This is a genomic window from Flavobacterium sp. KY-23415, from assembly GCF_055384985.1.
The window spans coordinates 1787817-1845487 of the sequence record NZ_AP044001.1; the positions used below are offsets into that span (position 1 = coordinate 1787817).

General features: G+C 30.3%; 45 protein-coding genes and 4 pseudogenes (2 of these 49 cut by a window edge). 23 read left to right on the forward strand and 26 right to left on the reverse strand.

Annotated elements, in window-relative coordinates; all coding sequences use genetic code 11:
• Positions 1 to 108 carry the 3' end of a phosphoribosylglycinamide formyltransferase gene (purN, locus tag ACZ49Z_RS07890; RefSeq protein ID WP_464307629.1) on the forward strand. The gene continues 456 nt to the left of window position 1, outside the view, so only the last 108 of its 564 coding nucleotides appear in the window; the start codon falls outside the window, past its left edge; the stop codon is at positions 106 to 108.
• 28 nt (positions 109 to 136) lie between these two features.
• A complete protein-coding gene (gene rnhA, locus ACZ49Z_RS07895; RefSeq protein WP_464307630.1) occupies positions 137 to 616 on the forward strand; it encodes a ribonuclease HI in 480 nt (159 codons plus the stop codon).
• A 34-nt stretch (positions 617 to 650) separates the two neighbouring features.
• Here rnhA and ACZ49Z_RS07900 read toward each other — a convergent pair whose 3' ends face one another.
• Both ACZ49Z_RS07900 and ACZ49Z_RS07905 read right to left on the reverse strand, forming a co-directional pair.
• Entirely contained in the window at positions 651 to 1400 is a 750-nt protein-coding gene (locus ACZ49Z_RS07900) for a LytR/AlgR family response regulator transcription factor (RefSeq protein WP_464307631.1), read from the reverse strand.
• On the reverse strand, positions 1397 to 3238 hold the full coding sequence (locus tag ACZ49Z_RS07905) for a tetratricopeptide repeat-containing sensor histidine kinase (protein WP_464307632.1): 1842 nt from the start codon (positions 3236 to 3238) through the stop codon (positions 1397 to 1399). Before ACZ49Z_RS07905 ends, ACZ49Z_RS07900 begins: the two co-directional genes overlap by 4 nt.
• A gap of 179 nt (positions 3239 to 3417) precedes the next feature.
• Between ACZ49Z_RS07905 and ACZ49Z_RS07910 the strand changes: the two genes are divergently transcribed.
• The 3 genes from ACZ49Z_RS07910 (at position 3418) to ACZ49Z_RS07920 (ending at position 7023) form a co-directional block, all read left to right on the forward strand.
• Complete coding sequence (locus ACZ49Z_RS07910) at positions 3418 to 4593, forward strand: vWA domain-containing protein (protein ID WP_464307633.1); 1176 nt, start codon at positions 3418 to 3420, stop codon at positions 4591 to 4593.
• Positions 4594 to 4695: 102 nt separating this feature from the next.
• Positions 4696 to 6300 (forward strand): DUF4139 domain-containing protein, encoded by a 1605-nt coding sequence (locus ACZ49Z_RS07915; RefSeq protein ID WP_464307634.1) that lies wholly within the window; start codon positions 4696 to 4698, stop codon positions 6298 to 6300.
• Positions 6301 to 6633: 333 nt separating this feature from the next.
• A complete protein-coding gene (locus ACZ49Z_RS07920; protein WP_464308056.1) occupies positions 6634 to 7023 on the forward strand; it encodes a transposase in 390 nt (129 codons plus the stop codon).
• A 176-nt stretch (positions 7024 to 7199) separates the two neighbouring features.
• On the opposite strand, the gene ACZ49Z_RS07925 is transcribed toward ACZ49Z_RS07920, so the two are convergent.
• From ACZ49Z_RS07925 to ACZ49Z_RS07940, 4 genes and pseudogenes are all read right to left on the reverse strand, one after another.
• Positions 7200 to 7670 carry a hypothetical protein gene (locus ACZ49Z_RS07925; RefSeq protein ID WP_464307635.1) on the reverse strand — a complete coding sequence of 157 codons (471 nt, stop codon included), beginning with the start codon at positions 7668 to 7670 and terminating at the stop codon, positions 7200 to 7202.
• 206 nt (positions 7671 to 7876) lie between these two features.
• Positions 7877 to 8872: pseudogene (locus tag ACZ49Z_RS07930) on the reverse strand (RHS repeat domain-containing protein); the annotation flags it as partial.
• Between the two features lie 356 nt (positions 8873 to 9228).
• Positions 9229 to 10194 (reverse strand): OmpA family protein, encoded by a 966-nt coding sequence (locus tag ACZ49Z_RS07935; protein WP_464307636.1) that lies wholly within the window; start codon positions 10192 to 10194, stop codon positions 9229 to 9231.
• A gap of 54 nt (positions 10195 to 10248) precedes the next feature.
• The gene (locus ACZ49Z_RS07940; protein ID WP_464307637.1) at positions 10249 to 11010 is read right to left on the reverse strand and encodes an exodeoxyribonuclease III; all 762 of its coding nucleotides are present in this window, start codon (positions 11008 to 11010) and stop codon (positions 10249 to 10251) included.
• 169 nt (positions 11011 to 11179) lie between these two features.
• On the opposite strand from ACZ49Z_RS07940, the gene ACZ49Z_RS07945 reads away from it, so the two are divergent.
• Positions 11180 to 12976, forward strand: a complete 1797-nt coding sequence (locus ACZ49Z_RS07945) for a GNAT family N-acyltransferase (RefSeq protein ID WP_464307638.1) — start codon at positions 11180 to 11182, stop codon at positions 12974 to 12976.
• Between the two features lie 49 nt (positions 12977 to 13025).
• On the opposite strand, the gene ACZ49Z_RS07950 is transcribed toward ACZ49Z_RS07945, so the two are convergent.
• The 3 genes and pseudogenes from ACZ49Z_RS07950 to ACZ49Z_RS07960 all read right to left on the reverse strand — a co-directional run.
• The gene (locus ACZ49Z_RS07950) at positions 13026 to 13337 is read right to left on the reverse strand and encodes a DUF2752 domain-containing protein (protein WP_464307639.1); all 312 of its coding nucleotides are present in this window, start codon (positions 13335 to 13337) and stop codon (positions 13026 to 13028) included.
• A gap of 127 nt (positions 13338 to 13464) precedes the next feature.
• The gene (locus ACZ49Z_RS07955; RefSeq protein WP_464307640.1) at positions 13465 to 13845 is read right to left on the reverse strand and encodes a DUF4234 domain-containing protein; all 381 of its coding nucleotides are present in this window, start codon (positions 13843 to 13845) and stop codon (positions 13465 to 13467) included.
• A 437-nt stretch (positions 13846 to 14282) separates the two neighbouring features.
• Positions 14283 to 15230: pseudogene (locus ACZ49Z_RS07960) on the reverse strand (2-hydroxyacid dehydrogenase); the annotation flags it as partial.
• A gap of 183 nt (positions 15231 to 15413) precedes the next feature.
• Here ACZ49Z_RS07960 and ACZ49Z_RS07965 point away from each other — a divergent pair.
• A pseudogene (locus tag ACZ49Z_RS07965) lies at positions 15414 to 15617 on the forward strand (IS110 family transposase); the annotation flags it as partial.
• A 165-nt stretch (positions 15618 to 15782) separates the two neighbouring features.
• Here the strand turns inward: ACZ49Z_RS07965 and ACZ49Z_RS07970 are convergent.
• The 7 genes and pseudogenes from ACZ49Z_RS07970 to serS form a co-directional block, all read right to left on the reverse strand.
• Positions 15783 to 16280, reverse strand: a complete 498-nt coding sequence (locus ACZ49Z_RS07970; RefSeq protein ID WP_464307641.1) for a hypothetical protein — start codon at positions 16278 to 16280, stop codon at positions 15783 to 15785.
• A 2-nt stretch (positions 16281 to 16282) separates the two neighbouring features.
• Positions 16283 to 17299, reverse strand: a pseudogene (locus ACZ49Z_RS07975) (RHS repeat domain-containing protein); the annotation flags it as partial.
• 308 nt (positions 17300 to 17607) lie between these two features.
• On the reverse strand, positions 17608 to 18960 hold the full coding sequence (gene mgtE, locus ACZ49Z_RS07980; protein ID WP_464307642.1) for a magnesium transporter: 1353 nt from the start codon (positions 18958 to 18960) through the stop codon (positions 17608 to 17610).
• Entirely contained in the window at positions 18950 to 19726 is a 777-nt protein-coding gene (rsmA, locus tag ACZ49Z_RS07985) for a 16S rRNA (adenine(1518)-N(6)/adenine(1519)-N(6))-dimethyltransferase RsmA (RefSeq protein ID WP_464307643.1), read from the reverse strand. The genes mgtE and rsmA overlap by 11 nt, the downstream gene beginning before the upstream one ends.
• A gap of 196 nt (positions 19727 to 19922) precedes the next feature.
• Positions 19923 to 20249, reverse strand: coding sequence for a DUF4286 family protein (locus ACZ49Z_RS07990; RefSeq protein WP_464307644.1), 327 nt, complete (start codon positions 20247 to 20249; stop codon positions 19923 to 19925).
• Positions 20250 to 20302: 53 nt separating this feature from the next.
• Positions 20303 to 22081 carry a tetratricopeptide repeat protein gene (locus ACZ49Z_RS07995; protein WP_464307645.1) on the reverse strand — a complete coding sequence of 593 codons (1779 nt, stop codon included), beginning with the start codon at positions 22079 to 22081 and terminating at the stop codon, positions 20303 to 20305.
• 78 nt (positions 22082 to 22159) lie between these two features.
• Positions 22160 to 23431, reverse strand: coding sequence for a serine--tRNA ligase (gene serS / locus ACZ49Z_RS08000; RefSeq protein ID WP_464307646.1), 1272 nt, complete (start codon positions 23429 to 23431; stop codon positions 22160 to 22162).
• Positions 23432 to 23603: 172 nt separating this feature from the next.
• On the opposite strand from serS, the gene ACZ49Z_RS08005 reads away from it, so the two are divergent.
• The 14 genes from ACZ49Z_RS08005 to ACZ49Z_RS08070 all read left to right on the forward strand — a co-directional run bounded on the left by ACZ49Z_RS08005 (position 23604) and on the right by ACZ49Z_RS08070 (position 44155).
• Complete coding sequence (locus ACZ49Z_RS08005) at positions 23604 to 24170, forward strand: OmpH/Skp family outer membrane protein (RefSeq protein WP_464307647.1); 567 nt, start codon at positions 23604 to 23606, stop codon at positions 24168 to 24170.
• A gap of 113 nt (positions 24171 to 24283) precedes the next feature.
• A complete protein-coding gene (locus ACZ49Z_RS08010; protein WP_464307648.1) occupies positions 24284 to 24745 on the forward strand; it encodes a hypothetical protein in 462 nt (153 codons plus the stop codon).
• 21 nt (positions 24746 to 24766) lie between these two features.
• Complete coding sequence (locus tag ACZ49Z_RS08015) at positions 24767 to 29347, forward strand: hypothetical protein (RefSeq protein ID WP_464307649.1); 4581 nt, start codon at positions 24767 to 24769, stop codon at positions 29345 to 29347.
• 99 nt (positions 29348 to 29446) lie between these two features.
• Complete coding sequence (locus tag ACZ49Z_RS08020) at positions 29447 to 29926, forward strand: RHS repeat domain-containing protein (protein WP_464307650.1); 480 nt, start codon at positions 29447 to 29449, stop codon at positions 29924 to 29926.
• A 54-nt stretch (positions 29927 to 29980) separates the two neighbouring features.
• On the forward strand, positions 29981 to 34393 hold the full coding sequence (locus ACZ49Z_RS08025) for an RHS repeat domain-containing protein (RefSeq protein WP_464307651.1): 4413 nt from the start codon (positions 29981 to 29983) through the stop codon (positions 34391 to 34393).
• 12 nt (positions 34394 to 34405) lie between these two features.
• Complete coding sequence (locus ACZ49Z_RS08030; RefSeq protein ID WP_464307652.1) at positions 34406 to 34810, forward strand: hypothetical protein; 405 nt, start codon at positions 34406 to 34408, stop codon at positions 34808 to 34810.
• A gap of 77 nt (positions 34811 to 34887) precedes the next feature.
• Positions 34888 to 38736, forward strand: coding sequence for a T9SS type B sorting domain-containing protein (locus ACZ49Z_RS08035; RefSeq protein ID WP_464307653.1), 3849 nt, complete (start codon positions 34888 to 34890; stop codon positions 38734 to 38736).
• An 80-nt stretch (positions 38737 to 38816) separates the two neighbouring features.
• Entirely contained in the window at positions 38817 to 39545 is a 729-nt protein-coding gene (locus tag ACZ49Z_RS08040) for a hypothetical protein (protein WP_464307654.1), read from the forward strand.
• Positions 39546 to 39572: 27 nt separating this feature from the next.
• On the forward strand, positions 39573 to 40499 hold the full coding sequence (locus ACZ49Z_RS08045; RefSeq protein WP_464307655.1) for a hypothetical protein: 927 nt from the start codon (positions 39573 to 39575) through the stop codon (positions 40497 to 40499).
• 15 nt (positions 40500 to 40514) lie between these two features.
• On the forward strand, positions 40515 to 40997 hold the full coding sequence (locus ACZ49Z_RS08050; protein WP_464307656.1) for a hypothetical protein: 483 nt from the start codon (positions 40515 to 40517) through the stop codon (positions 40995 to 40997).
• A complete protein-coding gene (locus tag ACZ49Z_RS08055) occupies positions 40987 to 42249 on the forward strand; it encodes a hypothetical protein (protein ID WP_464307657.1) in 1263 nt (420 codons plus the stop codon). The genes ACZ49Z_RS08050 and ACZ49Z_RS08055 overlap by 11 nt, the downstream gene beginning before the upstream one ends.
• Positions 42237 to 42569: a hypothetical protein gene (locus tag ACZ49Z_RS08060; protein ID WP_464307658.1), complete on the forward strand. Its 333-nt coding sequence runs from the start codon at positions 42237 to 42239 to the stop codon at positions 42567 to 42569. The genes ACZ49Z_RS08055 and ACZ49Z_RS08060 overlap by 13 nt, the downstream gene beginning before the upstream one ends.
• On the forward strand, positions 42562 to 43050 hold the full coding sequence (locus tag ACZ49Z_RS08065) for a PulJ/GspJ family protein (protein WP_464307659.1): 489 nt from the start codon (positions 42562 to 42564) through the stop codon (positions 43048 to 43050). Before ACZ49Z_RS08060 ends, ACZ49Z_RS08065 begins: the two co-directional genes overlap by 8 nt.
• Entirely contained in the window at positions 43028 to 44155 is a 1128-nt protein-coding gene (locus ACZ49Z_RS08070; protein WP_464307660.1) for a type II secretion system F family protein, read from the forward strand. The genes ACZ49Z_RS08065 and ACZ49Z_RS08070 overlap by 23 nt, the downstream gene beginning before the upstream one ends.
• On the opposite strand, the gene ACZ49Z_RS08075 is transcribed toward ACZ49Z_RS08070, so the two are convergent.
• From ACZ49Z_RS08075 to panC, 10 genes are all read right to left on the reverse strand, one after another.
• A complete protein-coding gene (locus tag ACZ49Z_RS08075) occupies positions 44152 to 44688 on the reverse strand; it encodes a hypothetical protein (RefSeq protein WP_464307661.1) in 537 nt (178 codons plus the stop codon). The two genes, ACZ49Z_RS08070 and ACZ49Z_RS08075, sit on opposite strands and share 4 nt — an antisense overlap.
• Positions 44675 to 45877 (reverse strand): hypothetical protein, encoded by a 1203-nt coding sequence (locus ACZ49Z_RS08080; RefSeq protein ID WP_464307662.1) that lies wholly within the window; start codon positions 45875 to 45877, stop codon positions 44675 to 44677. The genes ACZ49Z_RS08075 and ACZ49Z_RS08080 overlap by 14 nt, the downstream gene beginning before the upstream one ends.
• The gene (locus ACZ49Z_RS08085) at positions 45877 to 48030 is read right to left on the reverse strand and encodes a type II secretion system protein GspD (protein ID WP_464307663.1); all 2154 of its coding nucleotides are present in this window, start codon (positions 48028 to 48030) and stop codon (positions 45877 to 45879) included. The genes ACZ49Z_RS08080 and ACZ49Z_RS08085 overlap by 1 nt, the downstream gene beginning before the upstream one ends.
• 35 nt (positions 48031 to 48065) lie before the next feature.
• Positions 48066 to 49472 carry a GspE/PulE family protein gene (locus tag ACZ49Z_RS08090; protein WP_464307664.1) on the reverse strand — a complete coding sequence of 469 codons (1407 nt, stop codon included), beginning with the start codon at positions 49470 to 49472 and terminating at the stop codon, positions 48066 to 48068.
• A gap of 490 nt (positions 49473 to 49962) precedes the next feature.
• The gene (locus ACZ49Z_RS08095) at positions 49963 to 50364 is read right to left on the reverse strand and encodes a prepilin-type N-terminal cleavage/methylation domain-containing protein (protein ID WP_464307665.1); all 402 of its coding nucleotides are present in this window, start codon (positions 50362 to 50364) and stop codon (positions 49963 to 49965) included.
• A 114-nt stretch (positions 50365 to 50478) separates the two neighbouring features.
• Positions 50479 to 51840 carry a DNA repair protein RadA gene (gene radA / locus ACZ49Z_RS08100; RefSeq protein ID WP_464307666.1) on the reverse strand — a complete coding sequence of 454 codons (1362 nt, stop codon included), beginning with the start codon at positions 51838 to 51840 and terminating at the stop codon, positions 50479 to 50481.
• Positions 51841 to 51850: 10 nt separating this feature from the next.
• The gene (locus tag ACZ49Z_RS08105; protein WP_464307667.1) at positions 51851 to 53062 is read right to left on the reverse strand and encodes an alpha/beta hydrolase; all 1212 of its coding nucleotides are present in this window, start codon (positions 53060 to 53062) and stop codon (positions 51851 to 51853) included.
• A gap of 40 nt (positions 53063 to 53102) precedes the next feature.
• Positions 53103 to 54062, reverse strand: coding sequence for a lysylphosphatidylglycerol synthase transmembrane domain-containing protein (locus ACZ49Z_RS08110; RefSeq protein ID WP_464307668.1), 960 nt, complete (start codon positions 54060 to 54062; stop codon positions 53103 to 53105).
• A gap of 2 nt (positions 54063 to 54064) precedes the next feature.
• Positions 54065 to 54415, reverse strand: coding sequence for an aspartate 1-decarboxylase (gene panD / locus ACZ49Z_RS08115; RefSeq protein WP_464307669.1), 351 nt, complete (start codon positions 54413 to 54415; stop codon positions 54065 to 54067).
• A gap of 85 nt (positions 54416 to 54500) precedes the next feature.
• Positions 54501 to 55349 carry a pantoate--beta-alanine ligase gene (gene panC / locus ACZ49Z_RS08120; RefSeq protein ID WP_464307670.1) on the reverse strand — a complete coding sequence of 283 codons (849 nt, stop codon included), beginning with the start codon at positions 55347 to 55349 and terminating at the stop codon, positions 54501 to 54503.
• A 107-nt stretch (positions 55350 to 55456) separates the two neighbouring features.
• Between panC and ACZ49Z_RS08125 the strand changes: the two genes are divergently transcribed.
• Positions 55457 to 56263 carry a glycogen/starch synthase gene (locus ACZ49Z_RS08125; RefSeq protein ID WP_464307671.1) on the forward strand — a complete coding sequence of 269 codons (807 nt, stop codon included), beginning with the start codon at positions 55457 to 55459 and terminating at the stop codon, positions 56261 to 56263.
• A 16-nt stretch (positions 56264 to 56279) separates the two neighbouring features.
• On the forward strand, positions 56280 to 57671 hold the 5' portion of the coding sequence (locus tag ACZ49Z_RS08130) for a DUF4270 domain-containing protein (RefSeq protein ID WP_464307672.1). 255 nt of this gene lie beyond the right edge of the window; the window shows 1392 of its 1647 coding nt (coding positions 1–1392); it begins with the start codon at positions 56280 to 56282; the stop codon falls past the right edge of the window.

The following is a 57671-nucleotide window of genomic DNA, read 5'->3' on the forward strand; positions in this document are numbered from 1 at the left end:
GCTGTAGGAATAGAAAATTGCATCACAGCAGAAGATATTGCTTTAGAAATCCAAAAACTAGAACATCAATATTTCCCAGAAGTTATTGAGGATTTATTATCTAAATAAATAATTTTAGCGAAAACTATAAATAACTATGTCACACGAAGTACATATATATACTGACGGAGCAGCAAAAGGAAATCCTGGTCCAGCAGGATATGGAGTAGTTATGGAAATGGTTGGAACTCCCTATAAAAAAGAATTCTATGAAGGCTTTCGGCTATCTACCAATAACAGAATGGAATTACTTGCTGTTATAGTTGGGCTCGAAAAATTAAGAAACCCTAAAACTAAAGTCCTTGTGGTCTCCGATTCTAAATATGTTGTTGACGCAGTAGAAAAACGTTGGGTTTTTCAATGGGAAAAAATTGGATTTAAAAACAAAAAAAATCCTGATTTATGGCTTAGATTCCTAAAATCATACCGTAAGCATCAGGTTGATTTTAAATGGGTAAAAGGACACAACAACCACCCTCAAAACGAAAGATGTGATGCATTGGCAGTTATGGCATCTCAGCAAGAGAAACTTTCAATCGATGCCTATTATGAAAATGAAGGACAATTATTAAAATGAGTTTCTTAACGTCAAACGTACTATAAAAAACTCATCATTTAAACTTATTCAGAAAATCTTCTTTATAGCTACTTGAAACTTCAATTTCTGTAGCGTCTTGTAGGGTAACAAAGCCCCCTTTATTATAGGCTTTTACAAAGTTTACATTAATTATATGTGACTTGTGAACACGCATAAAAGGAAAAGGTAGAATTTCTGAAAAATGTTTTAAAAATCGACACACCATTTTCTTTGTTCCATCAACCAAGAAGATGTCGGTGAAGTTTCCATTCCCTTTCAGTCGTACAATATCTTTCATTAGGACCACTTCAAACCCTTCTAATGTAGGTAGAATAACTTGTTGTTTTTCGGGTTTGGGCTCTCTAAAGTTTTCTACAATTATTTTATTTCTATTCAACAAATCATGATTCGCCAATTGCTGTTGTACTTTATTTACTGCAATAATCAACTCTTCTATACTTATTGGTTTCAATAAATAATAGGCTGCACTTTGATTTAGGGCTTTCAAAGAATATTCTGAGAAAGCAGTCACAAAAATAGTTTCGAATTCTAGGTCTTTACAAGCTTCTAATACATCGAAAGCGTTTCCAAAAGGCATTTCGACATCTAGAAAAACCAATTGAGGGGTCACACCATGCAATAAGGGCACAGCTTCTTTAATATTGGCTGCTTCTCCTATTACGTCAACTTGTGGACAATATTTTCTAAGATAGTTTTTCAGTACTTCTCTTGCTGCTGTTTCATCTTCTACAATGACACTTCTAATTTTTTGCAATCCTGTCATATTTTATCTAATAAAGGAATCGTAATTTCAACAATAGTTCCTGTTTGTGGTTTTTCTTTCTCTACTATAGAAAAGGTTATATTCAATTTGTACAAATCGTTCAATAGCTTTATTCTTTCTAATGTATTGGTTGTACCTCTTGATTGATGCACTTTTTGATTGACGGTTTTCAAAGCTTTACTTTGCGTTAAACCAATACCGTTATCATCTATTGTAATTTGAATTTTTTTATGCTGCAATTCGAACTTTAAAATCAAACTCCCTTTCTCTTCTTTATAGCGCAATCCGTGCCAGATGGCATTTTCTAAATGTGGTTGCAGAATCATATTCGGAATAAAAACAACTTCACTATCTATTGCTTCATCTAAAACAATTTCATAATCAAACTTATCTTGAAAACGCAAATGTTCTAAGTCCAAATACTTCTTTAACTGCTCCATTTCATTACTCAAACTAATGAAATCTTTATTCGAATTTTCCATCATGTTCCGCATTAAATTAGAATAGGAAGCTAAATATTTGTTTGCTTCTAATTCTTTGTTTTCGGAAATAAATTGGTTCACACTATTCAAACTATTAAAAATGAAATGCGGATTCATTTCTCTTCGTAAAGATTGCAATGCGATTTTCTTGTTTTTTGTTTTGATAGAATATAAGGCTTTTACAATTAATGCAAGAAAGATAAAAAGCAAGACCAATGAACCCATCAAGAAAAAATTAAATCTGTTTTTCTTCGTTATTAATTCGTCTTTTAATGCCTTTTCTTTTTCCAATTGTAGAATTTTCTTTTCTGAAATTTGAAATACTTTCTCATCTATTAAGGAACTGTCTGCTGCAATTATCTTGTCGAAGTTTGTTAAAAAATCATCATACAGCAACATACTTTCTTTATCATTTCCACTGGATTTGTAATGTTCTAAAAGTAATTTCAAACTTGTTTTCACTTCTTTAGAAACGCCTTTTTCGCTAGCCAACGCATAGGCTTTTTTTAAAGAAGCAATCGCAGTTTCAGGTTGGTTTGTTTTAAAATAAATCTCAGCAACTTGTTGTAGTTGCTTTATTTCCGTTTCAAAATCGTTACTGTTTTTTGCTTCTTCTAGGAGATTTAAATTGATAATTAAAGCTTTGTCTAACTGTTTTTCCTCTTTATATACTTCGGCTATTTTGTTTTTTATGGCTATTTTTTCTGGTTTGGTAGCTATATTGTCTAAAGCATTTTTATAACTTTCAATGGCTTCTTCAGCATCATCATTTGATAAATTAATTTCTGCTCTTTGAACATAGGCTTTTGCAACTTCTTCTTTTACTTCATCATTTCTATATTCTTTAGCCAATTTATCATTCGATTTTTCTTCTAGGAGTTGAATATTCGAATTAATATAGTCGGATTGTGCTTTTGGATTGCTTTTGTTTCGCAAGCGATTGGCGTCATTATAATTTAATTGCTGAGAAACAGCATCGTCTGCAATTCGTCCCGCTTTATCATAGTTTTGAATGGCAGGAATAGTTTTATTTTGTTTCTCTTGCACTTGAGCAATTGAACGTGTTACTCTAATTTTATCTTCAACTTTATTTAATTTCACAAAACCTTGTTCTGCCTTTTTATAAAACTCCTCGGCTTTGGCTAAATCGCCTTTCTTTTCATATACTAGTGCTAATTCTTCATAGTTTTTTGCTGTTTTATAAGCATCATTAGCATCTATCGATTGTTCTAATTTCTTTACAGAATTAGAAAAAACTGCTTTAGTTGTTTTCTTTTTAATAGAATCTTGTCCTCTTACAGACAAAGCCAGAAGAAACATTAAAAAAGTGACATATAGGACTTTATTTTCTCGCATTTCTATTCTTTAATTATGTACTGTAAAGATACTTTTTTTAAAATTCATTTTTAAACAAGTTCACCAAGTGAAAGACTCGTTTCACCAAGTCTCCAAAAAACGAGTAAATTATCAAGCTACTTTTGAAATAAGAAATAAACAGAACATAAAAAATGATACTAAAATTAAAAACATAAATTATGAAAACGAAACTATTTTACATCAGTACATTATTAGTAACTACATTAACTTTTGGAAGCTGCAATAATTCGAAGACAGAAAGAACCACTAACCCAAAAACGACTGTTACTACTTTAACAGAAAAACCTACTACAACAAATACAATTCAGGTGGCTATACTTTTAGACACATCGGGTAGTATGAACGGTTTAATCGAGCAAGCAAAATCACGTTTATGGAACATCGTGAATACCTTAACAACTTTAAAATATGAAGGCAAAACACCTGAAATTGAAATCAGTTTATATGAATATGGAAATTCAGGTTTATCATCTGAATCAAATTTTATTAGACAAATTTCACCGCTATCAACAGATTTGGATTTAATTTCAGAGAATCTTTTCTCACTTAGAACGAATGGTGGTGAAGAATATTGTGGAGCTGTTATTCAAGATGCTGTTACCCAATTAAAATGGAAAGACGGAAACAAAAACATGAAATTGGTTTATATTGCTGGTAATGAACCTTTCAATCAAGGAAGTATTGATTATAAAGTAGCTGTAAAAAACGCTCTAAATAATGACATCTATGTGAACACTATTTTTTGTGGTAATAACGAAGAAGGCATTCGTACGTTTTGGCAAGATGGAGCTATTACAGGAAATGGAAAATATTTCAATATTGATTCTAACCAACGTGTGCAATATATCAGCACGCCTTATGATGACCAAATTACAAAGTGCAATGAAAAAATAAACACTACCTATATTAGTTATGGTAGAAAAGGAGCAGAAAAGAAAATGAATCAAGCTATACAAGATGCTAATGCAGAAAGTGTCTCTAAAGCCAATTATGTAGAACGTTCTGTAAGTAAATCAAAACAAGTATATAAAAATGATAGTTGGGATTTAGTAGATAAAATAAGTGAAAACGAAGCAGCCTTAGACGACATTGCAAAAGAAGAATTGCCTACGGAGTTAAAGGATAAAAATAAAACAGAAATTAAGGCTTATGTTGCTCAAAAATCGGCTGAAAGAGAAAAAATTCAGAAAGAAATAAGCGATTTAGCCAAAAAACGCCAAGAATATATTGACAACGAAATGAAAAAACAAAAGACACAAGACGATTTAGGAAACGCAATTGCTTCTTCAATTATTGCATTAGGAAAAAACAAAGGATACACCGTAGAAAAATAATGTCTATATTTATTAATTCGTCAATTTAAAAACTATTCAAATTGACGAATTATATTCCAACCTTTATACAAAATTCATAAGCTATATCTAAAATTGCTCATCATGAAAAAAATAACAGTAGGATTCTCACTATTCATTAGCGCTTCACTTTTTGCACAAAAACCTATTTTTACCACTGCAAAAGTAAATGCTGCCACAGTCTATGTTAATAGTGCTGAATTATTTCAATCCACATCGGTTAACCTTCCAAAAGGAACAAGTGAAATCGTTATTAAGAACGTTGCCGATTATGTAAACGAAAGTACGATTCAAATTAATGCACCAAAAAACATTACAGTATTATCGGTTCAATTTACCAAAAATTACATTTCAGAATATGAAATAGACCAAAGCAATCCAGCTATTAAAAAAGTGAGAGATAGTATTGATTTGGTTACCAAAGAAATTAATAAAATATACAACCAACGCACATCCTATTCAAAAACGATTGAATTATTAGACAAAAACCAACAAATTTCTGGAGGAAACGCAAGTTTAAGTGTTACCGAATTAATGAAACTTGTTGATTATTATAACGCAAAAAGAACAGAGTTAAGCAACTTAGTAAACACTTATACAGAAAAGCAGAGCCTATTAACAGAAAAATTAGAAAAACTTAAAGCTCGATTAGAAATTAATACTAAAAATGAAGAAAAAACCTCAAAAGGAAAATTGATTCTTCAAGTTATGAATGAATTAGCTGGACATGTAGATTTAGACATTAATTATCTAACACAAGGTGCTTCTTGGCAACCGTTCTATGATTTAAGAGCCGAAAATATTAGCAGTCCAATAGACATGTTATACAAAGGACAAGTGACACAAAACACTGGAATTGATTGGAAAAAAATAAAACTAACCTTGTCTAGTGGCAATCCAAACGAAAGTAATGTGACTCCAATTTTAAGAGCGTGGTTCTTGCGTTTTGGTTATGATAAAGCCTATGACAGCTATAAGCTAGAAAATTTGGCTTTAAATTCTATACAATCTAAATCTAGCCCTAATGAATTAAGAGAAAAAAATAGGTTAGCAAAAGAAGCAGCATCAATATCTAGCTACACCACTATTTCAGAAAACCAATTGAATGTTACTTTCGATATTGACATTGCTTACGACATTGCATCTAATGGGAAAGCGCATAGTGTTGTTTTAAAAGAAATTAAATTACCTGCTTCCTACAAATATTATGCTGTGCCAAAAATGGAAAAAGAAGCATTCTTATTAGCAGAAATAAACGATTATTCAAAGTTTAATCTATTACCAGGCGAAGCAAATATCATTTTTGAAGGCACCTATGTTGGGAAGACCTACATTAATGCCAATGCTACAGCAGACACCTTAAACCTAAGCATGGGTAGAGACAAGAAGATTTCTATTAAACGTGAAAAAGTAGTAGATAAATCGGGTACCAAATTTTTATCTTCCTATAAAGAACAAGTATTTACGTATGATCTTATCGTAAGAAACAATAAAAAAGAAAGTATTAATATGATATTAAAAGATCAATATCCAATTAGTACAGATAAAGATATCACGATTGAACTTATAGACAAAGACAAGGCAATTGCCAATGAAGAGACGGGTGTTTTAACTTGGAAAATTGATTTAAAACCCAATGAAACCAAGAAATTCCGAATAAGTTACAAAGTGAAATATCCGAAAGATTAAACAATCGAAAATCTATAATACTACAGAGCCTTGTTTTTGAAGACAAGGCTATTTTTGTGTAGATTATCTTCCATTTTCAAAAAAGTAATATAAGGTATTCAAAAACTTAACACTAGTACTCAAGAAATGCCCTTTAATTTTATTAATATAGTAATTCGTGATTAAAATACAAAAAAAGTATATTCTTAATTTTTATATCAGCACTACAAAACAACAAAAGCAACTCGTTTAAAAGTTGCTTTTTATATTCTTTGTGTCCACGAGCTAGAAGCTCGCGTTAGCAATATCGATTATTTAGAGACGCTCGGACTAGCAGGGGAAAATCTTAATAAAATTTTCAATCAAGCAACATCAGTTCCTGGAATAGGTAAGATAACAGCTTTATTTTTAATATGTTTTACTAATGAATTTACTTTGTATTCAACTCCAAGGCAATTAGCTTGTTATGCAGGTGTTGTTCCATTTGAATACACCTCAGGAAAATCAGTAAGAGCAAAACCTAAAGTTCATTATATGGCAAATAAAAAATTAAAAAAACAATTACATATGTGTGCTCTCTGTGCTGCGACTTATGATCCTGAAATAAAAGAATATTATCAAAGAAAAGTTGCAGAAGGAAAAAGTAAAATGCTTGTAATAAATAATGTTAGAAACAAATTAATTCACCGAGTATGCGCTTGTATTAGAGAAGATAAAATGTATGAAAAAAGACAAATAGCATAATAAACATAAAAAAAACATATTTTCTTTTGAAAGGAAAGAAGATAAATTCTTCTTCCCCTTCGCAAGATCTATTGTCTTTTCCAACATAAAGATATTGAATTATTCGCAAAAAATAGTTCCAAATTTTAACAATTATTATTTGGTAAAACCATAGTTATCTGGGGTAGCTGGGTTACTTATTGTTTAATATTATTTTCTATAATTATAATTCTACCAATTAATAAATATTCTTCATTTAATTTTAAAACATCAATTAATAAAATTTTTTCTATTTCACCTCTGAGAAAGTGGATTTTTAATTTACCTACAGAAACATCAATATTTCTTAATTTGAATAAATCATATTCAGTAAAAAGATATTTACTTTTTTGTAAATTTTTTTCTAATTTAATTTGATTCAAATCATTTTGAAGATTAGTTTTAAGATTTACTGTCTTACCTGTTAGAGTTTTAATGAAATTATTTTTTTCTAATTCTGATACTCCATCATTAAATTTTAATTCTGATATTTTTGATTCATCAATAATACTTTTTAAAATTTTTTGATCTTTATTTTTTGAAATTTCAACAAAAAACCTTTTCCCATAATCAATAGACTCTTGCGCAAAAAGGTTTAGTGTTAAAAATAATAATAAAACATTTTTCATATTAACTATCACTTCCGCTTATATATAAATTTAATTTTTTTGAATTTCCACAGTTAGAACAAATCAAAATAATTCTATTATCTGAATCAATTTTTTTTTTCATCTGTCCTTTACATTTTTCGCATCTATACTTTTTCAGTAAAGGATATATTAGTTTATATATAATTATACCCCACGCAATAACAGAAATTATTGATAAAAACATACTAAAAAATTTTAACTTTATCCTTTTCAATTACTTCTTCTACTTTAACATTTTCAGCATCTGGTTTCTTAGAAGTAGAATGTAACCCAATGTTAATTTGAATTTGCTCAAGTTTTCCATCTGCAGTATTCTTAATTTCGATACCCCCAACACCAAAAGGTATATAATATTTAACTTTAGGTAAATCTTTAACAGCTTCAGTTGGTTTATTTACTACAAAATTCATATAAAATTTTGCACTAGCTTTTAAATCTGTTTTTAATCTGTCCCAAACTGACATATCTTTTGCGTAACCAGTTTCACGAATTGTTGTCATATCTAATTTTTGAGATGAATAATTTGACTCGTCAAATTGTAATTTATTTCTGTAAAAGAACCCTCCCTTCTTCACATCAATTTGAAACCCAAAGTTAACAGACTCAAGAGGTTTACTATTATTAATTGAACTATCAAAGTTAACTAACTCTTGACTAATATCCCTTATGATTTGTGAATCTACTAATTTAGGTGAAGCGCTTTCTTTAGCATTGTATCCTTCAATAAGTGTACCAGAACTAAACCCATATGGATTCTGTAGATTAGTTACTACCCAATCTAAATTTTTATCCATCCTCTTAATATCCTGAATTGTTAAGTTGTATTGATGAGCTTTATGAGTAGCCTTTAGATTTTCAATAATTTGATCATTACTCATTAAAGTGAAGTCGACAGAAACAGGAGATAAATCGCCAACAATATCATTGAATTGAACTCTCTCCATTCCTTCTAATTCTTTAGAATCTATAACTCTATTCTCACTAAAAGCATAATCACTATTCCATGGAAAACTACTCGATAATGGATCTCTTGCAAAAAACCTACCCACTCTTGGATCATGCATTCTGTATTTATAATTTAAAGAATTCCCTTCTCCTTTTAATTCATCATCTTTTTCTTGTCCTTGGAAGCCGTAACGGTAGGCTGTGCTAGAGCTGGTGCGGTCTGGCAAGGTCATTCCAAAAGGATAGTAGTCAAAATTGCTATACTGATACTATTTACAATACTTAACAGCTGCCTAAAACCTCAAAAAAATGCACTTTTCGGCACTTTTTGACATTTTTCGCACTCTTTTTTGGTGTTTTTTTAGGCTATTTTTAAGAACGTTTTGTTATCTCAAATATAGGGATTTTTTTAAGTAGTCTGCTTTTCTTTAGTCCTTTTTTTGTGATTTGAAAGTTGTTTGGGTTTGTGGGGTTTGTGTTTTTTTTTTGCGAAAAGTGGTGTCGTTTAAATTGTTTTTTTGAACGACTCGTGGATAAAAAAAAGAGCTCTGAATAAATTCAAAACTCTCTTTTTTAAGTTTATGCCTTTTCTCTACAACTCATTCATTAGTTTAGAAATTTCATCTAGCTTAGGTGTTAAAATAATTTCAATTCTTCTGTTTTTAGCTTTTCCTTCTGTTGTGTCATTTGAACCAATTGGAGCAAATTCACCTCTTCCTGCTGCGGTTAAATTTTTCTTATCTATCGCTTTGTTTTCAGACAAAATTGTAACAATGGCAGTTGCTCTTTTAGTAGATAAATCCCAGTTGCTTTCAACTCCTCCACCAATACTTCCTACTATCTTATCGTTATCTGTATGGCCTTCAATTAGTACTGAAATCTCAGGGTTTTGTCCTAAAACATCTCCCAATGCTTTCACTGCTTTTTTCCCTTCAGAGCCTACTGTCCAACTTCCAGATTCAAATAATAATTTATTTTCCATAGAAACATATACTTTTCCGTTTCTTTGCTCTACAGTTAGTCCTTTTCCTTCAAAGGCATTTAACGCTTTAGATAAAGATTCTTTTAGTTTTCTCATGGCAGCATCTTTGTCTGCCATCATTTTTTCTAATTCTGCCAAACGAGTAGATGATTTTTCTAAATCGGCTTTAAGTTTGTCTAATCTTTCTTGTTCTGCTGTTAATGCTTTTTGCTTGGCTTCTAATTCTGCTAACAATTCACGGTTTTTCTTCATATTGCTTTCTAATGCATCGTTGCTGTTTTTTTCTAAAGCGCTATATGAAGCATTTAAGTTATCTAAACTTTTCTTAGTTGCTGCGTATTCTGCAGCTAGTTTGTCTCTCTCTGCTTTTACTTTGTTTAATTCGGTTTGCAAACTGTTCTTGTCTAATTCTAATTGGTTTTTAGCTGTTGCTAAATTTTCTTTTTCATCTGCAAGTGCATTGCGTTCTTTTTTTAAATCGGCATATTTACTTTCTAAATCTTGATAGATTTTTTTAGAAACACATGATGTTGTTAGTCCTAAAACAATCATGGCAAGGGCAGCTTTTTTTATCATAATTATAAATTGTTATTATATTCTCTTTTTAATAGGTTAGTTTTTTTTAAAAATTTAATCAATTTCAACCACAACGGGACAATGGTCAGAATGCTTTGCTTCAGGTAAAATATAGGCTCTCTGAATTTTATTTCTTAATGGCTCTGCCGCCAAACAATAATCTATTCTCCAACCTTTATTGTTATTTCTTGCATTGGCTCTGTAGCTCCACCAACTATAATTGTGTGGTTCTTTATTCAAATGACGAAAAGTATCAATAAAACCACTATTCATAAAACTGTCAAGCCAAGCTCTTTCTTCTGGTAAAAAACCAGAAACTTTTGCATTGCGAATTGGATCGTGAATATCTATAGCTTCATGACATATGTTATAATCGCCACAAATAACAAGATTAGGGATTTCTTTTTTCAAGTTGTCTATATAATTACGAAAATCGTCCATGAACAAAAACTTATGTTCTAGTCTTTCAATGTTTGTTCCCGAAGGCAAATACAAACTCATTATTGAAACCGAATCGAAATCTACTCTTACATTTCTACCTTCAAAATCCATATGTTCTATTCCTGTACCAAAAACAATATTTTTTGGTTCAATTTTAGACAAAATAGCAACACCACTATATCCTTTTTTTGTCGCTGAAAAATAATATTGATAAGGATACCCTGCGGCTTCAATTTCTATTCTAGGGATTTGATCTTCATTGGCTTTTATTTCTTGCAAACAAATAACATCTGGATTTGCTTGTTGTAACCAATCTAAAAATCCTTTAGTTATTGCGGCTCTTATCCCGTTTACATTATATGAAATTATTTTCATTTCCTTTTTTTTAATAGAAACCAAAAGTACTAAAAAGCTATTGCATATTAAAACAATTTCATAAGACATTAACATTCTATTCAAAATAGTTTTTTTTGTCAATCAGTTAGTTTTTTTTACATAATCCACAAGAATTGTTATCTTTGCTTTTCGCTCAAAAAAGATATAAATGGGATTAGTAAACGCCAAAGAAGTAGCCAAGGCTATAAATGCTGATAAATACGGTTTTCTAGGAACTTTTTCAGGATGGTTACTGATGAAAGTTCTCAAAATATCTACTCTCAACAAAATTTATGATAGAAACAAACATTTAGAGAAGTTAGATTTTTTAAATGCTATATTAGATGAATTTCAAATTAAATTTGAGATTCCAGAGGAAGATTTAAAAAGGTTACCTAAAGAAGGTGCCTATATAACCATTTCAAATCATCCTCTAGGAGGTATTGATGGTATTTTACTTTTAAAATTGATGCTTGAAAAAGAACCTGATTTTAAAATTATTGCCAATTTCTTGTTGCATAGAATTGAACCAATGAAGCCTTATATAATGCCTGTAAATCCTTTTGAAGATCATAAGGATGCAAAGTCTAGTGTAATTGGCATTAAAGAAACGCTTCGTCATTTATCTGACGGAAAGCCTTTAGGAATGTTTCCTGCAGGAGAAGTTTCTACTTATAAAGATGGTAAAATTGTTGTTGACAAACCTTGGGAAGAAGGAGCAATAAAAATTATTAAGAAGGCTAGTGTTCCAGTTGTTCCAATTTATTTTCATGCTAAGAATAGTAAGCTTTTCTATTTCTTATCTAAACTAAACGGGACTTTGAGAACTGCAAAGCTGCCCAGTGAATTACTATCTCAAAAGAACAGAGTGATTAAAGTGCGTATTGGGAAGCCAATTTCTGTTGCAGAACAAAATGAATATACTACTACAGAAACTTATGGTGAGTTTTTAAGAAAAAAAACATACATGCTTTCAAATGCTTTTGAAAAAGAAAGCAAACTAATTACAACTCCTTCGTTAAAAATCCCTAGAAGTCCAAAGCAGATTGTAAAACCTGCTAATCATGATCAGATTTTAGAAGAAGTTTATTCTTTAAGAGAAGACGATTGTCGCTTATTACAAAGTAAAAACTATGAAGTTTTCCTTGTAACTGCAGACAAAATACCTAATATTCTTCATGAGATTGGTCGTTTAAGGGAGATTACCTTTAGAGAAGTTGGAGAAGGAACCAATGAATCTATCGATTTAGATAAGTATGACACTTATTATCATCACATGTTTTTATGGGACGAAGAAGCTCAAATGATTGCAGGTGCTTACAGAATGGGACTAGGTTCTCATATTTATCCAAAACATGGAATTGAAGGATTTTATTTGCATGATTTGTTCCGTTTTGAACCTGAATTGTTCGATATGTTGAACAAATCTATAGAAATGGGGCGTGCATTTATTATTAGTGAGTATCAGTTGAAACCTATGCCTTTATTCCTACTTTGGAAGGGAATTGTTCACACCACTTTGCGTTATCCAGAGCATAAATTTCTAATTGGCGGAGTGAGTATTAGTAATCAATTTTCTGATTTTTCTAAATCTTTGATGATTGAGTTTATGAAATCGCATTACTATGACCCTTATATCGCACAATATATTCATCCTAAGAAAGAGTTTAAAGTAAAACTTAAAGATGCCGATAAAGATTTTGTATTCAATGAAACAGAAGCCGATTTAAACAAGTTTGATAAGATTATTGATGAAATTGAACCTGGTAATTTACGCTTACCTGTTCTGATTAAAAAATATATCAAGCAAAATGCACGTGTTGTCGCTTTTAACGTTGATCCATTGTTTAACAATGCAATTGATGGGTTAATGTATATTCGTATAGCTGATTTACCAGAAAGCACAGTAAAACCAGTTATGGAAGAGTTTCAGGCAGAACTAGAACGAAAAGAAAAAAGTTGTTAAAATAGTAAAAGACTCATATTGAGTCTTTTTTTTGCTTCAGTTTTAATATTCATTCCCAAATTGACTCTTTCTTTATTTCTTCCCAAGAGTGATCTTTTACAAAATGAATAAGTCGCACTGTGTGGTACATCATTAGAGTAATGGCTAAAAAATAAGCGATTTTTTTGTTGTAGAAATATGATTTAAAATAACTTTTTTTTGTTTTTAATTCTAACGAAAATACAACAATTATAAACAGGCAAAAAACAATTACTAAAGGGCCATAAGCATGAAAACCTATTGCCTTTTCAAAATTACCTTTATAAGAATATACTAAAGATTTTGTAATTCCACATGAAGGGCACGGAAAGCCAGTTGCCATTTTCAACGGACAAAAGGATTGCTTTTCTTCAAGGGAATTCTCAGGGTTGTTTAGGCCAATAAAAAAAGGAATAACCAGAGTCAAAACTGCTCCGATTATTCCATATATTCTATTTTTTACAAAAGTATTAATTGTACAGCCTGTTTATATCACCTTGAACAATCATTGCAGCTGCGAAAGGAAAACATAAACCTAAAACAATTAACAATGTAGATTGATCTTTTTCAATTTCTCCAGTAATTTTATAAACAGAAGGCATCCCTTCTTTCCCTAAAATATAGTAGAAATAGATATTTACGGGTAAACAACAACCTGAAAACACAGCAATTGGTGTTGATATTAATTCTTTATTGGTAACAGCATTGATTACTTCGGCTACTTTTATATTCCAATAGATCAAATACAGTCCACAGGTTACAAAGCTTAATAATAATACCACAATTGGATCTACTTTAAATTCTGGAATATTATTTGGTCTATTCCATTTTTCAATTTTTGCTGTTTCCATTCTTTATAATTTAGTTTATTTGTTTTCTATTTGAAAGCACTATCGATGGGTTCCCAAAGTTCAATTTTATTTCCTTCTAGATCCAACACCCAAGCAAACTTTCCGTATTCATAAGACTGCATTTCACCTATAATTGTTACACCTTCTGCTGTAATTTTTTTCAATAAGCCTTCTAAATCTTGCACTCTAAAGTTCTGCATGAACTGTTTTTCCGAAGGTTCAAAGTAGTTTGTGTCATTTTTAAAAACACTCCATTGTGTGCTACAATCGTTTCCTTTTTTATCATTCCACCAAAAAGTACAACCATAATCGTCGGTATTTAGACCTAAATGTTTTCTATACCAGTCTTTAAGCGCAATTGGGTTTTCGGCTTTGAAAAATAGTCCACCAAAACCTGTCACGCGAATGTCTTCTTTGATTTCTGGTTGCGACTCAATATAGATTGCCTTGATTTTATCTACAATTGTTTGCGCCAATTTTTCATGACTTTCAAATGTCCATCCTGCAACATGTGGTGTTAACAATACATTATTTGCTTGTCTTAAATATTCAAAATCTTCATTTTTAGACTCTTCATCAAAAAGGTGTTCAAACGATAACTTTTCATATTCTAACACATCTAATCCTGCTCCTAATATTTTGCCAGATTGCAATGCTCTTACTAAATCGGCTGTTACTACACTTTTTCCTCTAGCTGTATTGAGCAACCAAAATGGTTTTTTAAAACCATCTATAAAGGAAGCGTTTACCATTTTATCGGTTAAAGGTGTCCATGGTGTGTGCAAACTTAGCACATCTACTTTTTGTTGCAATTCATCTAAAGACACTTGTTTTGCGTTACTATCTGCCACTCCTTCTTGAATGTCAAAACAAAGGACTTCAACATCAAAACCTTTTAACTTTTTTGCAAAAGCTTTCCCCATGTTTCCATAGCCTATAATTCCAACCGTTTTTCCATCGAGTTCATGACCACGATTCGCTTCTCTATTCCATTGCCCTTGTCTTACTTCTGCATTGGCTTTGTTTAAATTATTGAATAGTGACAAAAGCATACCTAAAGCATGTTCGCCCACTGCGTTGCGATTGCCTTCTGGTGCAGCAATGAGTTTTACGTTTTTGCTTTCGGCATAATTGCAATCAATGCTTTCAAGTCCAGCACCCACTCTTGCAATGAACTGAAGCTGTGTTGCTTTGTCGAGAAACATTTTGTCTATTTTAAAACGACTCCGAATAACAATACCATGATATTCGTGTATTTTAGCTTCTATACCTTCTTTTGACGAACTATAATCTGCTTCATTCTGAAACCCTACTGCTTCAAGTTGGTTCCATAATAAAGGATGATTACTGTCTATGTGTAGTATTTTAATTTGATTTGTTTCCATTTTAATAATAAAAGTTTAAAGGTAATTATTATTCATGGTTGATGAAAATGTTTCTCCTTTTTAAACAACAAAAGCCACTTGATTGCTTCTCGCAATGACTAAGTGGCTTTGTCTTTTTATATTGTACTACGAGGTCAGGAGACCTCGTAGAGCGTGCAAGTTTTATTTAGAACTCTTCGGAGAGCTAATAAAACACTTAAAAAACAATTGCATATGTGTGCACTTTCTTCTATCACTGCAAAAGGAGAGTTGAAAGACTACTTTGAAAGAAAAGTAGCTGAAGGAAAAAACAAAATGTTAGTAATAAACAATATTAGAAATAAGCTAATCCATAGAGTTTGTGCTTGTATAAGAGATAATAAACTATATGAAAGAAAAGTAGCTTAAAAAAGAAACAAATAAATTTTCTTTTGAAAGGAAAGAAGTAAAAAACTTCTTCCCCTTCGCAAGACTTATTTGTGTTTTTCCAACATAAAGTTATTGAATTATTCGCAAAAAATAACTGAAAATTTTAACATTTTTTTTTTTGGTAAAACCATAGCTATCTGGGTATTAATCAATCATATATTCATTTTGAGGGAAAAAAAATATTTGTTTTTCAACTTCCATATTATTTGAAATAACAAAAAACAAAAAATTATATTCTGATTTCCAAACAAAAGAATTTTTATTTTCAAAAATATATAACTTATCAACGTCTAAAATTTCAATTCGAGGGTGAACAGTTTTGTTTATCTTGTTTTTAGGAATTTGAAGAGGTATTTCGTTTGAGAAATCACCATAAAAAACTAGGTAATCATCTAAATAAAAAGCAATCTTAAAATTATTATTTACTTCAAAATCAGATTTAGCTAATATTAATTTTATAGTCTGAAAATTATCTTCTTTACTATTTTGATTAAATAAGATTTCTCTTTTATTATTATAATTAGATGTATTCACTTTAGAAAAATAAAAACCATTATTTAATTCATTTGTGTCTATTTTTTTAGAACAAGAATATAGAAATGTGAGTAAGTAAATGGAGATAATTATTGTTTTAAATTTCATAATCAATTTCTTGTTTTATCAAAAGAATATTTAACAGACTTTTTATTGTTATTTGGCTTGTCTTGATTTCCAGCACTAGGTAAATTTTCACTACCTGACGGGTTAAACCCATTTAATTTACGTTTAACTTTATCACTAAATGATTCACCTTTATTTATAAAAGCATATTCTGATTTTCCAAAATAACCATTTACTTTAGTTGCGGTATTTGATGCAAGTTCTCCTGCAAAAGAACTCCACAAACTATTACTACCATCTACAGGAGTTGCAGAATTACAAGTAAAAATATCAAAAGTACATTTATTAAATGCAACAAAACTCAAATCTTTAACATCATCTATTCCATATTCAAATTTAGCAAATTCTTCTTGATGATAACCAAAAGCTAATTTTCCTTTTAATCCATGTGCAAAAATTGATACGTCTGTAATTTTATCTGCCATTCTTTCTAAAGAAACTAATGAAGGACTGTCTTTGTATTTTACTTTTTCTCCATCAATAATGGTTTCTTTAATTCCAGTTTCTGTTTCTTTTTGATTTAAATAACTTGTAAGTTCCTTATCAGAATTGATTAGTACTAAATTAACTCCTAATTCTTGTGCTGTACTTTTGAACTTTACAATATCTTCTTCACTGTATCCTACATTCATTATTGCCCAAGTAACTTGTTCAGTCCCCGCTTTTGCTTTATAATCCTTTAATTGCTTGATTGAAGGCTCAATAAAATTATACTTATATCTATCCCCATCAAACTCTCCACCTGTTACGACTATTTTTTCTTTTCCATCAGGGTCAACATATATGAGCGGTGAATTTCCTACAAATGCATATGTAGATTCGTATGGGTATTTACTTTCTTTAGGGTCTCTAGCAAACCATCTCCCTATTCTGTTATCATACATCCTCGCTCCAAAATCATAACTATTCCCAATACCCTTCAACTCATCATCTTTTTCCTTCCCATTAAACCCGTAGCGGTAGCTATTGCTACTACCATGCCTATTAGGCAGTAACTGACCAAAAGGATAGTAGTCAAAATTGCTATACTGATATTATTTACAATACTTAACAGCTGTCTAAAACCTCAAAAAAATGCACTTTTCGGCACTTTTTGACATTTTTGGCACTCTTTTTTGGTGTTTTTTTAGGCTATTTTTAAGAACGTTTTGTTATCTCAAATATAGGGATTTTTTTAAGTAGTCTGCTTTTCTTTAGTCCTTTTTTTGTGATTTGAAAGTTGTTTGGGTTTGTGGGGTTTGTGTTTTTTGCGAAAAGTGGTGTCGTTTAAATTGTTTTTTTGAACGACACCACTTTTTGAATTTTTATTTTAAAATCCTAAAAAGATTTTTGCAATGGAAAAAAAGATGATGATCCCCATAATATCATTACTAGTTGTTATAAATGGACCTGTTGCAAGTGCAGGATCTATTCCATATTTATCTAGAACGATAGGTATGAATGTTCCAACAAGTGATGCCATGATAATAACAGATAGTAAAGCTAATGATACTATAATTCCTGTATTTGTATCTATATTTAAAAGGAAGTGGCTTCCCATTATAAGTAATAATGCTAATATGGTTCCATTTAACAAACTTAACGAGAGTTCTTTTAACAATCGATGAACTAACGAACCGGAAAGTGCATCATTTGCTAAACCTTGAACGATAATGGCTGAAGATTGTACTCCAACATTTCCTGCCATAGCGGCAATTAAAGGTGTGAAAAAGAATAACTCGGGATGAATTTTCATGGCGGGCTCATAGATACCTAACACTCTTACAGAAATAAATCCTCCAAATAACGCTAACACTAACCAAGGTAATCTTGCTTTTGTTAACTCTATAACACTATCGTCTGCTTCTACGTCTTGAGAGATACCTGCTGCTAATTGATAATCTTTGTCAGCTTCTTCTTTTATTACATCTACAACATCATCAATTGTTATTCGACCAACTAATCTTCCTAATTCATCAACTACAGGAATGGCTTCCAAATCATATTTCTGCATTATTCTTGCTACTTCTACATTTTCGGCATCTACTTTTACAGAATCTACTTTTGGAATATATACGTCTCTAATTGGCGTTTTGGTTGATGTTGTTAATAGGTCTTTTAAAGAAAGTCTTCCTTTTAGTCTATTTTCATCATCAACTACATATATAGAGTGCACTCTTGTTACATTTTCAGCTTGGGCACGCATTTCTTTTACGCAAGTTAATACGTTCCAGTTTTCATTTACTTTTACGAGTTCTTTACCCATTAACCCACCTGCAGAGTCTTCATCGTAGCGTAATAGTTCCACAATGTCTTTAGCGTGTTCTACATCTTCTAGTTCAGAAATTACTTCTTCTTTACGAGATTGAGGCAGTTCCGCAATAATATCGGCAGCATCATCTGTACTAAGCTCATCAATCTCTTCTGCAATTTCTTTGGCAGATAGTGACCTTAGAATTTTCACCCTTACTTCTTCATCTAATTCTAGAAGAATTTCTGCTGTTTTTTCAGAGTCTAATGTGTTAAAAATATAAATAGCTTCATGGGTTTCCATTTCACCCATGACTTCGGCTATATCAGCAAAGTGTACTTCTTCTAGTAGTTCTAAGACTTCCTGTTCCTTATCTTCTTGAATAAGAAATTCTAATTTTTCTAAAAGTTCTTTACTGATTTTAAACTCCATCGGCTGCTATTTTTTGAGTTAGTTCTATGAATTGTTCTACTGATAGTTGTTCTGGGCGAAGGTTGAAAATATTGTCTTCTTTTAAAGTATCGGATTGAATCATGCTTTTCAAACTGTTTCGCATTGTTTTTCTCCTCTGATTGAAGGCTTGTTTTACAACGGAAAAGAATAATTTTTCATCGCAAGGCAATTGATAGTTTTCCTTTCTAGTTAATCTTAATACTCCAGATTTTACTTTTGGAGGTGGATCAAAAACATGTTCGTCAACCGTGAATAAATATTCAGCTTCATAGAATGCTTGTGTAAGTACAGAAAGTATTCCGTATACTTTACTTCCTTTCTTTTCGCAAATGCGTTGTGCTACTTCTTTTTGAAACATTCCAGAAAATTCTGGGATTTGGTTTCGCATTTCAAGTGTTTTAAAAACTATTTGCGTTGATATATTATAAGGATAATTTCCGATTATAGCAAATTGATCATTATTAAAGATTTCATTTAAATTATATTTTAAAAAGTCTTTAGAAATAATATGATGCTCTAGCTTTTTGTAATTTTCTTCTAAATAGGCCACAGACTCTGTGTCAATTTCGACTACAAATGTTTCAATAGGCTTTTCAAGAAGGTATTTTGTTAAAACACCCATTCCTGGGCCAATTTCCAATACCTTTTGATATCCGTTTAATGATAAAGTATCTGCTATGCTTTTGGCAATATTTTCATCTGTAAGGAAGTGCTGGCCTAGGTGTTTTTTTGCTTTTACTGACATTTTTTTTGCTTTAATTTCCTTAAAAAGATCTTGGAAATATTTCTACTTATGTATTGATAGTGTTGTTTGGTAGAACCTATTGCAATTTTTCGTTTTCTTTAAAAACAAGAATTGCGTATATTATGGTTTTAATAGCACATCTAATTTTCCTTAATTATAATTAAGTATAGTCTTGTTTAGGTTGCAAATTTAAGAATTAATTTTCTTTTCCGTAATGTTCACTCATTACTTCCAACTCTGTTCTGAAAGCTACCATTTTATCTGCAAAAAGGCTTAATCCTTCATTTCTTAGTCTTGAAGCATGGTTTTTATAATAATCTTCTAATTTTTGTCTTGAATCTGTGAAGTATTGAACAGAATAGGTTTGACCTCCCATTTCTTCGTCAATTAGCACTTTTACCATTCTAGCACTAGTGAATAAACCAGTAGATAAAACATCATCTATATGTTTGTTTCTCATCCATTGTAACCATTGGTCATGTACGCTTTCGTCAATATTTATAGTAACGTTATATATAATCATCTTTGTATAATTTATTTTTAATAGAATTAGATATTGTTTTTTAGAATATAAAATTATGAAGTGCTATCTCCCCTTAGTATTCTGAACTGTTTTCTTGCTTCAATGAAATAAATACTATCTGAATGTTCAAATATCATTTTTTCATAAAGTGGTTTGGCACTTTCGTTATCATTCAATTCTCTTCTATAAATTTCAGCAGAAAAAAATAGTGCTTCATCAACATAAATACCGTCTGAGTGATTGTCTAAAATAGATTTATAATATTCTAATGCTTTGTGATATTCTTTTTGTCTTGAATATATGGTAGCAATTTTTAATAATGTTTCATCTTCAATGCTATTACCCTTGTTTAGCTCTAGAATTTTAAGAAAGGCTTGTAGTGCTTCAAATTCCTTATTTTGATACAATAACAAATCAGCTTTTGAAAATGCGGTAAGCGCAACTCTTGTGCTATCCTCGTAGGAGTTATCTTTAATAAGTAAAAACAATTCAACAGCATCATTTGCTATTAACAAGCTAGAGGATTGTTTTAGCACTTTTACTTGTTGCAATGTCCAATCAAAATCTTGTTTATAATAGTTCGCTTTCGCCATTTTCATACTTGCATCATGTGCTAAAACATCGTTCTTCATATTATCTTCCACTTGAGCATAATACAATATTGCTTGATTAAACTTTTCATCATAAACCAAAATGTCTGCCAATTCCATTTTGAATTTTGCCTTTTCTCTAGAATCAAAAGGAAGCTCTAATACTTTGTTTAACAATACAACAGCTGCCTTTGTATCGTTACAATAAAAAGCATCAAAATGAGCCGCAAGTTTGATTAAATCTAAAGTATAAGGATTGAAATTAAATTGCGTTAATAATTCATTGAGCTCTTCTCTTATTTTAGGATAATCTTCTTTTTGGGCTTGCGCTACTTTAATTTTCATTAAAAGTGTATGTGCTGTAACTTTCCATTCTAAATCGGTTGCATTAGCAATGATAAAGTCTAATATTAAAATTGCATCTTCATTTTGTTTATCATCTATAGCAAGGTTTGCCAATGCAATAATATTATCAAAGCTTTCTGGATTTCTTTTATAGATTGCCCTTTCTTGAATAAAAGCTTTCCCAAATTCTTTTTGTTGAACATATAGCCAACTCAAAAACTGATTCCAATAAATATCTTGATTTTTTTGTGTTCTAATTAATAACGCTTTTTTTAAATAAGTCAAAAATGTTTCATTCGCTTCATCACTAATAAATCGTGTTAAATAATTTTTAACAATAGGCGTGTTTTCTTGTCTTTGATAAGCAAAATCGAGTAATTTATCGGTCATTAATTCAATATTTCCCAATTGTCCTTGTAGCAAAGCAATTTGGTAATCAAAATTAAGGCTTGGGTTGCTTTTCGTTCCTGTTTCATAGGCTTTCAAAGCCCAATCAACAAGAACTTTTTTTTCAAAACTATCACCAATTTGATAGGCATAATTAGGTTGTTCTTCAATAGCTTTTATAGCTAACTCAAATTGTTTTTTGGCATTCTCTTCTTGGTTTTGAAGGTGATAATTATAGCCTAAATCCACGAAAAGCAATGGACGATAATAACTTCCCTTTCGTTCTTCAATTGCTTTTTCCACTTTATCAAACTGTTGCAATTGTTGATAACAATCTATTACTTTTTGAAAATAGAAATAATTTGAAGGTTGCTTTGATGCGATTTGTTCTAACAAAGTGAGTGCTTTTTCAAACTCTCCTTTTTCATAATAATCCATTGCTAATTGCTCATTTTGAGAAAAAGCAAGTAGGCAGAAAAACGAGAATAATAATGTTAAATATTTTTTCATCTTCATTTAGAAACAAATAATGTACTAAAGTAACACATTTTGCGTCAAATTAGTACATTATATTAGTAAGATTAATGATTAATCTATAATATCAAAACCAGTATATTTTCTTAAAACTTCAGGAATTACAATACCTTCAGGTGTTTGATAATTTTCTATGATTCCAGCTAAAACCCTTGGTAATGCCAAAGAACTTCCGTTCAAAGTATGTGCTAATTGATTTTTACCTTCTTTGTCTTTAAAGCGTAATTTAAGTCTATTTGATTGAAAAGTTTCAAAATTAGATACAGAAGAAATCTCTAACCAACGATCTTGAGCTGTAGAAAATACTTCAAAATCATAAGTTAAAGCAGAAGCAAATCCCATATCTCCACCACAAAGCCTCAAAACACGATAAGGTAATTTTAATTCTTTTAAAATCGCTTTAACATGTTCCACCATGCCATCAAGAGCTTTGTATGAATTATCTGGATGTTCAATGCGAACAATCTCAACTTTATCAAACTGATGCAAACGATTTAAACCTCTAACATGTGCACCATAAGACCCAGCTTCTCTTCTAAAACAAGGAGTGTAGGCCGTGCAAAGAATAGGTAAATCACTTTCGTTTAATAAGACATCTCTAAATAGATTTGTAACAGGAACTTCTGCCGTTGGAATTAGGTATAAATTATCTTCTGTTGCATGATACATTTGTCCTTCCTTATCAGGCAACTGACCCGTTCCATATCCAGATGCCTCATTTACCAAATGCGGTACTTGGTATTCTTGATAGCCTGCATCTGTGTTTTTATCTAAGAAATAAGTGATTAAAGCACGTTGTAATTTTGCTCCCTTCCCTTTGTAAACAGGGAAACCAGCACCAGTAATTTTAGCTCCTAAATCAAAATCAATAATGTCATATTTTTTTACCAATTCCCAATGAGGTAAAGCCCCTTCATGCAATTTTGGAATTTCTCCTTCTTCAAACACATTCAAATTTTCCTCAGGAGTTTTTCCTTCGGGAACAATATTTGCGGGTAAATTAGGTAATTTGTAAAGCTCATCTTGTAATTGTAAAGAAGTAGAATTCAATACATGCTTCAATTCTTCAACGCGACTTTTAGATTGCGTTACTTTTTCTTTTAAAATATCGGCTTTTGCTTTCTCACCACTTTTCATTAAAGCACCAATATCTTTGGATAGCTTGTTAGAATCTGCAAGTAGATTGTCTAATTCAACTTGAGTTGTTCTTCTTTTTTCATCTAATTCTACAACCAATTCTATCAAGTCTTTAGCATCCATGTTTTTTTTAGCTAATTTCTTGATAACTTCTTCCTTGTTTTCTCTAATGTAAGCTACCTGTAACATATTTTTTTAATTTTAAAAAGCAAATTTAATGAATTTGTTATTAGTTTTTAGAAATTAAATTAAAAGTTAGATTAACAATCTTTAAATTAGATATTTGCAAAAAAAGAATGTTTTTCAGTATAAGTTATATTATTATTTTTCTTACTTTTTCAAGGAATTTATAAAAAAAATAATGAAATCATTAAACATCAAAAAGTTAAATACACCTAAAGCAGTATTAATTGTTAGTTTTGTAGCTTTATTATTAAGTCTGCTAGCTGTTTATTTTGCAAAGTCGAGTTCTGAATTAGTCTATGTAGACGTGAATAAATTGATTGATGGATATTCAAGAACAAAAATTGCTAAAGCTGAATTTGACAAAAAAGCAACAACTTTAAAAGCTAATGTTGATTCATTAGTTACAGGTTGGCAAAAAGAATTGCAAGCTTATGAAAAAGAAAGAGCGTCATTGTCACCTAAAGAATTAGAGTTGAAACAAGAACTTTTGGGAAACAAGCAGCAGCAAATTAATGGTTACCAAGAAGCTATTCAAAAGCAAATACAAGAAGAAGATAAAAAAACGACACAAACAGTTATCAATGATATTAATGATTATATTAAAGAGTTTGGAAAGAACAAAGGATATAAGATTATTTTTGGAGCTAGTGGAGGAGGAAACATTATGTATGCAGATGATGCTACCGATTTGACAACGGAAGTATTAAAAGGTTTAAATGCAGAATATGAAAAAAAGAAATAGCCTTTTTCTTTTGTTTCTTTTCTTCTTGTAGTACCAAAACTTTTGATACTACAGAAGAAATTTTTTCGTTTATAACAGAAGAAGAATACGGGTATAGTAAAGAAATAAATGGTGTGAATTATACACTACAATATCGTCCTACTGATGTAATGGTGCAACAAGAATTGGGTGTAGATAGATCGAAAGAACAAGTGGAGTTGTTGAGAAAAAAGTATAGCAAATATCTTTACTTTAATCTTTCCATGTCTTTGAGCGGGAAAGAATTGCTTAGTAATGTAGTTCGTGATAAAGCTCAATTTGGACAAATGGTTAACGATTTGGCTTTTAATATGGATGAAAAAGTGCACTTTTTTACTCCTGAAAAAGATACTTTAACCATGGCGGATTTTGTATATCCAAGAATGTATGGGGCAACTAATGCAACTACTATTTTAATAGTTTATCCTAGAGATGAAAAAAAAATGCAAGAAGGCTATCTAAATTTTACGATAGAAGATTTGGGTTTAGATACAGGAGAAGTAAGATTCAAGGTACAAACCAAACCTTTAAAAAACGAACCGAAATTGAATTTATAAGTTAAGTATAGAATAATAAATATGAATAATCCGAGACCCTTTCACCGAAGAATCGCTATTGTCTTGTTAGCCATTTTTTTACCATCATTATTACCTGTTAACTTGTTGTATGCAAGTAATAATGGGCCTAATGCATTTGAGGCCGCAACATTTGAACCTGTAGATGCAGTTGATATGGTTAATTTAGCTACTGGTGATATGTCTTATACTATGCCATTACTAAACATTCCTAGTCCTGAAGGGGGATACCCTTTGACTTTGTCTTATAAAGCTGGTGTAGCTATGGACCAAGAAGCTTCTTGGGTTGGTCTTGGTTGGTCTTTAAACCCAGGCGCGATTAATAGGAGTGTAAATGGTTTTGCGGATGATATCTCTGATGGGAGTAACGAAACTTTTATCTACGATGAAGGAAGTCAAAGTAATTATTATAATGTTGGGATTGGAGGAAATTTTAATGGGATAACTGTGGGTGTTGGCGCATATTGGGGTTCTAATAAAACTTTTGGAGGAAGTATAACATTTGGAGTTGGACCTACTGTTGGGTCTGTAGCTACAGGTACTTCTGGAACCAATGTTGGTTTTGGGTATTCAGATACAGCGGAAAATTTATCAAGTAATATTTCTAATGGTGTTTCTTTTAGAACTTTTAAAAGGCAAGGCTCTGGTTTTTCTTCAAATGGAACAGGTATTTCAACTAGCGCTTCAAATATTTCTTCTGGAGATTATGATATTAGTGTTTCTTCAAAAGGTTTTAATGCTTTCTTTTTTTATTATGGACATACACAAATAAAGTATAGTCTATATAAAGAATCATTTGATATTTATTTTGGGATATTATACCCGTATAGTCTTTTTGGGACTAATAATGTCAATTATTATCTAAAGAAAAATTCTGACACAAAACGATTAATAATGTATGATGGAAATATAGATAATATTATTAGTATAAATGACGTATCTAAACTAGCGGATTATAAAAGAACGTTATTACCAAATTATGATAGTTACTCTGTTAGTTCTCAGGGTATCAGTGGTTATTTTTCGCCAAGTTTTAATAGTGAAGTAGAATTATATAGTAGAAATAATCATGATTTACTATCTCCTCAAAGTAGCAAGGTGGTAAAATATTATTTTTTTAAAAACAATGAGAATTTATTAGATTATAATTTAAAATTAAATTCAAAACTTTTTTTTGAATTTAATAACACAAATGCTTCTTTTCTGAGAATTAACCGTGCTAATATAATTAGAAATACAGCAGCAGAAGCTGATTTGTCGGGGTCAAATAATTCTATAGATTATAAACAGTTTATTTGTGCGAATACTACAAATTCATTTCTTTATAATGAAACAATTACAGCGGAAGGTATTGCAATTAAAACTGGGGATAGAAAAAGAACTGGAAAATATATTGAATCTTTTACTAATTCTCAAATTTCAGCAGGCAATATAAATTTTGTTGAAGCTAAAAATTTAAATAGAACAGATGTTAATACTTATAATCCTGAATCGATTGGTGCATTTCGAATAACAGATAATGATGGTAAAACATATCATTACTCTTTGCCTGTAATAAATTTTCAAACTTGGTATAAAAATTTTGGAATTTCTAATAATGAAAATAGTGAATTTTATTTAAGTGAAAGTAATAATCCTTATGCAACAGATTGGTTATTAACTGCTGTCACAGGTCCAGATTATGTAGATAGTAACAATAATAATATTTTAGATAATGAAGATTATGGATATTGGATAGAATTTGACTATGGTAAATGGACAGATGGTTATATTTGGCAGTCATCTTCTGGTGAAAGTGATTTAGTGCAGGGTGATTTTAGAGATAATAACCGATATGAGTTTTATAGAGGAAGAAAACAGGTATATTATTTAGACGCTGTAAGAACAAGAACGCATACAGCTTATTTTATTAAGAGTTTAAGGAAAGATGCACAAGGTAAAAAAGTAATTCAATATACAAGCAGAGCTAATAATCCATCTTTATTTAATCTTTTTTCAAATTCATCAAGCTATTCATCAGTACATTATGATGAATGGTCATATATTACGGGTAAGTCACCAAGAATCCCTGTACCACTCTCGTTATATAACATTCCGACACATTATCAAGGGCACTTAATTGATAAAATATATGGTTATAAAAAAAATTATGTCTATGCAGATTTTCCAAGTCATTATTCATTAAAATTGGATAAGATTGTTCTCTTGAAAAACACAAGTAATGTTTTAATTAACAAGGCGAGCGGATCAAATCTACTTCCATCAACACAAGCATATTATTCAAAGAATAGAGCATTTGAAATAACAGGAATTGTAAGGGAAAATGGCGCAAATTTAACAAATGATTCAGGGATGAATGGCACTTATACACAAAATATAAATCCTCTAAAAGTTATTGATATTCATACTAGTTCAAATATTATTGATCAGGGCGACTTAAATGGAATAGATATTAATGAAAAAGCTTTAAAAGTTATAGATTTTGAATATGATATTAATTATCCTTTAATGCCAAACTCTCCTAGTTCTTCTGCAAGTAATAAAGGGAAATTAACATTATGTAGTATCGATTTTAAAGGGAAAAAAGGCGTTTCATTTATGCCGAAGTATAAATTCTCATATAATCTACCTTCAATTGCATTTGATGTGAATGAAGAAGATGCTTGGGGATACCACAAGTCCAATCCAACGGCTTGGAGTTTAAATGAAATAACCACTCCAACAGGAGGTCAATTAAGGGTTTTCTATGAAACAGATGACTATAATTCAGTCGCCTCTTTATCATCTAGAATTTTTAGTAAAGGATTATCTTTTTTTATCACTAAAAATTATTCTACAGATGAATTATATTTTAAAGTAACAAGGAATCCAGGAGAGGCAAATAGTACATTAACGAACTTTACTACCTTTTTAGATTACTTCAAGATCAATGAAAAAATATCTTTAGATCTATTTATTTGTAGAAGAAGCAAATACGGAGGGCATTTTAGAGAAGCTAAACTAAATGTAGATGGCGTTAAGGGGCAAATAACAAATGTAGATCAGAATTCAGTAATTTTTAAAATTCCTAATAATTCGGTTGATTGGCATTTTGATGACCAAAGTGAAGGTTGGATTGTCAATAGAGATTTTTCTTTGACTTCAGTTAGGCATTCTGACGGCTCTCATGATAGTTATATTATGAGAGATGCTGGTTATCAAAATTGCCCTGAATGGAGGAGTTCTTATAGCAGGGACGATATTAATGTTCATTACAAGTTAGCATCTTCTTCAACCCCTATTAAAGGAAAAGGAGGAGGTGTGAGGGTAAAAACAATTAGTATGCATCAAGATGGAAAAATGAATAGCTTACAAAAATATTTTTATAATAACCCTAATTATAGTAAAGAACCAAATGGTATAGGTTATAAGTCATCTGGATCTACTTCTTTTGTGCCATATAAGGAACCTGTTGTTCTTCCATATGCTTCTGAATTGCCTCCGCCAGTTGTATTGTATAAAAATGTAAGTGTAGAGATTTATGGACAAAATTCTTCAAATATGTTATCAAAAACTGATTATACTTTTGAAACTTTAAATAATTTCAGTCAAGACCCCAATTTTTTATATTCATTGGGTGATAAATTATCCGTAAAAGAAACCCAAAATGAAGTAATAAATCCACAATTAAATTTTTCTAAATTTGAAATAAAAAATAAATTTAATGACCTAGGAAGATTAAATTCTATTAAATATTTTAATGAAAAAGGGCAATTATTGAGTAGTCAGATATTAAGTTATAAAGCTGATCTTGATAATCATGGAGAAACAGGGGTAAAACAAGAGGCTTTTATCTCCAGAAGCGGATTTCACGGTGGCAAACTGAATGTAAGTTCAATTAGTAAAACTTTTTATCCATCTAAATTAGAAAGTTTAGAGTTCAATTCAAATGGTTTTAATAATAAAATATCCTACGATAAATATGATTTTTTTACAGGTGAACCTTTAGAAACCAAAACGACTTCAAGTGATGGAAAAACTTATAAGACAAAGATTGTTCCTGCCTATACAAAATACGCTAGTATGGGAAGTAAAGTAGATAATATTAATAATAGAAATATGCTATTACAAACTGCTGCTTCCTATTCTTATATACAAGATAATGGAGTTTGGAAAGAAACGGGTGTTGGAATTACGACTTGGAATAATGAATGGGTATATCAAGATTTAAACGCAAATACTACAAGTCCTACTAACCCAAAAGAAAAAATTTGGAGAAAGCATAAATCCTATATTTGGAATGGCGTAACTGACACTAATGGAATTTTTGAAAATTATGATGCTACAAACAATACTGATGATGGATTTATTTGGACAGTAGGGGTTGGTACGGTGCAGCCTTCTCAATGGAAACAAACTTCTGAGGTTACTTTATATGATCATTATTCTAAGCCATTGGAGGTTAAAGATATAAATGGTAATAAAGCAGCTACTAAAATGGATATTTTTAATGAAAAAGTGCAAGCAACGGGTAATGCAGGCTATAATGAAATGTATTATTCGGGCGCAGAGGAAAGTATTCACGATTTTTATGTTGGTCAATAAGTTAGACTTACTAATGCAAATACTTCAATTACCTCAAATTACGCACATACGGGTAAGAATTCTGTAGCAGCAACAGATGCTACACAGTTTGGAGTGTTTATGTATGCAGGCCATCGTCGTGGGAAATACAAAATTTCAGTATGGGCACATAAAAATAATTACCAAAAAACAAGATTGCGTTGGTTTAATAATGATGTTGGGAATACCTTTGAATTCAATGGAGAAAAATATTTTGCAGGAGATTGGGTATTGTTAAATCATTATGTGGATGCTAATTATATGGACCTAAATAATACTGCCGCTTATTGGTATGTTAACTCTATAGATAGCACAACAGTATATTTTGATGACTTAATGATTCGCCCAATCGCTTCAGCCATTACAGGATATGTGTATAACGAATATGATGAATTAACACACATTATAAACAACAACGGTTTAGCTACTCGTTTCGAATATGATGCGGCTGGTCGTTTAATTAAAACTTATACAGAAATTTTAGATGATCCTGCAAATGGAGTCACAGGTGGGTTTAAATTGAGTACTAAGAGCAAAATTAATTATAGACATATGAATTAGTCTTTTGATGTAAATGCTAATTTAAAATGTTATATACTTTAAAAATACTGTAAAATGACGAAATATATAAAATTCATACTGTTTTTCATGCTAACGGCTTTGAACTACACTTATTCACAAGGAGGTATAGGGATTGGAGGTGCAGAAGAAATACTAGATCCAGGAGATAATGGGGGTATTCCGACTACTACTTTTGTTTGGTATAGAGATTTGGATGCAGATGGTTATGGAAATAAATATGTATTAACATCAACTGCAACAAATGTTGCTCCATTAGGTTTTGTAAGTAACAAAGACGACTGTAATGATAATGATCCAAATGTAACAATACCCATAAAATGGTATCTAGATAAAGATGGTGACGGCTATGGGGGGAGAGAAGGAGGAATACATGAAATTACTGATCCTACAGATCCGTTTATAGACCCAAATGGAGCAGATACCACAACTGATAATTTTATTTTAGCATGTACGCAACCTCAAGGTTATGCCGATAATCAAGATGACTGTAATGATAATGATCCAAATATCAATATTTTAACTTGGTACTTTGATGCAGATGGAGATTCTTTTGGAGATCCAAATAACATAATATTAAGTACTTTTTATAATTCATGTCACGCTCCTTATGGTTATGTTGTAGATAATACAGATTGTGATGATAATAATGCAAGTATACATCCTAATAGTATTTGGTTTCTAGATGCAAATGGTGATGGTCTATATGAAGAAGGAGTTGAAACTTCTTTTCAAGGATGCACACCTCCTTCTTCCTATTTACTAGTAAGCAACTTTAATTGGTCTCATAGTGTTTCATATGATGTACAAGGAAATATAACTAACATAAGTAGAACATATTTCGATGATTTAGGGGCTCCAAATGTTTCTCTATCTAAGGACGTAATGAATAACAAAACATGGAGATGTGAAGTTATTTATGATAATTTTGGAAGAATTTCTCAGTCTTCATTTCCAACCATTACACCAAATAATTTTGAAAAAATTAATGTATTATCTAACCCTGTTGCTAAATCGACCTATTTGGATTATTATTATGGAGATACAAACACTTTAAGTCCGTTTCAAGCAACAGCTACACATCCTTTTTCGGAAACCGAATATGACAAACTTAATCCAGGAAATGTAATTCGTTCCTATGGAGGAAATCAGATTGGAGGTGAATGGAAAACAGGTTATTCCTTTACAATACCAGCTGCGCAAGAAATGTATTACTTGTTTGGTTATGACTATTTTAATGGGGCTATTGATGGTTCTTTAGAAAAGGTTGAGACAAAATTTTTTAAGACAATTACTGTTGATCCTCACGGAGTTGAAAGTGTTACTTTTACTGATGGAGAAGGCAAATTATTAGCGCAAGGAATTGTTGATGTAAACGTTGATACTTATCCAGTAATTTCAACTATTGGTAAACAAGGATTTGTTGATATTCATATACCTTCAGGAATAGATACGGCTTCTATAGTTTTTCTTCAAGGACAGTCATTGTATAAAGTTTATGATTTAAGAACAGGTAATTTAGTTACAACTGTTTCTCCTGGCAATGTTTATCGTATAGAGGCTATAACAACACCAGTAGAGAATTTTGACACTTATATTAATTTAACAAACGGATCAGTTCAGACGAATAATCCATCTGCTTTAGGTATAAAATATGAAGTAAATTATGCTGATTTTTCTGTAAACTATTATGATAAAACAAGTAGACTTGTAAAAACAATACAACCTAAAGGATATGATGCTCACCCAATAGAAAGTGGTTTCGTAGAAGCATTACCAATGTATCTCATGGCAACAACATACACTTACAATACTTTGGGACAATTACTAGAAAGTGAAAGCCCTGATGAAGGTATTTCAAAATTTGCCTACAGAAAAGATGGGCAAATTCGTTTTTCTCAAAACGCCTTACAATCACAACAAAACAAAGTTTCTTATATTCAATACGATAATTTGGGTAGAATTATTGAAAATGGTATTTTATCTGGAATCACATGGTCAACCGCTCAAGCAGCTGTAGATAATACAGATTTACCTTCAGGGACAGGAATTATTAGACTGGAACAAAATTTTATTGTTTATGACTATAATAACAATTACCAAGGTATTACTCCTCCTACAAATGATTTTGATAGTTTTGGGTTAAACCCAACTACCTATAAACAAAACAACTTGGCCGGAAATGTAGTAACTACTTATAATAACGAAACTTCGTCTTGGTATAGTTATGACTTATATGGGCGAGTAGAATGGACTGTACAAAACATAACAGGTCTAGGCTTGAAAACTATCCATTATGAATATGATGCTAAAGGACAGGTTAAAAAGGTAATTTATCAAAAAGAGTCTACAACAGATAAATTTGAACATTATTATACCTACAACTTTAATGGCGAAATGATTAAAGTGGAGACTAGTTTTAATAATGGTCCATTAACTACTAACGCGGAATACAGTTATAATATAGACGGCTCTTTAAAACGAACCAATTTAGCAAATGGGCTTCAAGGATTGGATTATGTATATACCCTTGGTGGGATGTTAAAAAGCATCAATCACCCTTCTTTATTAGCTTCAAATGATCCTGGAGGAGACAGTAATGATGTTTTTGGTATTACCTTAGATTATTATGAAGGTGATTATAGTAGAGCAAACACCAACATAACAACATCACCAAATGCAGGAGGTAATACAGATAATTTTAATGGAAACATTAAAGCCATTCGCTATGCCAACAAACAATTAGATGTTGTAGGAGGAGCCGTGCAACCTAAAGCCTTTACTTATGAGTATAACAATAAAAATTGGTTAAAAAATGCTTCCTTTGGAACGCTACAAAATGCTGATGGAAACGGTGCCATTACTTTAAATGCTAATAACGCCTACCAAGAAGGCAATATAGTGTATGACAGGAATGGTAATATTATTCGATTAAAGAGAACCAATGATACAGGAAACATTACTGACAATTTAAATTACAGTTACAACAACAATCAAAACCAGTTAAATAGAGTAAGCGATACCGCTATAACGCCTGCAAGTGACCCTGATATTAAAAACCAACCTGTTAATAATTATACCTATAATGCGATAGGACAACTAGAAACGAATGCACAAGAAAATTTAACTTATGAGTACAATGCTTCTGGGCAAGTAACAGAGGTTAAAAAAAACGGGCATACGGTAGTACAATTTTTTTACAATGAAAGAGGGGAACGCTATAAAAAAATAGCCTATATTACTTCTGATCCTTTTATAGAAAGTTACACGGAATACTATGTAACGGATGCTTCTGGAGTAACTATGGCTATTTATAGAAAACCAGTTGGGAATTCACTAGCATTAGCAGAACTTCCTGTTTATGGAGCAGATCGTTTAGGCGTTTATACTGTAGGTCCTACAGCATCTAGTAGTTACTACCAGTATGAAATTAGCGATCATCTAGGGAATATTAGAGCGGTTATAAAAGAACCTACAGGAGGCAGTCCTAACCTTATTGCTAGCTATGCCGATTATTATCCTTTTGGGGAAGTGTTACCCGGTAGGAATGCTTTTGACAATTATCGTTATGCTTTTCAAGGACAAGAACTAGACCCAGAAACAGGAATGGAAGCCTTTAAACTGCGTTTATGGGACGGTAGAATAGGCAGATGGTTAAACCCTGATCCTTACAGACAATATGCGTCTCCTTATCTTGGCATGGGTAATAATCCTATAAGTAGATGGGACCCAGATGGAGGATGTGATCAACCTGATTCAGATTGTGGATGGTGGAAAAAATTATGGTATCGAGTTCAAGGAAAAGGATACTTAGTAGATTGGTGGGAATCAATAAATGAAGGATATGGAAAAGATGTAAAATGGTCTTCAGTCTCTAAATTTGAAGATTATGGATTTGCAACTTCATTTGGAACTTATAATTACACTAATAAATATGGTTTATCATGGCAAGTTATGATTGAAAATACATTTACCAGTTCTGAAGTTGATTATAAAGCTGTAGGTGATATTACTTCTGAATTCATTCTAGAAGTAATAATTGACAAATATCTTGGACCCGCTTTGGTATTACCTGATTGGTATTTTTATGATGATTACACAAACCCTTCTTTTGGACCAAGCTTTTCAATTACTGGAGGGACACAAAAAACTTTTGATTCATTTACTGGTTTTCTTGTCGACCCTAAACATTGGAGAAAATTTAATCGATATGCAGGATTAAAAGATGAAATTATAGCTGCTTTTAAAAAAGGGAGGTTTGCTTTAGCAAAAAAGGAAGCTGGGATTAAAGATATATCTGGTTTTACATATAAAGGCAAAAGTTTTAATTATGAAATTAAGTTAAATGGTAAAACTACAGGGTCAACTAGAATTTACGGTAATGAAGCGATGCATCCTATACATGGTAAAATTATTTATTTTACTGAATTTGTAGCTGGTAAAAACTAATTAAAAAATAAAATGAAAAATATCGGGACAATTCTATTAAAAATATTAAAAAAACAATATCCATTAGATTTAGTGAAATGTCATTTAATTGATACTCTTTGTGAAGAATATCAATTAAATGACATTTCACAAACATTCACAATTACTGCAAATGAATATTATACTAATGAAGAAAAACAATTCAATATAAATTTATTAAAAGATGACTATACTATAATTGGCTATACTACACATCTTTTGTGGGATAATATAATAAGAATTGTAATTGCAATTGGTAAAACAGAAGAAATTTATGGTAGCTATAATTATCAATTAGAAAAATGTTTTTTTACATTAGATTATAATTCAGAAGACATAGAACCAAAATCTTTTTTTAGTTATAATGTCTATTTTAAACATTTTTATAGTCTTGATTAGTTAGAATAAAAGAGAATAGTATGATTAACAAAATCCATTAAAAAAACAATACTATTTTTGCCTTTCAAACAAACACCATGAAATATTGTATTTTTATACTTGCACTATTATGTACTAGTTTTGCTTTTTCGCAAGGAGAAGCAAATATTTGGTATTTTGGTGGTAAAGCGGGTATCGATTTTAATGGAGGGCCTCCTGTAGCTTTAACTGATAGCCAAATGCAAATTGATGAAGGTTGTACTACTATTTCTAATAGTCTAGGTCAAGTTCTATTTTATAGCAATGGTTTACAAGTATGGAATGCCAATCATCAAGTAATGCCAAATGGCAATGGCTTGTTAGGCAGTAGTTCAAGTACGCAGTCTGCTATTGCTATTCCAAAACCAGGTAGTACTTCTATTTATTATCTATTCACCACAGATTCTGATGCAGGTACTGATGGTGCGAATTATTCTGAAATAGACATGAATTTAAATGGCGGCTTAGGAGATATTACGGCAACGAAAAACATACAGCTTTTTACTCCTTCTTGTGAAAAGGTTACAGCAGTAAAACATGAAAATGGCATTGATTATTGGGTTATTTTTCATGAAATATATGATACTACTACTACTACCAATAATTTTAGAGCCTATCTTGTGTCGGGCGCTGGAGTAAGTTCTACTCCTGTAATTAGCAGTGTAGGAACACCTATTCCTTTGCTTAATTTTTCAGCTGCTGTTCATTCTGTCGGTTATTTAAAAGTATCTCCTAATGGTGATAAAATAATTAACTCTGTTTTTTATGGACTTGTAGAGTTGTTTGATTTTGATGCAAGTACAGGAACTATATCCAATCAAAAAATTGTTTACGACATTCCCTTTTTTCGAAACTATGGAGTTGAATTTTCACCTTCTGGAAACCTTGCTTATCTTACTACAGGTACAACAGCGGGAACTTTCAAACTATTACAATTTGATTTAACCAATGCCAATATTCCTGCTACAGCCACATTAATTCATGAAGTTACAAATGATATTAATCATCAAATAGGTGCCTTGCAATTAGGTCCAGATGGAAAATTATATTGTGCTAATTTTGATCGTGATTATTTATCTGTAATAAACAATCCTAATACGTTAGGCGTAGGGTGTAATTTTGTTGCTAATGGTGTCAATCTTAACGGTCGTTTGTGTAAAGCGGGGCTTCCTCAATTTATACAGTCCTATTTTTCAACTGGCATTATTGCTAAAAATCTTTGTTTAGGCAATGCCACTTCTTTTTCGTTAACAAATACTGATAGTGTAATTGCTGTAAACTGGGATTTTGGTGATGGCAATTCAGGTTCAGGGTTAAATCCAAATCACACTTATGCACTTACAGGAGATTATACTATTACAGCCACAGTAACTACTTTATCTGAAACCATTACTCAAACGAAAGACATCACCATCTCAGCAGTTCCAACGGCTACACAACCTAATAACTTATTAGCCTGTGACGATGACAACGATGGTTTTTATACTTTCGATTTAACACAAAACACAACAGCCATTTTGAATGGACAATTGACAACTGAGTTCGGTGTGCGTTATTATGCCAATGCTACGGATTATGCAAACAAGATTGTTATAGCAAACCCAAGTGCACATCAAAATTTAGTAGCATACCAATCTGAAACTATAATAGCAGAAGTGTATAACTTGGAAAATAGTAATTGTACTGCAACTACTACTTTTGATATTCAAGTATTTGAAACACCTACTCCAGCAACAAATATCCCTACCATCAGAGCCTGTGACGATTCCAGTTTTGGTACAACCCATGATAATCGTATTGTGTTTGATTTGACTCAAAACGAAAGTATTATTTTAAATGGGCAATCGACTACTGCTTTTACAGTTAATTATTATACCGATGCGAGCTATGCAAACTTGATTGTAAATCCAAACAACTATGTAAACACTAATGCAGTTGAAACGATTTATGTTCAGGTTATTAATAATTTCAATCCAAATTGTCTAGCTACAACATCATTCGAAATTGAGGTGTATGCCAATCCTATAATCAATTCGCCTGTTACTCTAAAACAATGTGATGATGACAATGACGGTTTTAGTGCTTTTAACCTCACAGAAGCTGAAAATTTAATTATCGGGAATACAACAGGATTGACCATTGCTTATTTTGAGTCTTTTGTTGATGCACAAAACAATAACAACCCTATTCCTAATACTACAGTCTATACGAATCAAACGGTAAGTACGGATATTGTTTATGTGAAAGTAACTAATACCAATGCTTGTTATACTATTACAGAATTAAACTTAGTAGTTTCGACTACGCAAATTTCAAGTACCATTCAGGAAATGTTTACTGTTTGTGATGATATGGCTTCGGGTTCTAATACAGATGGTATTGCTACTTTTAATTTTAGTAGTGCCAATGCGCAAATTTTAGCACAATATCCTAGTGGACAATTACTAGATGTTACCTATTATCGTAATATTGCAGATGCTTTAGCGGAGCAAAATGCGATTGTAGATATCTCTAATTATACGAATATTGGTTATCCAAACACACAAGATATTTATGTTAGAGTCGATAGTCAGCTCAATAATGATTGTTTAGGTCTAGGCCATCATATTACATTACATGTTGAACCTATTCCTATTGTGCAACCCCAAAGTTACAATCATTGTGATGATGACCAAGATGGATTGTATGCTTTTAGCACGACCAATTTAGAAAGTGATTTATTGAATGGGTTAACTAATGTTACTGTTGCTTATTTTGATGCTTTGGGTAATCCCGTAACCGTGACTAATCCTTTTATAACTGCTTCACAAGTATTAACTGCAAGAGTAAACAATAGCACTCCAACAGCTTGTTATTATGAAACAACAGTTACTTTTACAGTAGATGATTTACCAGAAGCTTTTGCTCTACCAATAAGTTTAACAACAGTTTGTGATGATGAAGCAAACCCAAACTTACAAGATGGTTTATATGCTTTTGACACTAGTGGTTTTCAAAATACTATTTTAGGTGCACAAACAGGAATGCAAGTTAGATATTATGATGAAAATGGAATCGTTTTGTCAAGTCCGTTGCCAAATCCTTTTATTACAAGAACACAAAATGTGACGGTTGAAGTTATTAATCCTATAAACACAACTTGTGTTGCTACAACTACGATTCCTTTTGTAATTTATCCCGTTCCAGAAATAGAATTACAAGGTGATGGTTTGGTGTGTAGTGACAATGCTGTTTTTACACTTGATATAGATGCAGGTTTAATAGACCCTAGTGCACAAAACGATTATAGCTATCAATGGTATTTAGATAATTTACTTTTACCTAATGAAACGAATTATAATCTCGTGGTAAATAACGAAGGTGTTTACTCAGTTGTAGTTACTAATGCAACGAATTGTTCTAGAACCAGAACTATTGCTGTTACCGCTTCGGATATTGCAACTATAGATGATATTGTGGTTTCCGATTTATCAGATAATAATTCTATACTTGTTTTAGTATCTGGAGAAGGTATTTATGAGTATAGTTTAGATAATAACGTTTACCAAACTTCTAATGCGTTTACTAACTTACCCGCTGGGATTTATACAGTTTATGTGAATGATATTTATGGTTGTGGTATTGCTACAAAAGAGATTAGTGTTTTAGGGGTGCCAAAATTTTTCACTCCCAATGGTGATGGTTATAATGATACTTGGAATATTCAAGGTGTAAATGAACAATTGAATGCCAAAACAATTATTTATATTTTTGATCGTTATGGAAAATTATTAAAACAAATAAGTCCACTTGGGACAGGTTGGGATGGTTTTTTCAATGACAAACCTTTACCTTCTTCAGACTATTGGTATGCAATAACCTTAGAAAATGGTAAAACTGTAAAGGGTCATTTTACTTTGAAGCGATAAGCATTTGAGTGTTTTAAAAAAATAACTACTTTTACAAAAGTTAATCTTAACTAATTCTTTCGAAAAATAAAATTAATTACATGAAAAAAGTAGTGTTACTTGTCTTTGTTTCTATTCTATATTCTTGTCAATCTGTAAAAGTAAAAGACAAGTTTTATACTATTTCTAATTCAACTATCGAGTTAGGGGCAATTGGGAAGGCTAAGTCTATAGTAGGTTTGAAAAATGAGTTTCAAGTGACTACATATCCTCAACTTAATGAAAAAATAAAAATCCAAATAGCAGTTGTTCCATTCACAAAACGTTTAAATAATATTAATCTTACAAAAGCAAAATACAATCAAAAGCAATCAGTAGTTAATTATGTTGATAGTTTAGTTATAAAACCAGAAGTTGTAAGTATACAAATAGCAGACAGAGGACAGTTTATAAATGAGTTAAACGGAATACATAATGAACAAATAGTGACACTTGCTCAAAAGAATAATAATTTATCTTTAGTTACAGGTGTGTTAGTTAATTTACCTTCGGTTTTAATTGAAAAAATTAGGGAATCAGACACGCATTACCTCATTCAAACAGATGATGCAAAATATAAAATTGCATTATATAGCAATAATAAAAGGATTGATTTATTAGATGTTATATCAAGCGATATTTTAGGCTATCAAATAAGTTCTTTTTGTTGGATTGAAAATAATAGAAATAGATGGGAAATTGGAGATATTGTTTCTAAAGGAAAATCGTGTAAAGGATTAACTTATAAAAAAATAAAAAAGAAGAAAGAAAAAAGCTTATATAAGATGTAATTCTTTCAAAACAATAAAAAATACAAAATGAAAAAATATTTTTTTAGCTTATGTTTACTTTTATTCTTTACGAATTGTGAAGAAATAATTTTAGAAACCAATATTTCTGATAAAAATATGCAGTTGTTAGCACCAGCAAACAATGCTCAATTTAATTCCACAAGTGTTACTTTTACTTGGGAAGCTTTAGAAGACGCTACCAAATATCGCATCCAAATTGCAAAACCAAATTTTGCTACTGCTAATGAAATTGTTTTAGATACAGAAACAACAGAGACGTCATTCACGAAACAGCTAAACATAGGAGAATATGAATGGAGAGTGAAAGCATTAAATAATTCCTATAGCACTGAGTTTGTTTCAAGAAGTTTATCTATTGTGAGTAATGCAGATTTTAATAATAATATTGTTGTTTTAAACACACCGACAAATAATATTAAAACAAATGTAACTGCACAAACGCTATCTTGGTCCCCTATTATAGGAGCAACAAGTTATCAGTTACAAATATTTGATGCATCTAATACTTTAGTTGCCAATCAAAATGTAACGGTATCATCATATAATTATACATTTTCAGAGGGTGTTTTTACATGGAAAGTGAGGGCAACTAACGGCAGTGATTTTACTCTTTATAGTTCTAGAAACTTAATAGTTGACACAACCAATCCGAATGTTCCTGTTTTAACTAACCCTGCTAATAATTCATCTTTAACAAATAATGCGGTATCATTTAGCTGGACAAGAACTCCAATTACAGGAAGTATTGAATTTGATAGTTTGTATATTTATAATGATAGCGGTTTAACAAGTTTGCTGTTAAAAAAGAGAGTTACAAACCCACATTCTGAAACCATTTCAAATGCAGGTACTTATTATTGGAAAATGAAAGCATTTGACGAAGCTGGAAACGTTAGTAATCAAAGTACTACTTTTAAATTTACTATTAATTAATTTAATGTTGCAGTAATGAAGAGTAAAAAAAATACCTATTTGTTATTAGCTCTTGTTTTAGGGATTTGGGGAATGATAGGGTATCAATTTTTTAATTTTTCAAATAACTCAAACGATAATGTAGCCTCTCAAAACACTTTGTTAATTGCAGAGGTTGATTATAGAGAACCTGATACTACTTTAATAGATACCGAATACAGAGACCCTTTTTCTGGCGAGTTGAATGTTGTAGTTGAAAAGGAATTAGTTGATAATTCTGGGAATAGTACTAATTATTATAAAGAGAAAGAAGAAATTAAAGAGCCAATAATTAAGTATAAAGGAATCGTGTCAGATTTGAATGATAAAGTTAAAATTTTCATGATGATTATTGATGGCAATACATATTTGATGAAGCAAGGAGAGGAAGAAAAAGATGTTAAGCTAATTAAAGGCGACAGAAAAACATTAACAATCAAGCATAAAGGAGAATTAAAAACCATTCTAATTGAAGAATAAACGATATAATAAAAGAATTTTTTCAGGAGCACTTCAATTTGCTATATATACAGCTGCAATAGTTGCTCTACTTCTTTTTGGGCTAATTTTATATTTATATACTTTTTTGTTTTTTGGGCAGCAACTAAATGTCAATAATTGCAATATTAAAGCCATAAATAATGGTTTTGCTACTGTTTTGAATGAGAATAGAGTTAACGGAGACACATTATCAATTACTAATATTGAAGATTCATTTCAAGAAACAAAAGCAATAAGTGATTATTGGGGTATTTTTCAAATAACAAAAATTAAAACATTAAATAGAACTAATAGGTTTGAAAAAATAGCCTTAATTGGTTCACATTTTGACTCAAACACGCGGAGTGTTCTTTATCTTAAAGATTTATTTAAACCTCTTGCGGTTGTTGGAGATACTAAAATTGAAGGGACAACTTTACTGTCAAGCCAAGGAGTGAAACCAGGAAATATTCAAGGAAACAGTTATTATGGTGATCAATTAATTTATGGAACTATTCAAAGAAGTTCGGATCAATTGCCAAGTTTAAACACAACTTTTCAGAAAAACATAAATAAGCTTTTGACAACTGCTATACCAAGAAAGGACGATGACTTTCTAATAGTGGATTCTAACAATAGAAATTCTTTTTTTGAAGACACAAAATGGTATTATAGTCAAGATTTGATATCAATACAAGAGGAATTTACTGGAAATATTATAATTAAATCGGATACATTGATAAGAGTAACGAAGCAATCCAAATTAAAAGATGTAGTTTTAATAGCTCCAAATGTAATAATTGAAGATAATGTTAAAGGTATTTTTCAAGTAGTTGCATCAAAAAGCATAAAGGTTGGAAAAAATGTAACCTTGGACTATCCTTCATCTCTCACATTAAAGAAAGAGCATAAAGATAATAACTATGAAAATCTTCTTTTTATAGATGAATATGCAATTGTCAGAGGCATTATATGTTGTTTCGCTTCCAATTTATCGAACAATTTTGCTGTTGATTTGTTTTGCAATAAAAACACAGTGCTTCTGGGTGAAATATACTGTGAAGGGAACTTTGAATTAAAAGGGAGTGTAATCGGTTCTGTTTATACACACCAATTTATCTCAAATACATCAGGAACTTTGTTTGTTAATCATCTTTATAATGCGTTTTTATCTTCAGAAATGCTTCCAGATTATTATAGTGGTTTGCTTTTTGAAAATCAGCCTAAAAGTGTCATGAAATGGTTGTATTAAAAAAAGTAAAATCGGCTACTCTTATTGAGACTTTAGTAGCGACAATCCTAATTGTAGTTGTTTTTTTACTTGCTAGTTTAGTTATAAATAATTTATTTTTTAATACTTTTCATCAAAAAAAAGAAGTTGCCGAAACACGATTAAATGAACTGGAATACTTATATATTCAACAGGAAATAGTACTACCTTATTATGAAGAAGTACAAAATTGGGATATTTTTATTACAAAAGAAACAGGAGTAAAACCTTATGTTTTAATTGTTGCTTCCAATAAAGTTACAAAAAAAGAGATAAGACGAACAATTATAATCAATGAATAATAAAGTAAAGTCATTTACCCTTTCTGAAATGCTTGTAGTATTAGTAATTACGGCAATAGTAGTTGGTTTGGCATTTTCGATTTTAACTTTAGTAAGAAAACAAATTCGAATATTACAAACAAATGCAGAAGAGACAACAAAAAGAGAATTATTAGAAAGTAAATTTATAATTGATTTTAATAAATACTCAGAGATTTCTATCAATGATGAGAATTTGATTAAATTCAAAAATGAATTAGACTCTACTTTTTATACTATAAAAGATAATTTTATAATTACAAATAATGATACAATAGCAAAAAAAATGAATAAAATTGATTTTTATTATAAAAATAAAATTATTACTATAGGAAGAATTGATGCTTTAAAAATTGTTTTGGAACCTAAGAAAGGTGTTTATAGAGCTATATTTGTGTATAGAAAAAATGATGCTACAGAACTCAATGAAATTAATTTAGATGGCTTTCAAATTAGACAATAAATCCGCAAATAAGGAAAACAAAAAAAAATCAATTCAAGAATTACTTGAAACAGAAATTATACTTTTTAAAAGCAAATTCTCTAATAAAAAGAAATATTCATTCTATTTGGAGATGAGTGTTTTACTTAAAGCAGGAATAACTTTAAAAGAAGCTTTGGTATTAGTTGTTGAAAACCAAAAAAGCAAGAAAGATAAATTGCTTTTTGAAAGAATATTAAACGATGTAATTAATGGAAAATCTTTTTCTGAAAGCATGTATGAAACTAAATCTTTTTCAGAATATGAATATTTTTCTCTTAAAATTGGAGAGGAAACTGGTAATACAGCTAAAGTTACGGAGCAGTTAGGTAATTTTTTTGAAAGAAAGAATGAACAAAAGAGAGTTGTAGTAGCTGCATTAACATATCCTGCCATCATTTTAAGCACAGCTTTGTTAGTCATTGTTTTTATGTTAAATTATGTTGTTCCAATGTTTCAAGGGATCTTCCAGCAAAACAACATCGAATTACCTTGGATAACAAAAAGGATTATTGGTCTGTCTGATTTTATGAAGAGTTATGGCGTTTATTTTTTAATTTTCTTTGTGTTGTTTTTAATTGGGGTTAAATTTTTTAACAAGAATTTATTTTTTAAAAAAGTCACTCAAAGTTTAGTCATAAAAACACCTGTTTTTGGCTCTTTTATTAAAAAAGTATATCTAGCTCAGTTTACACAAGCAGTAAGTTTGTTAACGAGTTCAAAAATTCCAATTTTAAATAGCATACAACTGGTTAGTAAAATGATTGACTTTATCCCTTTGCAAGAAGATTTAGCGAAAGTTGAAGAAGGCATTCTAAAAGGAAATTCACTTCATGAAAGTCTGAAGGATTGTCGTTTTTTTGACAATAAAATGGTATCATTAGTAAAGGTTTCAGAGGAAACGAATCAAACAGATTATGTTTTTAAACAATTAAATGATCAATATAATCAAGAAGTAACACAACAATCAAAAATATTGTCAACATTATTGGAGCCTTTTATCATTCTAATTGTTGGTTTAATTGTTGCTGTTTTGTTGGTCGCTATGTATTTGCCAATGTTTCAATTAAGTAATGCAATTGGCTAGTTTTTGGTGTCTAAATAGGTTTTCTTTTCTAAGATAATCTCGGTTGTTATGAATTTGTTGTTTTCTTTGTAATTTATCTTTTTTATAGTGTTAAAATGTTTTATCTTTCCAAAAGTTGCATTGTTTTCTAAATAGTTAAGAAGGAGTAATGTTTTATTATAATCTCCTATTATTCTAAAATAATAATGTGTAATTTTAGTGTTTAAGTCACTAATAGTTTTAGGCTCTTGAAACTCAGCAACAATAAGGTTATATTGCAGGGCATGTTCATTAATCGCTCTTAAGAGGCTGTTTTGGTGGTTTTTTATTTCACTATTGTAATTTAACTTTTCGAGAATTGTATTTAATTTTTTATTTTTTGCAGCTAACATGTTTGCAGCATTATTTTGATTTTCAAAGCTTTCAATTTTTTGGTTTAGATTATTCAATAATCCATAATAATGTATTGTTTTTGAAATAGCCAATTTATAAACTAATATAATTGAGGTAAATATTGCAATAACAAGTATTTTATTTTTTTTATTTAATTTCATTTAGACTAATACTAATGGTAAATAATAAATCTTTATTTTCATCTTTCCCAAAATCAACTATTGTAACTTCTTTGATAAATTTTTTTTTAGAAAGAAGTTCAATCCAATTTGTAAAATCATCGCTGTTAACTGTAATCCCTTTAATTTCAATTATATTTTCTTTGAATAACGCTAAGGTTTCATGATTCCCTTTTTTTTCTATAGGCTGAAAATTGAATTTTTCAAGAAGTATCGTTTTTGGGATTGATTTTGATATTTCATTTACTTTAACTGTAATTTTTTCAGAACTTGATAAAGCAATTTCTTTTAATTTTTTCTCTTTCTCTAAAACATTTTTTTTTAATTTTTCAATTTTGGTTAGGTTCATTATTTCTTGTTGGTTTTTTATTGTCAACTCCTGATATTTATCAAAATAACGTGTAAAAAACAAATAATTAACTAATAATATAAAAAGTAAACCAAAGATTGTAATTCGCGAAAGGAATTTAAAAAGCTTTCCTTGTAGAAATGTAAATTTTATTTTGGTGTTTAATTCATTGATTGATCCATTACCAAGATTTGAAGAAAGGAAAGAAATTATACCTGAGAAAGAAGTTAAATCTTCCCCTTTAATTTTCATGCCGCTTATTTCGTAGATATTTTGTTCCTTTTGTGAAAAACCAAATTCAACGCAGCTATTTTTTTTGTCAAATTTTTTCCCATTAAGAATTATTATATCCTGATTTATATAATCTAGTGTGTTTTTTATTTGAGATATCCCTATAAAAACAGATCCAATCGCTAATTTATGTTCATTTTGTAGTGAGTTTATTATTTCATCAATATAATTTTTTCGAACTAATGAAATGATGCTTTTATCATCAAATCTCCAAATATCATAATAAAAATCATCTAAATTTAGATTCGAAAATGCTTTTTTTACTAAAAGGGAATCATTTTTTTCAACAGAATCAAACTCTTTAATTAATACTTTATTGGTGTTAATAGTTAAAATAACAGGTATTTCGCTGAATTTGTCTAAAGAAATATTTTTAATTGAAATAAATTTGAAATAATCTGATATTAAAAGCTCATCTGCGTGTTTTTTTGTCAAAACACAGTTAATCTTTTCTATATCTTCAGTAGAAAAAATTTCAATTCCTAAATATTGTTTACCAATAATTTTATTTTCAATTTTTGTACTAATCATTAATAAATTACTGTTGGTTTTATTATTACAGTTAATTTTTTCTTATTATCTTCTCTTTTTCTTGAGCTAAAAAGCCATTTTATGATTGGTATTCTCGACAGAAGAGGTACTCCTGAACCTGTGTCATTTTTTACTTTTTCTTCTAAACCTCCTAAAACAATTAGATCTTGGTCTTTAACTCTTATTATAGAAGTAAATTCTCTTGAATTAATTCCAGGAGGAGCATCTTTATCTACTTTTTGCCCGTTGAAACTAGATTGAACTACTTTTATATCCATTGTTATTTGGCCATCTCCAGAAATTAGAGGGCGAATAGATAGTGATAATTCAGCATCAATCGGTTGATAATTTTTTATTTCTGATGTTTGAGGAATTTGTGAGCCATAGAAGTTTTGATTTGTAACAACATAATATGTTGTTTCACCTATTGAAAGTGAAGCTCTATGTCCATTTAAAGTAGAGAGTCTTGGGGTGGATCGTATATTGACAGAGCCGTTACTTTCTAATGCTTTTAAACTTAAATAGAAATTCGGGATAACGCTTCCTATATTTAATGAACCAAAACCATCAAATCGATTAATAATTTTGTTTAAAGTTTGCGCTCCTAAAGTGATGTCTGCACTAGGAAATACTGTCCCAGTTGTTGCTTTTGGTTTATCTCCAATTCCAGCCGAAATTCCAGTTTCAATTGTTGCACTCTTATTTACTTCTAAAAGCATTACTTCAATTAGAACTACTGGTACAGGTTTGTCAATATATTTTACAAATTCTTCAAATCTTGAAATATTTTCTGTTGGACCACTTACAATAAAGCTGTTTAATTCGGTATCAACCTTTACGTCAATTCCACTTAAAATCTCTCTTGGGAAAATATCTAAAATACTGCCTCCTGTTTTTTCTTGAGTTGGTGTATTATTAATACTTGATGGATAATTAGAAACTCCTCTAGTATTATCGTTGTTCGAACTGAAATTCGTAACGGTATTATTTGTATTATTGAGTCTTCCTGCCGAGCGACCTGTTTCTTTATTTGGGTCGCTTAATATCTCAATTGAACGATGCATTAGTGCTATTAGTTTTATGTTTCTAACGATTAATTGGCTTTTTAACCCGAAGATATATATGTTGTCTTTTTTAGAATAGGTATAACTATCTGACGATGTATTTTGTTCGCCTAATCCCTGAGAATTATTTTGAGTTTGAAAACTAGAACTATTATTAGAATTTACATTGTTTTTAGATTCAAATATTTTGTTTAATAAATCGTCGAAAGTAATTTGCTTGGCTTTTAATGTAGCGTTACCCGCATTTTCTAAAGGACTAGAAATAAATACATCTAAATTTAAGTCATTCCCAATATCATAAATTATACTTGAAATAGGGGTATTCTCAAAATCGACATTTAACAATTTTTTATCTAAATCTAATATTTCAAAATAGAAATTTGATTTCCTAGACCTGATAGGTTTTGAAGGTCTTTTTGAATTTATTTTATCACTTGTAGAGTTTTCATAATTTGATTCTAAGCTATTAAATAAGTAAAAATTGTCTTTTGTTTTTTTTAGTTCAAGGTTGTTTGCATATGCTAATTTATTTAGAGCATCATCAAAAGGAGTGTCTACTATGTATGCTGTTAATAACTTGTTTTCTAAACCAGGTTCAAAAACGATGTTTTTTCCACTTTCATTAGTTATTTTTTTAAAAGAATCATATAACTTATCTTCTTTAAGATTTAAGCTCAATAAGTTGTCATTATGTCTATAAACAACATCTATTATTTTTTCTTGAGGAATTTCAACAGGTTTTTGATAGGGTTTAATTGCTAAAATATTACCAGTAAAATCTATAATTAAGTTATGTTCTTTGCATAGAAAAATAAGTAAATCTGCAACAGTAACGTCAGAAAAATTATTTACAATCATAATTTGCTCCAAAGAAGGAGCTACGCTAATATTTACTTTATGTATTTCTGAAACAGCTAATAAGAACTCAGAAAGAGCTGCTTGTCTAATATTGACATTCACTTTTTGTCCAAGTCCTGGAGAGTCTGGTGTTATAGTTTCTATGTTGTTTTTAATTTGTTGAATTCTAGCATCTTGAGCTTTAATTGTAAAAGATAAAAGTAGAATAAAAACTAAAAGGAATTGTTTCATTATTTTAATTGAATTTTTTGTCAAATATATAAGATTTAAATCATTAATAACGAAAATACTTCCTCCACCGAAGTTTCACCGTCTATAATCATTTTTAATGCATTTGTTTTTAATGTTGAGATATTATTCTTTGTGAGATATTCGTCTATAGATGTTCTGCCGTTTTTAATATATTCAGTAAGCTCTGAAGTAATTGGTAAGATTTCATAAATTGCTTTTCTTCCACTATATCCAGTATGGAAGCAATTATTACATCCAGTTGCTGTAAAATGAGATTTTAAATTTTCTGGAACTTCAAATCCTGAAGGAAAGACACTTACATCAATTTTTTCTTCTTTTTTACATGATTTGCATAATTTTCGGACAAGTCTTTGTGCGATACTACAGTTCAATGTTCCAGCTATTAAAAAAGAAGGAACACCCATGTCTACTAATCTTGAAATCGTAGCCCATGAAGAGTTTGTGTGTATTGTTGAAAGAACTAAATGTCCAGTTAGAGCAGCTCTAACTGCCATATTTGCAGTAGCTACATCTCTTATTTCTCCAACCATTATTATATCAGGATCTTGTCTTAGGAATGTTCGTAAAGTAGTCGCGAAATCTAAACCTATATTTTCTTTTAATTGTACTTGATTAATTCCTTCTAATGTATATTCAATTGGGTCTTCAACTGTTAGTATGTTTGTATTTATTTGGTTTAATAATTTTAATGTTGCATATAGCGTTGTGGTTTTTCCAGAACCTGTAGGTCCAGAAATTAGAACTATTCCATTCGGTTTTTTTATACTCTCTAAGTAAATCTTTAGTTCGTTATCATTAAACCCTAGTGATTCAATATTAACATGAGAAGTATCTTTACTTAGTAATCGTAGAACTACTTTTTCTCCATGTAATGTAGGTAGTATCGATACCCTAATGTCAAAATCATCATGTTGTGTTGAAATGGTTATTCTGCCATCTTGAGGTAATCTTTTTTCAGAAATGTCTAATTGAGCGCGAATCTTAATTTTATTAATTATTATAGGGTATTCTTCGTTAGCAATGTAGAATTGTTCTTTTAGTTTACCATCAAGACGATATCTTATTCGAGCTCTATTTTCATAAGGCTCAAAATGAATATCACTACTGCCAATTTCCTTTGCTGTTAATACGATTCTTTCTAAGAAATCATTTGAAAATTCAATGCTAGAAATTTTGTCGTTTGAGTTTTTTCTATAATTAATGGATAGATACTGATCTATTAATGAACTTTCTTTGAATTCAAGTTCTATTTTTTTATCAAGGACAATTTCTAATTCATTTGCTGTTTCTTTAAGTTTTTTTGAATCTGTAAAAAAAAATATTTTTCCATTATTTATTGCGAAAGGAACTACTCTATATCTGTAGGCTATATCAGCAGATATTTGCTGCTGAACATCAATAGGGATTAAATGATCTTTCATGGTCAATATATATATAGGATTTTTTCATCTATAAAAAATGTTACAAAATATATAAATCCAAAAAATATTGACATATTTCCTGCAAGAGGAACTGTTTTATCTTGAATTTTCATGGATTTTAAAATTAGATATAAAGCTAGTGAAAATAATAAAGAAATAGTAAAAAGAATCCAAAATGTAATAGTCGGAAAAATAAAAGATATAGAAATAAACATTACAATATCCCCTAATCCGATACTTTTATCAATAAATTGTTTTTTAAGAAATAAAACAAAATAAATGTAAGTGACTAGAAGTAAGATAAATATTAAAATCAAGTTGATTAATGAATAAATCAAGATAGTGCTACATTCGTTAAATTTAAATTGTAATGAAAAACCTATAATACCCAATAAAGGATAAAGAAACCAATGTACCAACCTTTCTTTTGAATCTTGGTAGAAAATGATAACAAAGACAAGTAGAATTAATATTTTTAGGAAAATAAACACTAATCTTTTACAGTCTCTTTAGGGATTCCATTTTGATCTACTTCCCAAATGTTTATTATTCCATCATTATCAAAATCTGTAACTGAAGTAGCTCGTACTTTAAATGTAGAATTAGAAGATTCAATTATTTCATATTGATAATTTGCGCTACCATTTTCTTTTACAGTTTTTGGTCTTTCAAAATCAATTTCATTCAAATCATTACTATATTTAGAATACATAAAATGGTATTGCTTTTGAGAATTATAAATAAATTTAAGTTGAGTTTGAGCTTCTACACTTTTTGCTTTAGTTATTAAAGGCATTAGGTTAGGTAATGCAAGTAATAATAATATCCCTATTATTGCCAAAACAATAAGCATTTCTTGTAGATTAAATGATTTTAATTTTTTTTGTTTCATTTTTTGTTTCTTTATACAAAAGTAGAAAAATTAATACAATTGAGGTTGTAAAAAATTATATATACTTTTTGATTTTTTAAGGGCGAGTAAATATAAATAATTATTTCGTTCAAGCTACCCAAACAATTCACTAACAACGTCTTCAATTTTAGAAACAAGAACTACTTTAATTATAGTATTCTTGATGGATATTTTATTGTGTTTAGAAACTAAAATAGTAGTAAAGCCTAATTTTTCAGCTTCTTGAATACGTTGGTCAATTCGGTTTACGGGTCTAATTTCACCAGATAAACCTACTTCTCCTGCAAAACAAAAGCCTTCTTCTATACCAATGTCTTCATTAGATGATAAAATAGCAGCTACAACCGCTAGATCTATTGCTGTATCGTCTACAGAGATTCCTCCAGTAATATTGAGAAATACATCTTTCATTCCTAGTCGAAATCCAGCTCTTTTTTCTAAAACAGCTAAAATCATGTTCAACCGTTTGGCATTATAGCCTGTTGTACTCCGTTGCGGTGTACCGTATACTGCAGTACTTACTAACGATTGGATTTCAATCATTAACGGCCTCATTCCTTCAAGTGTGCATGCAATTGCAGTTCCAGAAAGTGATTCTTCTTTATGAGATATTAATATTTCTGATGGGTTGTCTACTTCTCTTAAACCATTACCTAGCATTTCATAAATGCCTAATTCTGCTGTGGATCCAAAACGATTTTTTAAAGATCTAAGTATTCTGTAAACATGGTTTCTGTCACCTTCAAATTGAAGGACAGTATCTACCATGTGTTCTAGTATCTTTGGGCCTGCAATTGTGCCGTCTTTTGTAATATGACCAATTAGAATGACAGGAACATTTGTTTCTTTAGCAAATTTTATAAGTTCTGCAGTGCATTCTCTAATTTGAGAAATGCTTCCAGCAGAAGATTCAATATAGTCTGTGTGTAGTGTTTGTATTGAATCTATAATAACAATTTCAGGTTGCATTTCCTGAATTTGTTTAAATATGTTTTGTGTTTTTGTTTCAGTTAAAATATAGCAGTTTTCACTACTAGGAAGAATGCGTTCGGCACGCATTTTTATTTGTTTCTGACTTTCTTCTCCGGAAACGTAAAGTGTTTTAAAAGGTAATTTTAGGGAAATTTGAAGTAAAAGAGTACTTTTCCCTATTCCAGGTTCACCTCCCAGAAGTGTTAGTGAACCAGGAACAAGACCTCCACCAAGAACTCGATTTAGTTCATTGTCGGTAGTGTTTAATCTAATTTCTTGAGTACTGTCAATTTCTTTAATAAGTAAAGGCTTTGCTGCTTTAGTAACGATGTTTGAATCTGCTTTCCAAGCTTTCTTTTCTTCTTTTTGTATGATTTCTTCTGCAATAGTATTCCATTCTTTGCAAGCATGGCATTGTCCTTGCCATTTTGAAAATGATGTGCCACAATTTTGACAAAAAAAAGAAATTTTGACTTTGCTCATGTTTTAAATATTATTCTTTTTTATCTTCCTGTGCTGGCTCTGGCTCTACATATTCTTCTACCTTAGATTCGTCTTCTTTGTTTTTTAAACCTTCAGCACGAGTGATCATGTAATCTTTAGTTAGCTCTCTAATTTCTTTTATTTCTTCTTTAACGAAAGCTCTTCTGTATTCTTTTAATGCTTTCTTAAATTCACCCATTTTTTCATAATATAATGCTTGGTGATACACACCAAGTGTGGTTTTTGGGTAATGTTTGTCTGCATATTTTGATAATTCTTGTAATTCTGGATAAGCTTTGTTTTTAAGAATTGCAGCTTCAATTGCTTTAAAATCAGTTAACCTAGGCTTTACGCTAATGCCTATTGTTTGTTCAAGATTAGTATATTTATCAATTAGATATTGTGTATATCCTTTATCAAGGGTTGCAATTTTTTCTTGAAACTCTACCATGGATATTGGCTGGAAACCATTAAAAATAAAATAGATCGCTTGGGGTATTGCTTGTGGAACTACAGAATAATGAGATGCATCTTTTATTTCATCAAATCTATATTTGAATTTTTTATTAGGAATTGCATTGATGTTACCATGTAATATTTTTGCATTATTGTTAATCTCATTAATGTCTCCAGAGCCAATTGCTTGGTAATAAAAAAGTGGTTTGGTAATAAGGCTTAATCTTTCAGCTATTCTTTTTTCCATTGCAGGTGCTAACTCAGGAGCTAAGGAGATATAGGCGTTAAAAATAGGGTCGTCTTTGTATAAATAAAAGTTTAAAAAACCAGCAGTTGTATCATGACCTGCAATAATTCTAAAAGGTTGAGTTCTATATTTTTTTTCTACAAAAGGTAATAATTCAAAACCTATAAATTCAAAAAATGCTGCTCCTTTTTCTGAAGGTAAACCCGTATAATCATATTCGCTATCGTTAAAACGAGTTTCCCCATAATTTTGATTGATGGCAACAATAATCATTTCGGGTAAATCGTCCCAGTAATTTCCATATTTCAATGTTCCTTCAAAAGGGTTTAATAAGTATTCTCCATCTAACAATACAAGTACAGGATATTTTTTATCTACATCAAATTCATAATTTGGAGGTAAAGAGATTGTGAAGGCTCTTGTTTCTTGAAGTTTTTCAGATTGAATGGTTTCGTTTACTCTTTGCGAGAATATAGTATTGGCAATCAGAGTAATTAGTAGGAATAATTTAGTTTTCATGATTGTGTTTAGGTGTTAAAATGAAATAGCAAGATACTAATTAATTTTTATTGAAAATATTTAAAAAAATATAGGATAAAATACCTAGAATAATAGTTAATAAGGTTTGAGAAGTCCAAATAATCCATCCTAGTGCGGTTCCAATATCTTCGGAAATACCATAGAGAAGCAATACTTTAGCTATAGATATAGGAAAAGCTCCAATCCCACCGTTTGTAAATCCAACAGCTAAACTACCAAAAATAAATCCCATTATGACAATTTCAAAGGATAATGTAGCTGTTTCTTCTAGTGAAAAAATACAAATATAAAACATCATTAAGTAGCAAAACCAAATAAAAAATGAATGAAAAAGATATTTCCATTTTTTCTTCATTTTAAAAATACTGGTCATTCCTTCTATTAAACCCTTAAATTTAGCTTTTATTTTTATTATAATTGACCATTTAGCCCATCTCCATACAAACAGAAAAACACATAACGAGAGAAACCCAAACAGGGTTAACCAGAGTATTTTGTTAGGTGAGATATTGGAGAAAATGAATTCACTGAGTTTGTTGAATTGTAAAAAAAAAGCTGTAATAACAAACAATAGGAATATGATAAAATCTACAACTCTTTCCGCAACAATTGTACCGAAACCTTTATCAAAAGGAATGTGTTCATATTTCTTTAAAATTACAGCTCTAGTTACTTCACCAGACCTTGGTATGGTGAGATTCATTAAATATGAAATTGAAACAGCAAAAAAAGAATTATGGAATTTTGGCATATATCCTAGATGTTGTAATGAATATTTCCATCTGTATGCTCTTGACCAATACCCTAAAAGAGAGATGATAATAGATAAAAATACATAAAAATAATTAGCATTCCTAAAATAGGATTTTATAACTTCTAATTGTTCGCTACTAAAACTGGTATATTGATAATATATAAGACCAATCCCTAATAATAAAGGGATTGTAATCTTTAATGTTTTTTTTAATGGAGAACTCAAAATTAGGTTAGCGAGTTGTCTTTTTCGTTTGGAAAAACAAGAGTAGGTTTAAAGTTTTTGGCTTCTTCAAACTCCATTGAAGCATAAGAGATAATAATAATAATATCTCCTCTGTGAACTTTTCTAGCTGCTGGTCCGTTTAAAGTAATTTCACCTGTGTTTTTTGGTCCTTTTATAGCGTATGTTTCTAAACGTTCGCCGTTGTTTATGTTAACAATTTGGACTTTTTCACCCTCAATAATATTAGAAGCCTGCATTAACGTTTCGTCAATGGTTATACTTCCTATGTAATTCAAATCGGCACCAGTTACTGTTACTCTATGAATTTTTGATTTTACTACTTGAATATGCATGGTACAAAGTTAATTATTTTGAATAAAATAAATATATTTTTCCTGTAAATATGTTTTTCTTAATTTTAAATTTAATTTGATTTTTTTATTGCAATGCAATATTATCGATTAATCTAATATTTTCAACGTAAACTGCAATAAAGGCTCTGTATTTTTTCTTCTTTTCTTTTCTGTTGCTATTTAATAATGTTGTTTCGTCTGCAATCTCAAAATATTCTAATTGAAAATCGGGTATTGTTTTAAAAGTATTGACTACAAATAAAGTAACTTCGTTAGCAGATTTTTTTTTGAACATTTCTTTTGCTTTTTTTAGAGTTTCAAAAATAATTCCAGCTTTTTCTCTGGAAGATTTAGTTAGTCTTTCGTTTCTAGAACTCATTGCTAAACCGTTTTCTTCTCTGTAAATTGGGCAACCTATTATATTTACAGGGATTTCAAATTTAGAGACTAGTTTTTTTACTATTTGTAATTGTTGAAAATCTTTTTCTCCAAAATAAGCATTTGTAGGTTTAATAATTTCAAAAAGTCTTTTCACAATTGTTCCAACACCGTTGAAATGACCTTGTCTATGTTTGCCTTCCATTTGATACTCTAGGTTGTCATATTCGAAATTTTGAGAAATGATAGTATCATTATATATGTCTTTAACAGTTGGGGCATATACAATAACATGGTTACTTGTTTTCTTTATTTTTTCAATATCAACCTCTAGAGTTCTAGGATATTTTTCCAAATCTTCCTTGTTGTTGAACTGTGTTGGGTTAACAAAAATACTCATTACAGTAATGTCATTTTCTTGCAAAGATTTTTTAATTAAAGATAAGTGACCTTCGTGTAGTGCTCCCATTGTTGGAACAAAACCTATGGATTTCTCAGGGGCTTTTAGAGAAGATAAGTAGGGTGTTAAAGTTTCGTTTTCTGTAAAAATGAGCATCTTGTTTTATGTTAATTAGTATGCAAACTTACTATTTTACTAGATAAATCCATAAATTTTTGTAATTTTGCGTGTTTTTTAAAAACAAATGTTAAACAAAAATAATTATGGAAGATAAGAGGATATTGTACGTATCATCTGAAGTGGTGCCTTATTTAGCGGAAAACGAAGTTTCGTTACAATCGTATGAATTTCCTAAAATGATAAATGATATCGGGGGGCAAATTAGAATTTTTATGCCTCGTTATGGAAATATAAATGAAAGAAGACATCAACTACATGAAGTTATTCGTTTGTCAGGAATGAATTTAGTAGTTAATGATATGGATATGCCTTTAATTATAAAAGTAGCTTCCATCCCAAAAGAGAGGATTCAGGTTTATTTTATAGATAATGATGAGTATTTTAAAAGAAAAGCTACTTTTTCAGATGAAGACGGGAATCTTTATCCCGATAATGACGAAAGAGCTATTTTCTTTGCTAAAGGTGTCGTTGAAACTGTGAAAAAATTAAATTGGGTTCCCGATGTAATTCATGTTCAAGGGTGGATGGCGTCATTACTTCCTGTTTATTTGAAACATTATTATAAAAACGAAGGTATTTTTGCAGATACAAAAATTATAACTTCGGTTTATAATTTAGGTTTTGAAGGAGAGTTAGATGTTGAGCTAATCAATAAAATGAGTTTTGATAATATTGATGCTAAAGTTTTATCTGGAATCAAATCGCCAACCTATGAGAACTTAATGAAGTTGACAATCGATCATTCAGATGGAATCGTTGTAGGGTCTGAAGGATTGAATCCAACTTTAACAAAATATATAGAAACTTCCGAAAAACCTTTTTTACCTTTCGCTCCGAAAGACGAAATGAATGAAATATATACAAATTTCATTAAAAAACATATTTTATAAATTACGGTAGAATTAAATGAAAAAAATTGCTTTAAAAATAGTATTAGTACTAAGTGTCTTTAGTGTTGTTTCTTGTGATAAAGATTATAATACAATTGGATCGGATGTTATTGGAGATGGTCATTTTGAACTTTCTGTAAAAAAAGACGTGTCTTTAGTTGCTTATACTAAAGCAACAGGTGCTGTGCAGTCAAATAATTTACCAGTAAATACACTAGGTTTTTATTCAGATGGTTTTTTTGGAGGGAGTAAATCTACTTTTGTAACTCAGTTAGAGTTGGGTAGTGTGGCTCCTGATTTTGGAATTGAAATTGACATTCAAGCGAACGATTCAGTATATTTGTATGTTCCTTATTACACAAAGCAGAATGCAACAGGTTCTGGAATAGAGCCAAATACTTATGAGTTTTTAAAGTCTACTGTTTTTGGTAATGTTGAGACGGCTTCATTAGATTTGAAAATATTTGAAAATAAATATTATTTGAGAAGTTTTGATGCAGCAGATCCTTCTGTTAGTCAGAAATATTATTCAGACCAGAAAAGTCTTGTTGAAAATCTTATTGGGGCTAATCCTCATTTGAATGATGGTGCAAATGCTGCTGAAAACACTGCATTTCAGTTTAAAGATGATGAAATTATTATTTATAAAACAAATAGTACAGGTGCGTGGTTAGATAGTGACGGTGCTGTAACTACAGATTTAACGAAAAGAGTGGTTAAGGAAAGAATAGCTCCAGGAATGTGGATTAATTTGAATAAAACTTTTTTTAAAGATAGAATTTTAAATGCATCGGATGCTGATTTGGTAAATAATAATGTTTTTAAAGAGTATTTAAAAGGATTGTATTTTCAAGTAAATGATAACGGAAATTCAAACGTTATGGCAATGTTAGATTTTTCAAAAGCTTATATTAATATACAATACCATTCAAAAGCTGTTTTAACAACAGATGAATTGAAGAAGAAGAATTTTAGATTGAATTTAAAAGGAAATACAGTTAATTTCTTTGAGAATACATCAAATGTGAATTATGTAAATGCTATAGGTTCTCCAAATGAAACTATTGGAGATGAGTTTCTTTATCCTAAAGGAGGAGACGGTTCTGTTGTTTTTATAGATTTATTTGGTGAAGATGCCAATGGAGATTCAACGCCAGATGAGTTGCAGCAATTGAGAGATGAAAAAATATTGATTAATGATGCGTTTTTAACTTTTTATATAAAAAACGAACAGCAAGAACGTAATTCAACTAGAATCTTTTTATATGATGCTACTAATAATATTCCTATTTTGGATTATATCTTTGATAGTTCAACAGCTACAGATCCAGAAAATAATAAATTTTTCTATGGTGGTATTTTAGTAAAAGAAGACGATGTTGATACGAAATATAAAATTAAATTGAGT

What these genes read in the sequence shown, in the direction of transcription:
- ACZ49Z_RS07900 (WP_464307631.1), bottom strand. Translation starts at nt 1,400, where the DNA reads ATGACAGGATTGCAAAAAATTAGAAGTGTCATTGTAGAAGATGAAACA.
- ACZ49Z_RS08040 (WP_464307654.1), top strand. Translation starts at nt 38,817, where the DNA reads ATGAAAAAAGTAGTGTTACTTGTCTTTGTTTCTATTCTATATTCTTGT.
- ACZ49Z_RS07950 (WP_464307639.1), bottom strand. Translation starts at nt 13,337, where the DNA reads ATGGCAACTGGCTTTCCGTGCCCTTCATGTGGAATTACAAAATCTTTA.
- ACZ49Z_RS07940 (WP_464307637.1), bottom strand. Translation starts at nt 11,010, where the DNA reads ATGAAAATAATTTCATATAATGTAAACGGGATAAGAGCCGCAATAACT.
- ACZ49Z_RS07925 (WP_464307635.1), bottom strand. Translation starts at nt 7,670, where the DNA reads ATGAAAAATGTTTTATTATTATTTTTAACACTAAACCTTTTTGCGCAA.
- ACZ49Z_RS07955 (WP_464307640.1), bottom strand. Translation starts at nt 13,845, where the DNA reads ATGGAAACAGCAAAAATTGAAAAATGGAATAGACCAAATAATATTCCA.
- ACZ49Z_RS07990 (WP_464307644.1), bottom strand. Translation starts at nt 20,249, where the DNA reads ATGATTATATATAACGTTACTATAAATATTGACGAAAGCGTACATGAC.
- ACZ49Z_RS07905 (WP_464307632.1), bottom strand. Translation starts at nt 3,238, where the DNA reads ATGCGAGAAAATAAAGTCCTATATGTCACTTTTTTAATGTTTCTTCTG.
- ACZ49Z_RS08095 (WP_464307665.1), bottom strand. Translation starts at nt 50,364, where the DNA reads ATGAAACAAAAAAAATTAAAATCATTTAATCTACAAGAAATGCTTATT.
- ACZ49Z_RS08005 (WP_464307647.1), top strand. Translation starts at nt 23,604, where the DNA reads ATGAAATCATTAAACATCAAAAAGTTAAATACACCTAAAGCAGTATTA.
- ACZ49Z_RS08065 (WP_464307659.1), top strand. Translation starts at nt 42,562, where the DNA reads ATGAATAATAAAGTAAAGTCATTTACCCTTTCTGAAATGCTTGTAGTA.
- rsmA (WP_464307643.1), bottom strand. Translation starts at nt 19,726, where the DNA reads ATGTCAGTAAAAGCAAAAAAACACCTAGGCCAGCACTTCCTTACAGAT.
- ACZ49Z_RS08030 (WP_464307652.1), top strand. Translation starts at nt 34,406, where the DNA reads ATGAAAAATATCGGGACAATTCTATTAAAAATATTAAAAAAACAATAT.
- radA (WP_464307666.1), bottom strand. Translation starts at nt 51,840, where the DNA reads ATGAGCAAAGTCAAAATTTCTTTTTTTTGTCAAAATTGTGGCACATCA.
- mgtE (WP_464307642.1), bottom strand. Translation starts at nt 18,960, where the DNA reads ATGGAGTTTAAAATCAGTAAAGAACTTTTAGAAAAATTAGAATTTCTT.
- ACZ49Z_RS08085 (WP_464307663.1), bottom strand. Translation starts at nt 48,030, where the DNA reads ATGAAACAATTCCTTTTAGTTTTTATTCTACTTTTATCTTTTACAATT.
- ACZ49Z_RS08050 (WP_464307656.1), top strand. Translation starts at nt 40,515, where the DNA reads ATGAAGAGTAAAAAAAATACCTATTTGTTATTAGCTCTTGTTTTAGGG.
- ACZ49Z_RS08090 (WP_464307664.1), bottom strand. Translation starts at nt 49,472, where the DNA reads ATGAAAGATCATTTAATCCCTATTGATGTTCAGCAGCAAATATCTGCT.
- ACZ49Z_RS07935 (WP_464307636.1), bottom strand. Translation starts at nt 10,194, where the DNA reads ATGATAAAAAAAGCTGCCCTTGCCATGATTGTTTTAGGACTAACAACA.
- ACZ49Z_RS08045 (WP_464307655.1), top strand. Translation starts at nt 39,573, where the DNA reads ATGAAAAAATATTTTTTTAGCTTATGTTTACTTTTATTCTTTACGAAT.
- ACZ49Z_RS07970 (WP_464307641.1), bottom strand. Translation starts at nt 16,280, where the DNA reads ATGAAATTTAAAACAATAATTATCTCCATTTACTTACTCACATTTCTA.
- ACZ49Z_RS08080 (WP_464307662.1), bottom strand. Translation starts at nt 45,877, where the DNA reads ATGATTAGTACAAAAATTGAAAATAAAATTATTGGTAAACAATATTTA.
- ACZ49Z_RS08105 (WP_464307667.1), bottom strand. Translation starts at nt 53,062, where the DNA reads ATGAAAACTAAATTATTCCTACTAATTACTCTGATTGCCAATACTATA.
- ACZ49Z_RS07945 (WP_464307638.1), top strand. Translation starts at nt 11,180, where the DNA reads ATGGGATTAGTAAACGCCAAAGAAGTAGCCAAGGCTATAAATGCTGAT.
- panD (WP_464307669.1), bottom strand. Translation starts at nt 54,415, where the DNA reads ATGCATATTCAAGTAGTAAAATCAAAAATTCATAGAGTAACAGTAACT.
- rnhA (WP_464307630.1), top strand. Translation starts at nt 137, where the DNA reads ATGTCACACGAAGTACATATATATACTGACGGAGCAGCAAAAGGAAAT.
- ACZ49Z_RS08125 (WP_464307671.1), top strand. Translation starts at nt 55,457, where the DNA reads ATGGAAGATAAGAGGATATTGTACGTATCATCTGAAGTGGTGCCTTAT.
- ACZ49Z_RS08075 (WP_464307661.1), bottom strand. Translation starts at nt 44,688, where the DNA reads ATGAAATTAAATAAAAAAAATAAAATACTTGTTATTGCAATATTTACC.
- ACZ49Z_RS08015 (WP_464307649.1), top strand. Translation starts at nt 24,767, where the DNA reads ATGAATAATCCGAGACCCTTTCACCGAAGAATCGCTATTGTCTTGTTA.
- ACZ49Z_RS08060 (WP_464307658.1), top strand. Translation starts at nt 42,237, where the DNA reads ATGGTTGTATTAAAAAAAGTAAAATCGGCTACTCTTATTGAGACTTTA.
- serS (WP_464307646.1), bottom strand. Translation starts at nt 23,431, where the DNA reads ATGTTACAGGTAGCTTACATTAGAGAAAACAAGGAAGAAGTTATCAAG.
- ACZ49Z_RS08025 (WP_464307651.1), top strand. Translation starts at nt 29,981, where the DNA reads ATGACGAAATATATAAAATTCATACTGTTTTTCATGCTAACGGCTTTG.
- ACZ49Z_RS07915 (WP_464307634.1), top strand. Translation starts at nt 4,696, where the DNA reads ATGAAAAAAATAACAGTAGGATTCTCACTATTCATTAGCGCTTCACTT.
- ACZ49Z_RS08020 (WP_464307650.1), top strand. Translation starts at nt 29,447, where the DNA reads ATGTATGCAGGCCATCGTCGTGGGAAATACAAAATTTCAGTATGGGCA.
- ACZ49Z_RS08070 (WP_464307660.1), top strand. Translation starts at nt 43,028, where the DNA reads ATGGCTTTCAAATTAGACAATAAATCCGCAAATAAGGAAAACAAAAAA.
- ACZ49Z_RS08035 (WP_464307653.1), top strand. Translation starts at nt 34,888, where the DNA reads ATGAAATATTGTATTTTTATACTTGCACTATTATGTACTAGTTTTGCT.
- ACZ49Z_RS07995 (WP_464307645.1), bottom strand. Translation starts at nt 22,081, where the DNA reads ATGAAAAAATATTTAACATTATTATTCTCGTTTTTCTGCCTACTTGCT.
- panC (WP_464307670.1), bottom strand. Translation starts at nt 55,349, where the DNA reads ATGCTCATTTTTACAGAAAACGAAACTTTAACACCCTACTTATCTTCT.
- ACZ49Z_RS07910 (WP_464307633.1), top strand. Translation starts at nt 3,418, where the DNA reads ATGAAAACGAAACTATTTTACATCAGTACATTATTAGTAACTACATTA.